The following is a 55601-nucleotide window of genomic DNA, read 5'->3' as shown; positions in this document are numbered from 1 at the left end:
CCCATGACGCTACCGCCCGGGTCCGACAACGGGCCGTCGGTGCCCGGCACCACTCCGGCGAAGAGTTTCGTCCCGTCCTCGACGGCCTCCCCGATGGCGTCGTCCTCGCGCTCGGTGAGCAAGGAGAAATCGAACGACACGCCCGTGGCGCCCGCCCGGCGCAGCAGGGCGAAGGGGACCTCGGGAGCGCAGGAGTGCACGACGACCTCGCCGTCGTGGACGGCGACGAGGTCGCGCAGCGCCCCCTCGACGACCTGCCGGTCGACGGCGCGGTAGGTCCGGTAACCGCTCGCGGAGCGGACCCGCCCGAGCAGCACGGCGGTCAGGGAGGGCTCGTCGAGCTGGAGGACGATCCGGGCTCCGGGGATCCGCCTGCGCACGTCGGCCAGGTGGTCGCGCAGGCCCTCGGCCAGCGATCCGGCCAGGTCGCGACAGGCACCGGGGTCCTGGAGGACGGCTTCGCCGCCGTGCAGTTCCAGGGCCGAGGCGAGCGTCCACGGGCCGACGGCCTGGACCTTGAGCCGGCCCTCGTAGCCCTGGGTGAACTCCTCCAGGGCGTCCAGGTCCTCGCCGAGCCAGGACCGGGCGCGCCTGCTGTCGCGGCCGGGCCGGTCGCTGATCCGCCAGCCGCTCGGCTCGACGTGCGCGTACATGTCGACGAGCAGTCCGAGGGAGCGGCCGATCATGTCGGCGCCGGGGCCGCGGGCGGGCAGCTCGGCGAGGTACGGGAAGTCCTCGAAGGAGCCGGTGACGGTCCTGGCGGCCTCGCGGGCGTCGCCGCCGGGCAGCGAGCCGACGCCGGTGGCGCCCGCGCTCATCGGCCGGGCCTGACGGTCAGGTCGTTGACCTCGGCGTCGCGGGGCAGGTCGATGGCCATGACGATGGTCGTGGCCACGGACTCGGGGTCGATCCACGCGGCGGGGTCGTAGTCCTTGCCCTCCTGGGAGTGCACCTTGGCCTGCATGGGGCTGGCGGTGCGGCCGGGGTAGACGGAGGTGACGCGGATGCCGTTCGGCTTCTCCTCGTCGCGCAGGGAGTCGGCGAGGGCCTTCAGCCCGTGCTTGGAGGCGGCGTACGCGCTCCAGTCGGCGTGGGCGCGCAGACCGGCGCCGGAGTTCACGAAGACGACGTCCGCGCGCGAGGCGCGCAGGGTGGGCAGCAGCAGCCGGGTGACCTCGGCGGGGGCGATGAGGTTCACGTTGAGCTGCTGGTGCCAGGTCTTGGGGCGCAGGTCGCCGACGGGGCCGAGGTCGACGATGCCGGCGATGTGCAGCAGCGAGTCGATCCGTTCCGGGATCGCCTGCTTGGAGAACGCCCAGGAGAGCCGGTCGGGGTCGGCGAGGTCCCCGACGAGGGCCGTGGACCCGGGGTGACGGTCGGTGAGCTGACGGGCCCGGCCGGCGTCCCGGGCGAGGAGGACGAGGTCGTCGCCGCGGGCGTGCAGGCGGGCCGCGACGGCGGCGCCGATGCCGGACCCGGCACCGGTGATCAGGTGAGTAGCCATGGCCCCCATGCTCGCACCCCGCTCGGGGCCCGCCGTTCAGGTGGACCGGCCCGGGGCCTCCGTGACGCGCGCCCGCGCGGCGGCGGCCCGCCCGGCCGTGTCAGAGGCCCGCGGAAGCACGGAGTGCGGTGGCCGTCTTCGCGGCGTCGTAGTCCGGGGCGACGCCCTCGACGAGGACGACCTCGCCCGGGATGTGGTCGGTGCGCAGCGGGAGGATCGCCTGATAGGCGTCGGAGGCGTACCAGGCGCGGGCCCGGTCCAGGCCGGGGAAGCCGATCATGACGACCGTGCCGGGGAAGGGGCCTTCCAGTACCTCGACCTCGCGTCCGTGGACGAGGAAGCGGCCGCCGTAGGGGTCCAGGGTGGCCTGGATGCCCTCGATGTAGCGCAGGACGTCTTCGTGCATCGTCGTCGGGCGGATGTGGGCGATGGCGTACGCGGTCATGGCGCTCTCCCCTGCCGGTCGGTCGGTCCGGCGCTCCGGGCCGGTGTTCCGATCCTGCCGACCGGCCGGCCGCGGGTCCATGACCTCCGGGGTCATGCCGGTGCGGCGGCGGTGGCCGGGTCGTGCGGCTGGAAGGTGCGGCGGTAGGCGATCGGGGAGGTGCCGAGGGCCGCGCGCATGTGCTGGCGCAGGGAGTTGGCGGAGCCGAAGCCCGCGCGGTGCGCGACGAGGTCCACGGGCAGGTCGCTGGACTCCAGCAGGTGGCGGGCGATGTCGAGGCGCTGGAGCGTGAGCCATTGCACGGGGGTCATGCCGACCTCGTCGCGGAACCGGCGGGTGAAGGTGCGCAGGCTCATCCGGGCGTGGGCGGCGAGCTCCGCCAGCGTGACGGGTTCGGCGAGCCGTTCCAGGGCCCACGCGCGGGTCGCGGTGGTGGTGGCGACGGTGGGCTCGGGGACGGGCCGGTCGATGTACTGGGCCTGCCCGCCGTCGCGCCACGGCGGTACGACGCACAGCCGGGCGGCGCGGTTGGCGACGGCGGTGCCGTGGTCCTGGCGGACGAGGTAGAGGCAGAGGTCGACGCCCGCGGCCACTCCGGCGGAGGTGAGGACGTCGCCGTCGTCGACGAACAGGACGTCCTCGTCGAGCCGGACCCGCGGGAAGGCCCGCTGGAACTCGGGGGCGTGCAGCCAGTGGGTGGTGGCGGGCCGGCCGTCGAGCAGCCCGGCCGCGGCGAGGACGTACGAGCCGGTGCAGATGGACACCAGCCGGGTGCCGGGGCGGATCGCGGCGAGGGCCGCGGTCAGGGCGGGCGACAGGGGGGCTCCGTGGGCGAGGTCGTCCATGGCGTGCGTGGGCGGGATGATCACGGTGTCGGCGGCGGCGAGCGCCTCCGGTCCGGCCGAGACCCCGACCGTGAAGCCCGCGTCGCTGGCGACGGGGAGGCCGTCCGCGGTGCAGACGGTGACCTCGTAGAGCGGCCCGCCGGCGTCGTCCTGTGCGTTGCCGAAGACCCGGGAGGGCATCCCGAGCTCGAACGGGGGGACTCCTTCGAGGGCCAGTACGGCGATACGGTGCATGGCCAGATCCTGTCACATGGTGGCCGTACGGTCAGCACCGTGCGGGGCGCGGGCACGCGAAGCTGAGGTCATCGGCCGGGGAAACCGGTACGGAACACCACGAACACCACGAAAACCACCGAGGAGACATTCATGCGCGCCGTCGTCGTCAGCAAGTGGGGCGGACCCGAGGTCCTCGTCGAGACGCAGGCCGAGCGTCCGGAGCCGGGCATGGGCGAGGTCCTCGTCCGGGTCCACGCCGCCGGGGTCAACCCGGTCGACTGGAAGACCCGCGAGAGCGGCGGGCTGATCCCCTGGGGGCCCGTGCCGGCGGTCGGCTGGGACGTGTCGGGCACCGTGGAGGCGGTCGGCCCGGGCGTGACCCTGTACCGGGCGGGCGACGAGGTGTACGGCATGCCCCGCTTCCCGCAGCAGGCCGGCGCGTACGCCGAGTACGTGACCGCCCCCGCGCGGCACTTCGCCCGCAAGCCGGCCGCGCTGGACCACGTCCAGGCGGCGGCGCTGCCGCTGGCCGCGCTGACCGCCTGGCAGGCCCTGGTGGACACCGCCGGGGTCACCGCCGGACAGCGCGTACTGGTCCACGCGGCGGCGGGCGGGGTCGGCCACCTGGCCGTGCAGATCGCCAAGGCCCGGGGCGCGTACGTGATCGGCACCGCGAGCGCCGCCAAGCACGACCTGCTGCGCGAGCTGGGCGCGGACGAGGTGATCGACTACCGCACCACGGACTTCGAGAACGCCGTCTCCGACGTGGACGTGGTGATCGACGCGGTCGGCGGGGACCACGGGCGGCGCTCGCTGAAGGTGCTCAAGGCCGGTGGCCACCTGGTGACCCTGCCGGGCCCGGACGGCGTCCCGGACGGCGCGGACGACGTGCACGCCGTCTGGCTCCTGGTGGAGCCGGACCTGAAGGGCCTCCAGGAGATCGCCGCCCTGGCGGACCGGGGACTGCTGAAGCCGCTGATCGAGGCGGTCCTGCCGCTGGAGCAGGCCGCGCAGGCCCACGAGCTCGGCGAGCGCGGCCGGACCACCGGCAAGATCGTCCTGACGGTGGTCTGACCCGGCGGAAACTACACGGACGCGGCCGCGGCCCGCGTGGTCGTCGCGATGGTGGCCGAGCCGACCACGCGGGTGCCGTCGTAGAGCACGATCGCCTGGCCGGGGGCCACGCCGCGGACCGGCTCCGTGAAGGAGACGCGCAGCTCGCCGTCCACCAGCTCGGCGAAGACCTCGGTCTCGCCGCCGTGGGCGCGCAGCTGCGCGGTGTACGTACCGGGGGCGGCGGCCGCAGCGCCGCACCAGCGCGGGCGGATCGCGGTGAGGGCGGTGACGTCCAGGGCCTCGACGGGGCCGACGGTGACGGTGTTGTTCACCGGGGAGATGTCGAGGACGTAGCGCGGCTTGCCGTCGGCGGCCGGGTGCCCGATGCGCAGGCCCTTGCGCTGGCCGATGGTGAAGCCGAAGGCGCCCTCGTGGGTGCCGACCTTCTCACCGGTCTCGTCGACGATGTCGCCCTCGGCCTTGCCGAGGCGGCCCGCGAGGAAGCCCTGGGTGTCGCCGTCGGCGATGAAGCAGATGTCGTGGCTGTCGGGCTTCTTCGCGACGGCCAGGCCGCGCTCCTCGGCCTCGGCCCGGATCTCCTCCTTGGTGGTGAGGGTGTCACCGAGCGGGAAGAGGGCGTGGGCGAGCTGCTTCTCGTCGAGCACGCCGAGGACGTACGACTGGTCCTTGGCCATGTCGGAGGCGCGGTGCAGTTCGCGGGAGCCGTCCTCGTTCAGCACGACGGTGGCGTAGTGGCCGGTGCAGACGGCGTCGAAGCCGAGGGCGAGGGCCTTGTCCAGCAGCGCGGCGAACTTGATCTTCTCGTTGCAGCGCAGGCAGGGGTTGGGGGTGCGCCCGGCCTCGTACTCGGAGATGAAGTCCTCGACGACGTCCTCGCGGAAGCGTTCGGCGAGGTCCCAGACGTAGAACGGGATGCCGATGACGTCGGCGGCGCGGCGGGCGTCGCGGGAGTCCTCGATGGTGCAGCAGCCGCGGGCTCCGGTGCGGAAGGACTGCGGGTTCGCGGAGAGCGCGAGGTGGACGCCGGTCACGTCGTGCCCGGCTTCGACCGCGCGGGCGGCGGCGACGGCGGAGTCCACGCCGCCGGACATGGCGGCCAGGACGCGGAGGGGGCGGGCGGTGCGCGGCAGGTTCTCAGTCATAGCACCGTCCAGGGTACGGGGAACCGCAAGGGGTCACGGCGCGTTGTCGGGGTCAGGGGGGTGGATCACATGGGTGAGGGCGGGAAGGACGGGAAGACCGCGGGGGGACCGCGGCGGACCCGCAGGGCGGTGCTGCTCGGCGGGCTCGGGGTCGTCGCCGCGGCGGCGGTCGTCGGCCGGGACGAGCTGGGCCGCGCCTGGTGGCTGATGCCGGGGGTGTCCAAGCCGCGCAAGGACGGCGAGATCGACCACGCGGGCGCGGGCTGGACGGCGGCCTCCCCGGCGAACTGGCGGCTCGCGGACCGGCCGGACGACTACCGCGTGGACCGGATCGTCGTGCACGTCACACAGGGCGGCTTCGCGTCCTCGGTGGACGCGTTCAAGAACCCGTGGCACAGGGCGTCGGCGCACTACATAGTGCGCCAGGACGGCCATGTCGAGCAGATGGTGCGGGAGCTGGACGTCGCCTTCCACGCGGGCAACCGGTCGATGAACGAGCGGAGCGTCGGCATCGAGCACGTGGGCTTCGTGGACCGCCCGCAGGACTTCACCGACGCGATGTACGCGGCGTCGGCCGTGCTGGCGGCCGGCATCTGCCGGCGCTACGGCATACCGGCGGACCGCACCCACATCGTCGGCCACTCCGAGGTGCCGGGCGCCGACCACACGGACCCGGGCTCCCACTGGGACTGGGACCGGTACGTCCGCCTGGTCGGCGAGGCCCTGCGCGCCGCTAGCTGAGGCCCGCCGTGCGGGCCCGGTCGACCGCCGGGCCGATGGCCGCGGCGACGGCGGCGACGTCCTCCCGGGTGGAGGTGTGCCCCAGGGAGAAGCGCAGGGTGCCGCGGGCCAGCTGCGGGTCGGTGCCGGTGGCCAGCAGGACGTGGCTGGGCTGGGCGACCCCGGCGGTGCAGGCCGAGCCGGTGGAGCACTCGATGCCCTGGGCGTCGAGCAGGAGCAGCAGGGAGTCCCCCTCGCAGCCGGGGAAGCTGAAGTGGGCGTTCGCCGGGAGGCGGCCGTCGGGGTCGCCGCCGAGGACGGCGTCGGGGACGGCCGCCAGGACGGCGGCGACGAGCTCGTCGCGCAGGGCCCCGACCTCGGCGGCGAACCGCTCGCGCCGTTCGGCGGCGAGGACGGCGGCGACGGCGAAGGCCGCGATGGCGGGGACGTCGAGGGTGCCGGAGCGGACGTGCCGTTCCTGGCCGCCGCCGTGCAGGACGGGGACCGGGGTCTGGTCGCGGCCGAGCAGCAGGGCGCCGATCCCGTAGGGGCCGCCGATCTTGTGCCCGCTGACGGTCAGGGCGGCCAGGCCGCTGTCGGCGAAGCGGACGTCGAGCTGGCCGAAGGCCTGGACGGCGTCGGAGTGGAGCGGGATGCCGTGCGCGGCGGCGACGTCGGCCAGTTCGCGGACCGGCATGACGGTGCCGATCTCGTTGTTGGCCCACATCACGGTGGCCAGGGCCACGTCGTCGGGGTCGCGCTCGACGGCCTCCCGGAAGGCCTCGGGGTGGACGCGCCCGTGGTGGTCCACGGGCAGGTACTCGACCCGTGCGCCCTCGTGCTCGGCGAGCCAGTGCACGGCGTCGAGGACCGCGTGGTGCTCGACGGGGCTGGCCAGGACGCGGGTCCGGGCGGGGTCGGCGTCGCGGCGGGCCCAGTAGAGGCCCTTGACGGCGAGGTTGTCCGCCTCGGTCCCGCCCGCGGTGAAGACCACCTCGCTCGGGCGGGCGCCGATCGCTTCGGCGAAGGCCTCGCGGGCCTCCTCGACGGTACGGCGGGCCCGGCGGCCGGCGGCGTGGAGGGAGGAGGCGTTCCCCGTGGCGGCGAACTGCGCGGCCATCGCCGCGGCGGCCTCCGGCAGCATCGGGGTGGTGGCGGCGTGGTCGAGGTAGGCCATGATCCCCCGATTCTACGAGGCGCCCGGTGCCCCGGACTCCAGCGGGACTCCCGCGGACCGGACCCCCGCCCCGGTCGCACGGCGGGGCGGGGGTCCGGCCGGCCGCGGCGCCGGGACGCGCCGACGGGCCCGGCCGAGGTCAGGGACCCCGGGCGGGCCCGGAACGGGGCTGGGGCGGACCGGATCAGGCCTGGCGCGGTGCGCGGGCCAGCTGGCGGGACTGGGCCACGAGGTGGTCCGCCGAGTCCCAGACCTCCGCGTCCTCCTCCAGGAAGCCGCCGGCCAGGTTGCGCGTGGTGATCGCGACCCGCAGCGGACCCGGAGCCGGGCGCCGGCGCACGTGGGTGGTGAGTTCCACGGTCGGGGTCCAGCCGATCAGGCCGAGGTCGAAGGAGGTGGGCGGGAGGGCGTCCACCGCGAGCAGCATCGACAGCGGATCGGCGTCGCGGCCGTCGGCGAGCTCGAACCAGGCCCGCATCTCGCCCTTGCCGGAGGGCGCGCCGACGGCCCATCCGGCGGTCGCCGGGTCCAGCCGCAGCCGGAGCCGGTCGACGATCGCGGAACTGCCGGGGATGGGCGCCGGGCCGGCCTCGGCGCCGAGGCAGTCCTCGTACGCGGGCATGGCGGGCGGGCGCGCCGTGGTCCGCACGTCGTCCGGGAGCGCGGAGAGGTCGCCGTAGGAGGCGAGGACGCGGATGCGCTCGACCTCGGCGCCGTTCTCGTCGTACTGGAACAGCGAGGCCTGGCCCGTGGACAGGGTGCGGCCGATCCGGACGACCTGGGTGCGGATCACGGCGGGTCCGGGCACGGAGGAGGTCAGGTAGTGGGCCGAGACCGTGAAGGGGTCCGGGTGCGGCAGGGCCGCCGACAGGGCCCGGCCGACGAGGGCCAGCAGGTAGCCGCCGTTGACGGCGGTGATGATCGTCCAGCCGGCGGAGAGTTCCGCGTCGTACACCCCGGCCTCGCCCGCGCGGGCGCTGATGGTGGTGTCGCGGTCGAACTCGCTGTCGCCGATGGATGCCTGGGCAGCTGCGTGTGACATGGAAACGACGGTACACCGGAGATCTACTAAGCGGTAGCTTATGTTTGTTACGGCTCTTCGGCCACCGAGGACCGGCGGTTCCACGCCAGCGGCGCCCGCAGGTGGTACCGGATGGCGAGCAGCCGCAGCACGAAGGTGGTGACGATCGCCAGGCCCGTGGTGAGCCCGTTCAGGGTGTCGAGCGCGATGAAGACGGCGACCATCGAGGCGCCGACCATCGCCGGGACGGCGTACATCTCGCGGTCCCGCAGCAGCGAGGGCACCTCGTTGACGAGCACGTCGCGCAGGACTCCCCCGCCGACGGCCGTGGCCAGCCCGAGCGCGGCGGACGCGGTGAGGCCCAGTCCGTACTCGTACGCCTTGGTCGTGCCCGTCACGCAGAACAGCGCGAGGCCGGCGGCGTCGAAGACGTTGATCGCCCGGTTGATCCGCTGGACCTCGGGGTGCAGGAAGAAGACGAGCGCGGCGGCGATCAGCGGCGTGACGAAGAAGCTGAGCTCGCCGAAGGCCGCGGGCGGGACGGCTCCGATGACGAGGTCGCGGAACAGGCCGCCGCCGAGGGCCGTGACCAGGGCGAGGACGGCGATGCCGAAGACGTCGAAGTTCTTGCGCACGGCGAGGAGCGCGCCGGCCGTGGCGAAGACGAAGATGCCCGCGAGGTCCAGCGCGTGCTGGACGCCGGGCGGGAAGAGATCGTGGAGCACCGGGACATTGTCGCCTGCGGCGGGCTCGCCGCACGCCCCGGCCCGGGCGGACCCGGGGCTCCCGGAGCCGGCGCCCGCAGGCGGCCCCGGACACGCGCGCGGGGCCGGAGGTCCTCCGGCCCCGCGCGTGTTTTCGGCCGCTACTCCGAAACCGTGACCACCGCGTCGGCCGCGCCCGGCAGGGGCTGGTCGCCCGGCACCTGGTCGGGGGCGTTCTCCGGGTGGTGGCAGGCCACCTGGTGTCCCGTCTTGAGCTCCAGCAGCGGCGGCTCCTGCGTGGTGCAGACCTGGGTCGCCTTCCAGCACCGCGTGTGGAAGCGGCACCCGCTGGGCGGCGAGATCGGCGAGGGCACGTCGCCCTTGAGCAGGATGCGGCCGCTCGCCGCGCCGCGCCGGCGCGGGTCCGGCACGGGCACCGCCGACATGAGCGCCGTGGTGTAGGGGTGCATCGGGGCCCCGTACAGCGCCTTGTTGTCGGCCAGCTCGACGATCTTGCCCAGGTACATCACCGCGATGCGGTCCGACACGTGCCGGATGACCGAGAGGTCGTGGGCGATGATCACGTAGGTGAGGCCGAGCTCCTGCTGGAGGTCGTCCAGCAGGTTGACCACCTGGGCCTGGATGGACACGTCCAGCGCCGAGACCGGCTCGTCCGCGACGACCAGCTTCGGATTGAGCGCCAGGGCCCGCGCGATGCCGATGCGCTGGCGCTGGCCGCCCGAGAACTCGTGCGGGTAGCGGTTGTAGTGCTCGGGGTTGAGGCCGACCAGCGACAGCAGCCGCTGCACCTCGGGCTTGATCCCGCCCTCGGGCGTGACGTTCTGGAGCTTGAACGGCGCACTGACGATGGTGCCCACCGTGTGCCGGGGGTTCAGCGAGCCGTACGGGTCCTGGAAGATCATCTGGATGTCGCGGCGCAGCGGCCGCATGCCCGCCACGCCGAGGTGCGTGATGTCCTTGCCCTCGAACTCGACGGTGCCGCCCGTGGGCTCCAGCAGCCGGGTGATCAGCCGGCCCATGGTGGACTTGCCGCAGCCGGACTCGCCGACGATGCCGAGGGTCTCACCGCGCCGGACGTCGAAGTCGATGCCGTCGACGGCCTTGACGGCGCCGGCCTGGCGCCGCAGCAGCCCCTTGGTGATGGGGAAGTGCTTGGTCAGGCCGGAGACCTTGAGCAGCACCTCGGGGGAACCGGTGGCCTGCTTGGGGATGACGGCCGTGTCCGTCTTCTTCATGTCGGGGGTCTCGGTCACAGCTTCGGCGCAATCTCTTCGGTCCAGATCCGGGTCCGCTGCTCGTGCGACATGTGGCAGGCGGACCAGTGGCGGGTGCCGTCCTCCGTGAGCTCGGGCCGGACCGTGCGCGTCACGTTGTCCTTGGGGACGTCGGCGTACGGGCAGCGCGGGTTGAAGGCGCAGCCGCTCGGGATGTTGATGAGGCTGGGCGGCGAGCCCTTGACCGGGATGAGGCGCTCGGTCTGCTCGCGGTCGATGCGCGGCATCGAGCCCAGCAGGCCCCAGGTGTAGGGGTGGCGGGGCTCGTAGAAGACCTTCTCGGCCGTGCCCCGTTCGACGCAGCGGCCGCCGTACATCACCAGGAGCTCGTCGGCCATCTCGGCGACCACGCCCAGGTCATGCGTGATCATGATGACCGCGGAGCCGAACTCCTTCTGGAGGTCCCGGATCAGGTCGAGGATCTGGGCCTGGACGGTGACGTCCAGGGCGGTCGTCGGCTCGTCCGCGATGAGCAGCTCGGGATTGTTGACCAGCGCCATCGCGATCATCGCGCGCTGGCGCATGCCGCCGGAGAACTCGTGCGGGTAGCTGTCGACGCGCTTGTGCGGCTCGGGGATGCCGACGCGGTCCAGGAGGTCGACGGCGCGCTTGCGGGCGGCCTTCTTGTCGACCTTGTTGTGGACGCGGTACGCCTCGGCGATCTGCTTGCCGATGGTGAAGTACGGGTGCATCGCGGACAGCGGGTCCTGGAAGATCATCGCGATCTCCCGGCCGCGCAGCCTGCGCACCTCGTCCTCCTCGGCGGTGAGCAGCTCCTTGCCGTTCAGCCAGATCTCGCCGGAGATCCGGGCCCGCTGACGGCCGTACTGGCCGACGCGGTGCAGGCCCATGATGCCGAGCGAGGTGACGGACTTGCCGGAGCCGGACTCGCCCACGATGCCGAGGGTCTTGCCCTTCTCCAGCGTGAAGGAGAGCCCGTCGACCGACTTGACCAGGCCGTCCTCGGTCGGGAAGTGCACCTTGAGGTCGCGGACCTCCAGGAACGCGGTGGGGGGCGCCGTCCCGCCGACGGGCTGGTTCAGGACTCCGGTCTTGGTCAGATCGGTCATGACAGCCTCACTCGGGGGTCGATCACCGCGTACATGAGGTCAACGATGAGGTTCGCCGCGACGACGAAGAAGGCGGAGATCAGGGTGATGCCCAGGATGACCGGCAGGTCGTGTTCGCTGATCGCGCGGACCGCGCTGTAGCCGAGGCCGTGCAGCGAGAACGTGTACTCGGTGAGCACCGCGCCGCCCATCAGGGCTCCGAGGTCCAGGCCGAGAACGGTCAGGATGGGCGTCATCGTCGACCGCATCGCGTGCTTGCCGATGACGACGGGTTCCGTCAGGCCCTTGGCGCGGGCGGTGCGGATGTAGTCCTCGTTGAGGACCTCCAGCATCGTCGCGCGGGTGAGCCGGGCGTACATCGCCGCGTACAGGAAGGCGAGCGAGACCCACGGGAGGATCATGCCGTTGAACCACTTGGCCGGATCGTCGGCGAACGTGGCCTCGGGCCGCCCGAACCAGCCGAGCTGGTCGGAGAAGAGGGCGATGGCGAGCATGCCCGTGAAGTAGATGGGGAGGGAGACGCCGGCCAGCGCGATGCCCATGGCCGAACGGTCCAGGACCGTACCGCGCTTGAGGGCGGAGATGACGCCGGTGGCGACACCGCCGATGACCCAGAGCACGACGGCGCCGGCGGCGAGCGAGAGGGTGACCGGCAGCCAGTCGGTCAGCAGCGGCCAGACCTCCTGCTCGGTCTTGAAGGAGTATCCGAAGCAGGGCGCGGCGCAATGCGTGACGTCGGAGCCGTTGGCGTACGTGCGACCCGCCACCAGCCCGACGACGAACTTGCCGAACTGGACGAGGATCGGGTCGTCGAGACCCATCTTCTGCCGGATGCCCTCGATGGCGGCGGGGTCGGACTGCTTGCCGACGAAGTACAGCGCCGGATCCGTCCCGATCATCTTCGGGAAGAGGAAGAAGATTCCGAAGGTCACCAGCGTGATGACCAACAGCATGACGATGACGGCGAAGAACCGCCGGATGAGATATGCAAGCACTGCGCTCGGCCTGGCCGCTGCCCGGGGGCGCCCTCTTCTGGAGAGCGCCCCCGCGCCGCGACCGCGGCCATCACCTGCCCTTCGTGCCTAGCGGGTGTGGCACTGGAACACTGGAACGGGACTGACGGACGGTTACTTCACGACGCCGAGCGACGCGTAGTCGTAGCGGCCGTTGTAGGCGTCGGAGGTGTAGGCGTTCGTCAGCCGGGTGCTGCGCCAGGTGATCGTCTTGTCGTAGACGAAGGGCAGGTAGACCGCGGCCTCGGAGACCTTCTGGTTCATCTGCTTGTAGATGTCGCCGGCCTTGTCCGGGTTGGTCTCGGCGATGGCGTCGTCGAACAGCTTGTTGACCGCCGGGTCGTTCAGCTCGGAGAAGTTGTTGTTGCCGCTCTGCAGGATGAAGCGACCGTCGACCAGCGGCTGGGAGAATCCCTGACCGGTCGGGAAGTCGGCGCCCCAGCCCATGATGATGATGCCGTAGCCCTTCTCCTTGACGACCTTCGGCGAACCGATGATGCCGGAGGTCTGGGCGCCGTCGAACTGGTCGACGTCGGCCTCGATGCCGACCTGCTTCAGGGCGTTCTGCAGGGAGACCGCCGTGGCGACCTCGACCGGCTTGTTGTTGCGGACCGCGATGGTGGTCTTGAAGCCTTCCGGCTTGCCGCAGGCGGCGAGGGCGGCCTTGGCCTTCTCGACGTTCGGCTTGCCGTCGTTCTTCAGGACCTCGTACGGGTCGTACTTGGCGTCGGAGCCCTTGACGCCCAGCGGCAGCATGTTGGGGGCGATGTCGCCACCGGCCTGCGGGCCGCCGCGGGCGGTCTGCAGGGACTTCTTGTCGGCCGCGTAGATGACGGCCTTGCGGCACTCGACGTTGTCGAACGGGGCGACGGTCTGCGGGAACACGGCGTACCGGATGAAGCCGGTCTGGCCGTTGTCCAGGTTGCCCTTGTGGTCCTTCAGCGCGGTGGCGCGGGCCGCCTGGCCTATGCCGGTCGCGTTGAGGTCGAGGTCGAACTCGCCGTTCATCAGGCGCTTGTCCATGTCGTCCGCGTTCGCCATGAACGTGACCGAGATGGAGTCCGGGAGCGCCTTGCGGATGGTGTCCGACTCGGGCTTCCAGTTCGTGTTGCGCGAGAGCTTCATGCTCTTGTTGGGCTCGTACGAGTCGATCTTGTACGGGCCGTTCGAGAAGGGCTTCAGGCCGTACTTGGCCGCGGTGTCCTTCTCCTGCTTGACCGGGCTCGCCGCCGGCATGGCCAGCATCTGCTCGAAGTCGCCGTTGGGCTGCGGGAGCTTGAAGATGATGGTCTTCGCGTCCGGGGTCTCGATCGCCTTGAGGCCGAGCTTGTCCGGAGCGGTGTCCTTGTACGGGCCCGGGTACTCGGTCTTCGGGTCGAGGACCTGCATCAGGTAGACCGGGCCGCCGGAGATGACGTCCTGGGCCCAGGTGCGCTCGATGCCGTACTTCACGTCCTGGGCGGTGACGGGCGTGCCGTCCTCCCAGGTCACGTTGTCCTTGAGGGTGTACTTGTACGTCTTGCCGCCGTCGCTGATCTCGGCCTTCGCGGTGGCGAGGTCGGGCTCCAGCGCGGTGCTCTGCTCGCCCGGCGCCGCCTTGTAGCTGACCAGCTGGCGGGCGTAGTAGCGGGAGAAGTCCCACATGAAGCCGTAGTAACCGCGCTGCGGGTCCCACGAGTCGGCTTCCTGGGTGCCGACGAACTTGAGCTCGCCGCCCTTCTTGTCCGACGCGTTGGCGATCTTGCCTATGCCCGCGTTGAAGCCGGCGCCGCCGGCGGACTTGTCGTCCGTCGTCTTGTCGTTGCCGCCACAGGCGGTCGCGGTCAGCATGACCGCGAGCACGACGGCCGTGCCGGTGGCAAGCCTGCGCTTCGACGTGCGATGGGTAGTCACGATGCTCGCAACCCTCCGTTGTAGTTCCGGTGTACGTACGGCTCGAAGCCGGTTCCTGGTTTGCCCTGCGGTGGCTAGCGGGAGCCCTTCGGGTCGAGGGCGTCACGGACGCCGTCGCCGAAGAGGTTGAAGGCCAGCACGGTGATGAAGATCGCCACACCGGGGAAGATCATGAAGAGCGGATCGTCCTCGTAGGTCCGCACGGCCGTGGAGAGGGTCTCTCCCCAGGACGGCGTGGGCGGCTTGACGCCGACTCCGAGGAAGCTGAGGGCCGCCTCGGTCAGCACGTTGGTGGGGATCATCAGCGTCGAGTAGACGGTGATGGGCGCCACCAGGTTCGGAAGCAGTTCGCGGAAGAGGATGTACATGCGGCCCGCGCCGAGGCTGCGCGCGGCTTCGACGTACTCCCGTTCGCGCAGCGACAGGGTCTGCCCGCGGACGATGCGGCCGATGTACGGCCAGCCGAAGAAGCCGATGACCAGCACCAGCACGGCGATGCGCAGGCCCGAGCCCTCGAAGCCCCAGAGCTTGCTGGGGATGACGGAGATCAGCGCGATGATGAACAGCAGTTGCGGGAAGGCCAGCAGCAGGTCCATGACGCGGCTGACGGCCGCGTCGACCCAGCCGCCGAAGTAGCCCGCGATGATGCCGAAGAAGGTGCCGAGCCCGACCGCCACGAAGGCGGACAGGAAGGCCACGAGCAGCGAGATCCGCGCGCCGTAGACGATCCGGCTGAAGACGTCGCGGCCGTTGACCGGCTCGACGCCCAGCAGGAAGTCCCCGCTCATGCCGCCCCAGTCGCCGGCCGGCAGGCCGAGCAGCGGGTCCAGCATGTCCTCGTGCAGCTCCTCCGGCGGGTGCCCGAGGAGCTTGACGATCAGCGGCGCGAACAGTGCGACGAGGATCAGCAGGAGCACGACGACACCGCCGGCCAGGGCGACCTTGTCACGCTTGAGGCGGATCCACGCGATCTTCCACGGAGAGCGCCCCTCGATCGCCTTCTGCGGGACGTCGGGGGCGGCCACGGCCGCGGGCCCGGCCGCGCTGGTGTCGTGCAGTGGTGCCGTCATCGTGGTGGGGACCCCTCTCGGCCGACGGTGGCCGGCCCATGCCCGCCGCTGTGGCGGCTTGGTTCTATCGGCGTCGCTGATGGTGCGATCGGCACGAAATGCGCCTGAAGTGCACGTGAAGAGCTGGTGCTTGCTGGATTGACCGGCCTTCGGTGGGGGGAGTCTTCAACGGCGTCTGAGCCGCCCGCCAGACCTGCCGGGGATGTGATGCGCAACCGTGATCTGCGCCTACACCTTCCGTTATCCGAACCGCGCGGGCTGTTCAGCGGTGAAAGACCGCCCGTTAGGCGCGGAACGGACATCCGGGCCAACTGCCACTTAGGGCAGCCTTCTTGGGCGGATTCGACGGGAAATGCGAAAGACCGCACCGGCGGACTCCGGTGCGGCCTTCGAGACGGATGTCTCAGTATGCGGATCTCTCGGGACGGGCCCGGGGTGCGGTCGGCGCACCCGGTTTCAGTACGCCGGACCCTGGCCCTCGCGGTCGTAGAACGGCCGGGTCTGCGCCCGCAGCCACATCGCCACCGGGTCGTGCTCGTCGGCCAGCGCGACGGTGCACACCGGGACGCCCTCGGGGACCACGCCCACCGACTGGCGCATCATCTCCCGTACGGATTCCAGCGCGGGCGCGGAGGCGTCGTACAGGTCGAGCCCGACCGCGAGGTACGGCGAGCCCAGCGCGGGCTGCACCCAGGCGCGGCGCAGCGACCGCACGGCGGGCGTGCGGTGGGCGTGCCGGGTCAGCAGCCCGTAGAACTGCGGGAGCTCGATGGCGGGCTCCGACAGCCGCAGCGGGCCGGCCGGCATCCGGTCCAGGCCCGTGGCGATCCGGCGCAGGTCCGCCCAGGGCACGCCGAGCCCGCCGCCCGAGGCGTGCGGGTTGAGCCACAGCCCCCAGCGGTCCGGGTACAGGGCGCGGGCGATGTCCCGGCCCGTGACGACCTCGTAGCCCCGGTTCCAGCCGCTGGCGGCCAGCTCCTGCGGGGAGGTCACGCACGGCGCGTAGCCGAGGCCCTCCACCTCCATGCCGCCGTACTGGGCGTCCGGGGATCCCGGCTGCCCCTGCCACAGCAGCATCCACAGCCGGCCCTCGGAGAGGGCGTGCAGCAGTGACTCGTAGCTCTCATAGCGCCCGGGAGTCACCTGGCGCAGCATGTGCTCGACCTGCCCGGCCGCGGCCGTGCCTGACGCACTCACCCGGTACCCCTTCTTCGTCCGCCCGTCGTCCACGCGTACCCGGGCCGCGCGTGCGGCCGCAGGTGTGACCACCTTAAGCGGCCCTACGGAAGGTAGAAGGGGCGTACGCGCTCACGAATCCAGTCCGTGACCGGGTCCTCGGCGGCGTCCAGGAGGATCAACTGCACCGGCCACGGCGGCGGGACGCGGGTCAGGGCCCGGCCGAGGGCCTCCATCGGGGCGTTCTGCGTCCCGGGGTCCCATCCCACCAGCCGGACACCGATGAACAGCTGTGGCTCCCCGCCCTCGACGCTGGCGAGGCAGCGGTACGCGGCGGTGACCGCCCCGGTCGCCCGGAACTCCTCCGTGGCGGCGGCCAGGAAGTCCACCGGGTCGTCCTGCCAGTCGGGCTCGTACAGCCGGACGCGGCCGCCGGACGCGGGTCCGTCGAGGGGGCTGCGTCCGATGCGGCACAGTTCCGCGACGGCGGGCGGGGGAAGGGGGACGCCGACGGCGCCCTCGGGGTTCACGGCGATGCCGAGCTGCGGGGGCAGGCCGCGGGCGAACTCGACGGCGGGGGCCACGGCGAAGTCCATGGCGGGACCGGCGCAGTAGCGGAACTGCGCCTCGGAGCTGTAGACGGGGACGTAGGCCGCCCCGGCGATGTCCATGGTCGGCAGGGACAGGCTCGCCGCGTCGGGGGCCCCGCCGGCGGGCAGCGGCACCCATACCCGGCTGCGCCCGAGCACCTCGAGGATCCGCGCCCCCGCGTCGGGCTGCCCCAGTGCCGCTCCGAGCACCTGCTCCAGTTCGTTCTCCGGCCAGCCGCTGCCCTGCATGTTCCCCTGCCTCCGTGTGGTGCCACCGCGTCCGGTGCCGAAGGCTATCCGCTGCCGGGGCCCGGGCCGCGCGGGGTCCCGCTGTCCCGGTCCCGGGCGGCGGGCGCCCGCGGCCGGATCAGCCGTGGAACGCGATCCGCGTCACCGCTGCGGCCGAGCGGCGGTCCAGCAGCGTCGCCGAGGCGCAGCCCGCCGGCGGCCGGCCGGCCTCGGCGTCGCGCAGCAGGCGCGCCACCGCGCCCCGGTGCCGGGAGAAGGCGTACGCCGACACGCGCCGCCCGCGGGCCGCCTGCCCGGAGAGGGCCTCCTCGGGGCTGCTGTCCAGGAACAGCAGGTGCAGCTCGCGGCCCCGGCGGCGGGCGGCCGCCGCGAGCAGGCCGCGCACCCAGCTCTGGGTGCCGCAGTCGTGGACGACCACCGAGGCGCCGGAGCGCAGGACGCGCCACAGTCCCCAGTAGTGGGCGGCGCGGACCAGCGGCCGGTAGGCGCCGTACGGGAGGAACCCGGGCATCCGGCGCTCCCAGCGCTCGCGGGTGTCCTGGGAGTCGACGGACCCGCCCTCGGCGGCCGCCCGCTTGATCAGGGTGCTCTTGCCGCCGCCGGGCAGTCCGGACACGACGACGATGTCCCCGGCGGCGAAGGCGAGCCGCTGGGGCCCGCGCACCGCCGGACCGCGCAGGTCCCGTACGGCGCCGGGGCCGGCCGCGTCGGCCGCCCGGCGGACGCGCGGGCCACGCTGCTCCGGCACCGCGTCCACGGTTCCCGTCGTCGTCGCCACTACTCCGAATCTCCGCACAGTGATCGCCTCCCCCGAATCGGGTCGCCAGGACCCTTGCCCACTGAGTGTAAAGAGACGGTAATCCGGGACCGGCGGTTCCGGTCCGGACCTCCGCGAACGCCGCGGTCTTTCGGGCCCGCCCGCCCGATCACGCGCACGGCGTGCAATGATGTGCGCCATCTGGACCAACTGCATACCGGCCGCTTGAATCCGCGCGGGAGAGTCCCGGCACGCCGCAAGGCCGTGCGCGGGCGCCGAAGGAGCAAGAACCTCCCTTGAATCTCTCAGGCCCCGTACCGCGTGGATGAGGCAGATCTGAAAAGCGAGCCGTGCCGCCGCCCGTGAGGCCGGGGTGCGCGCTCCACCCAAGGTGCAAGTCGCGAATCCCGCCGGATCGGAAGATCGGGGGAACTCTCGGCGAACCTCTCAGGTTCCGATGACAGATGGGGAGGAACGTCCTCGTCATGTCATGTCGATGCCCTGGGACCCGGGAGTCACACCCATGAGCTCTGCCCCCCGTCTGACCGCCCTCGATGCGCTGCACCGTTCCCTCGGTGCGACCATGACCGATTTCGCGGGCTGGGACATGCCGCTGCGGTACGCGAGCGAGCGCGACGAGCACAACGCCGTACGCACGAAGGCCGGTCTCTTCGACCTGTCCCACATGGGCGAGATCACCCTGACCGGCCCGGAGGCCGTCAAGGTCCTCGACTACGCGCTGGTCGGCAACATCTCCACCGTCGGCGTCGGCCGCGCCCGCTACACGCACATCTGCCGGGCGGACGGCGGGATCCTCGACGACCTGATCGTCTATCGGCTCGGCGAGACCGAGTTCATGGTCGTCGCCAACGCCTCCAACGCCCAGGTCGTCCTGGACGCGATCACCGAGCGCGCCGCCGGCTTCGACGCCGAGGTCCGCGACGACCGCGACGCGTACGCGCTGCTCGCCGTCCAGGGTCCGCAGTCCCCCGGCATCCTGAAGTCCCTGACCGACGCCGACCTGGACGGGCTGAAGTACTACGCCGGCCTGCCGGGCACCGTCGCGGGCGTGCCCGCGCTGATCGCCCGTACCGGCTACACCGGCGAGGACGGCTTCGAGCTGTTCGTCTCCCCCGAGCACGCCGTGGAGCTGTGGCAGGCCCTCACCAAGGCCGGCGAGGGCGTCGGCCTGGTCCCGGCCGGCCTGTCGTGCCGCGACACGCTGCGCCTGGAGGCGGGCATGCCGCTGTACGGGCACGAGCTGACGACCTCCCTCACCCCGTTCGACGCGGGTCTGGGCCGGGTCGTGAAGTTCGAGAAGGAGGGGGACTTCGTCGGCCGCGCCGCGCTGGAGGCCGCCGCCGAGCGCGCCGCCTCGAACCCGCCGCGCAAGCTGGTCGGCCTGATCGCCGAGGGCCGCCGCGTCCCGCGCGCCGGTTTCCCGGTCGTCGCCGGCGGCGAGGTCATCGGCGAGGTGACCTCGGGCGCCCCGTCCCCGACGCTGGGCAAGCCGATCGCGATGGCGTACGTGGACGCGGCGCACGCCGCGCCCGGCACCTCCGGCGTCGGCGTCGACATTCGCGGTACGCATGAGCCGTACGAGGTCGTGGCCCTGCCGTTCTACAAGCGGCAGAAGTAATCCTTCCTCAGACCTCGGCCGTACGGGCAGCCGTACGGTCCTGTCTCAGTACCCGAGACCGCTGTTCGTTCCCACTCCCCCGCATCCAGGAGAATCAGGCCATGAGCAACCCCCAGCAGCTGCGTTACAGCAAGGAGCACGAGTGGCTGTCGGTCGCCGAGGACGGCGTCTCGACGGTCGGCATCACGGAGTTCGCGGCCAACGCGCTCGGTGACGTCGTCTACGCCCAGCTTCCCGAGGTGGGCGACACGGTGACCGCGGGCGAGACCTGTGGCGAGCTGGAGTCGACCAAGTCGGTCAGCGACCTGTACTCCCCCGTCTCCGGCGAGATCGTCGAGTTCAACCAGGACGTCGTGGACGACCCGGCGCTCGTGAACACGGCCCCGTTCGAGGGCGGCTGGCTGTTCAAGGTGCGCGTCGCGGAGGAGCCGGGCGACCTGCTCTCCGCCGAGGAGTACGCCGCGCTCACCCACTCCGACAACTGACACCCCAGGGGATCTTGATGTCTGTGCTGAACACCCCGCTCCACGAGCTCGACCCGGACGTCGCCGCAGCCGTCGACGCCGAGCTCGTACGCCAGCAGTCGACCCTGGAAATGATCGCGTCGGAGAACTTCGCTCCGGTCGCCGTCATGGAGGCCCAGGGCTCGGTCCTGACCAACAAGTACGCCGAGGGCTACCCGGGCCGCCGCTACTACGGCGGCTGTGAGCACGTCGACGTGATCGAGCAGATCGCGATCGACCGCATCAAGGCGCTGTTCGGCGCCGAGGCCGCGAACGTCCAGCCGCACTCCGGTGCGCAGGCGAACGCCGCCGCGATGTTCGCGCTGATCAAGCCGGGCGACACGATCATGGGCCTGAACCTGGCCCACGGCGGTCACCTGACCCACGGCATGAAGATCAACTTCTCCGGCAAGCTCTACAACGTGGTTCCGTACCACGTCGACGAGACCGGCCAGGTCGACATGGCCGAGGTCGAGCGCCTCGCCAAGGAGTCCAAGCCGCAGCTGATCGTCGCGGGCTGGTCCGCCTACCCGCGCCAGCTGGACTTCGCCGCCTTCCGCCGCATCGCGGACGAGGTCGGCGCGTACCTGATGGTCGACATGGCGCACTTCGCGGGCCTGGTGGCCGCGGGTCTGCACCCGAACCCGGTGCCGCACGCCCACGTCGTGACCACCACCACGCACAAGACCCTGGGCGGTCCGCGCGGCGGTGTCATCCTGTCGACGCAGGAGCTGGCCAAGAAGATCAACTCCGCGGTCTTCCCGGGCCAGCAGGGCGGCCCGCTGGAGCACGTGATCGCGGCCAAGGCCGTCTCCTTCAAGATCGCGGCCTCGGAGGGCTTCAAGGAGCGCCAGGTCCGCACCCTGGAGGGCGCGAAGATCATCGCCGAGCGCCTGGTGCAGCCCGACGTCACCGAGGTCGGCGTGTCCGTCCTCTCCGGCGGTACGGACGTCCACCTGGTCCTGGTCGACCTGCGCAACTCCGAGCTGGACGGCCAGCAGGCCGAGGACCGGCTCCACGAGATCGGCATCACGGTCAACCGGAACGCCATCCCGAACGACCCGCGGCCGCCCATGGTCACCTCGGGCCTGCGGATCGGCACCCCGGCCCTGGCCACGCGCGGCTTCGACGCCGAGGCCTTCACCGAGGTCGCCGAGATCATCGCGTCCGCGCTGAAGCCGGCGTACGACAGCGAGGACCTGAAGGCGCGCGTCTCCGCGCTCGCCGCGAAGTTCCCGCTGTACCCGTCGCTCTAGGAGCGCCCGGGAGTGATCCGGAAGGGCCCGGTCCTGCCCGTGCCGGCCTGCGCCGGCCCGCGCACGGGACCGGGCCCTTCTCATGACCGGAGCCCCGCCGGCCTTCGCCTTCCGCCGGGGCGAGCGGAACCTCGCCCGGCGGTTCGCCCCGGCCCGGTGAACCGTGTTCTTCCTCGGCGCCCCGCCCCCGCCGCCCGCCCCCGCCGCCCGGGACCGCGCCCGGGCCGTGCGGGCGGGCGTCGCGGCCCACCGCGCGGGCCTGCCGGGGCCGGCCCCGGCCCGGGGCGGGGGCGTGAGCCGGCCCACGCCCGACGGCCGCCCGACAGCCGCCCGACGGCCCGCGCGCCCGGAAGCCCGCGCCTGACGGCCACACCTCGTGCCGGTCCGGCAGACGAATCGTTCATGTGCACGCGTTACGCTCGTCTGCCGGACAAAATCCGCCCAATCGCACTTCTCCTGCCCCCTCCCACCCCACGAGCAGACAAGGGAGTCCGCCAGTGGCCATCTCCGTATTCGACCTCTTCTCCATCGGCATCGGCCCGTCCTCCTCCCACACGGTCGGACCCATGCGGGCGGCCCGCATGTTCGTGACCCGGCTCAAGAAGGACGGCGTCCTCGCCCAGACCGCGTCCGTGCGCGCCGAACTGTTCGGCTCGCTCGGCGCGACCGGCCACGGTCACGGCACCCCCAAGGCGGTGCTCCTGGGCCTGGAGGGGCACTCCCCCCGCACCGTGAACGTGGAGACGGCCGACGCGGAGGTCGAGCGGATCCGGCAGTCGGGGCGGCTGCGCCTCCTCGGCGCGGAGATAGGCGATGCCCACGAGATCGCCTTCGACGAGCCGAACCAGCTGATCCTGCACCGCCGGCGCTCGCTGCCGTACCACGCGAACGGCATGACCCTCTTCGCGTACGACACCGCCGGCACCCCGCTGCTGGAGAAGACGTACTACTCGGTCGGCGGCGGCTTCGTCGTGGACGAGGACGCGGTCGGCGAGGACCGGATCAAGCTCGACGACACGGTGCTGAAGTACCCGTTCCGCTCGGGCGACGAGATGCTCCGCCTGGCGAACGAGACCGGCCTGTCGATCTCGTCCCTGATGCTGGAGAACGAGAAGGCCTGGCGCACCGAGGACGAGATCCGCGAGGGCCTCCTGGAGATCTGGCGCGTGATGCAGTCCTGCGTCGCACGCGGCATGTCCCGCGAGGGCATCCTCCCGGGCGGCCTGCGCGTCAAGCGCCGCGCCGCCTCCACCGCGCGCCAGCTGCGCACCGAGGGCGACCCGATGCTGCACCGCAGCGAGTGGGCGACGATCTACGCGATGGCCGTCAACGAGGAGAACGCGGCGGGCGGCCGGGTCGTGACGGCCCCGACCAACGGCGCGGCCGGCGTCCTGCCCGCGGTCCTGCACTACTACATGAACTTCGTGCCGGGCGCGGACGAGGACGGCGTGGTCCGCTTCCTCCTCGCGGCGGGCGCGATCGGCATGCTGTTCAAGGAGAACGCCTCGATCTCCGGCGCCGAGGTCGGCTGCCAGGGCGAGGTCGGCTCGGCCTGCTCGATGGCGGCGGGCGCCCTGGCCGAGGTCCTGGGCGGCACCCCGGAGCAGGTGGAGAACGCGGCCGAGATCGGCATGGAGCACAACCTGGGCCTGACCTGCGACCCGGTCGGCGGCCTGGTCCAGATCCCGTGCATCGAGCGCAACGGCATGGCGGCGGTCAAGGCGGTCACGGCGGCCAGGATGGGGCTGCGCGGCGACGGCACGCACAAGGTCTCGCTCGACAAGGTCATCAAGACCATGAAGGAGACGGGCGCGGACATGAAGGTCAAGTACAAGGAAACGGCCCGCGGCGGCCTGGCGGTCAACGTCATCGAGTGCTGACCCGCGATCACTTCGCCCACCACAGGTAACAGCAAGAAGCCCCGCTGAAATTCTCAGCGGGGCTTCTCGTTCTTCTACTCGGACAGGATCCACCGGGGCGGAATTCCAGGGAATCCTTGACCCACGATCATTTCCCGCGCGTACGGACCGTACTCGCTGGCCCCCGGAGCGGCAGGAGTTTCCCGGCCGCCGATCAGGACGTGCACGACAGGATCGTCCTCGGGAAATCCACTCAGAAGCGGTTCTTCGATCACGATCAGGTCACCGAAAGACGTCCACCGCGTGAGGCTCCCTCCCGTGCCGACAGCCGTCCTGCCCCCGGCGGCCTGAGCGATGACCTCGGATACAGGGCGGGCGGCTACTCGCACCGCCACCCAGCCCTTCACCTCCGACCAGACGGCCAGCAAGGACAGGAATTCGGGAAGCCCGGCAAACATGTCGGTGTATTCGCCGTTCCAGGACACCCCGATCCGGCCGTCACGGCGGAGAACAATCGCACACGGAGCCTGCTCATTCTCTGCAATGCGAATGAATTCATCCCCGTCAGGGCTCGTAACCCACCCCCGCCCGGACACAGTGATCCGCGTCCATCCGAAGTAGTTTCCTCCGTATCCCGGGATCAGCACCCCGCCCCAGTGCGCACAGCACACGAGTCCACGAGGCCCCGTCCCCCGGTCCGACACCGGGGGGCGGGGCCTCCTCGTGTGCGGCGGGCTCCGGGGGCCCGCGCGGCCGTACGGCGGGCTCCGGCGGCCCGGGCGGTGCCCGCCGGGAAGTCGGGTCCAGCGGCCCTGACGGACGGGACCTTCGGCACGGGGCGGCGCGCGGGCCGTGGGCTAGTTTGCGAAGGGGTGCGAAATCCCCGTGCCGACAGAGAGGGGCGCCCCATGGCCACCACCGAACAGCGCGTCCTTCCGCTCCGACTGGAGGCCTCGCCGGTGTCCCTCCCGGTGCACGGGGCCTTCACGTACCGCTCCGACCGGCCGTACGAGGTGGCCGTGGACCTCCAGGGCGGCGGCGCCCACCTGGCGCGCTGGGTGTTCGCCCGCGACCTGCTGCTCGACGGGGAGTCCTGCGCCACCGGCGAGGGGGACATACAGGTGTGGCCGCGCTGGAAGGGCACCGAACCGCGGGTCTTCCTGGCCTTCAGCAACGGCGAGAAGAGCTGCGTGTTCTCCGCCCGCGCCAAGGACGTGCGCGGGCTGTGCCGCCGTCTGACCCAGCTGGTCCCGCGCGGCCTGGAGCACCGGCACTACGACCTCGACGCGGAGCTCGACGCGCTGCTGCCCGGCTGACGGCCCCGGAGCCGGGAGGAGCCCGCGGCCCCGGCCCGGGAACCGTCGCCGTCCCGCGGGTGTCCTTAGCGGTGACAGCACAGCCCCGTCTCCGGAGAATCGGGGGACGTCATGAACGACGTCTCGAACCACCCGCGTCCACGTCCGTCTCACCGCCTGCCGTCCCTTCGACGGCGCCGCCGGCAGCTCGTGGCCCTGGCCACCGGCGCGCTGCTCACCGCCGGCCTAGCCCTCGCCGCACCGGCCTCGGCCGCCCAGGCCGCCGCCCGCACCCAGACCCCACTCGTCGTCAACGCCCGCTGGGGCGGTCACTGCACGTACGACCGGCTCGTCATCGACCTCCAGGGGTACGTCCCCGGGGTCACCGTCACGCCCGTGCCGAAGCTGTACTACGACGGCTCGGGCAAGCCCGTCCCGCTGGCCGGGAAGTACTTCCTGGAAGTCCGCCTGAACCCCGCCGCCGGTCACGACGACGCGGGGCAGAACGTCTACCAGGGTCCGCGCCTGCAGAAGATCTACCTCAGCAAGCTCAAGGGCATCGCCCTGACCGGCGACTACGAGGGGTACGTGACCTTCGGCGCCGCCTTCGACACCGCACCCGCCTACTCCACCAGCGTCCTGCACTCGCCCGAGCGGCTGGTCCTGGACATCGCGCACCCGAACGTGTGCTGACCGGGGCGGGGGGGGGGGGGGGGGGGGGGGGGGGCGCCCGGGCGGGGGGGGGGGGGGGGGGGTGGTCCGGGGGGGGGGGGGGGGGTGGGTGGGGCGTGGGTCACCCCCTGGGCGGGGGGGGGGGGGGGGGGGGGGGGGGGGGGCCCCCCCCCCCCCCCCCCCCCCCGCCGCGTTCCTCAGCGGTGCTCGGGGTTGGGGAAGTCGAACCGGCAGCCCGCGTCCCACAGGGAGCGCTGGTTCCCGTGCGCCGGCATTCCGCCCGCCCGCTTGAGCAGGGCGGCCAGGTGCATCAGGTTCCAGGACATGAAGGCGGTGTTCCGGTTGGTGAAGTCGTTCTCGGGGCCGCCGGATCCCGGGTCCAGGTAGGAGGGGCCGGGTCCGGCCTCGCCGATCCAGCCCGCGTCGGCCTGCGGCGGGATCGCGTAGCCCAGGTGCTGGAGGCTGTAGAGGACGTTCATGGCGCAGTGCTTGACGCCGTCCTCGTTGCCGGTGATCAGCGCGCCGCCGACGCGCCCGTAGTACGCGTACTGCCCCTGCTCGTTCAGCAGGGACGAGCAGGCGTAGAGCCGCTCGATGACGCGCTTCATCACGGAGCTGTTGTCGCCGAGCCAGATCGGCCCGCACAGCACGAGGATGTCGGCGTCCATGATCCGGCTGTAGAGGACCGGCCACTGGTCGCTCTCCCAGCCGTGTTCGGTCATGTCCGGCCAGACGCCGGTCGCGATGTCGTGGTCGACGGCGCGGATGACCGAGGTCCGGGCACCGGCCGCCTCCATGACCGCGCGGCTCCTGCCGATCAGGCCGTCGGTGTTGCTGGTCTCGGGTGAGCGTTTGAGCGTGCAGTTCACGTAGACGGCGGTCAGGCCCGAGTAGTCGGGCGGGGTCGCGTTCTCCTCGTCGGCAGCCACGCACCCACCTTGTCCGGGCACCGTCCGGAGCGCCACCGCACCGCACCCGCGAGGGGCGGGTTGTGACCGGTCCGCGCGGCCGACTAGGGTCAGCGGGCCTTGGTGTTCGGGAAACCGGTGCGAAACCGGTGCGGCCCTCGCCACTGTGATCGGGAAGTCCGGCTCCACTCCTGCGGGAAGCCACTGGGCCCGCGCGGGAGACCGCTCGGCCCCGGGAAGGCGGAGCCCGGGCATCAGTACCCGTGAGCCAGGAGACCGGCCGAGGCGCGTCGTCCATCCACGAGGTGCTGGAGAGGTCTCCTTACTCATGCATATAGCCGAGGGGTTTCTGCCCCCCTTGCACGCGGTCGCCTGGGGCGCCGCGTCCGCTCCCTTTGTCGTACACGGTGTCCGCGCCCTGACCCGCGAGGTCAAGGCCAACCCGGAGAGCACGCTGCTGCTCGGTGCGGCCGGAGCGTTCACGTTCGTCCTGTCCGCCCTGAAGATCCCCTCGGTGACGGGCAGCTGCTCCCACCCCACCGGTACGGGGCTCGGAGCGATCCTCTTCCGGCCGCCGATCATGGCGGTGCTGGGGACGATCACCCTGCTGTTCCAGGCGCTGCTGCTGGCGCACGGCGGGCTCACCACCCTCGGCGCCAACGTCTTCTCGATGGCCATCGCCGGCCCGTGGGCCGGGTACGCCGTCTACCGCCTGCTGCGCGGAACCGGCGCCCCCCTGATGGTGGCCGTGTTCTTCGGCGCCTTCTTCGCCGACCTGGTCACCTACTGCGTGACCTCGGTCCAGCTGGCGCTGGCCTTCCCCGACCAGGCCACCGGGTTCACCGGCTCGCTCGTGAAGTTCGGTGAGATCTTCGCGCTGACCCAGATCCCGCTCGCGGTGAGCGAGGGCCTGCTGACCGTGCTCGTCGTCCGGCTGCTGATGCAGTCCAGCAAGTCGGACCTGGTCCGGCTCGGCGTCGCGAAGCTCACGTCCGGCAAGGCCAAGCAGGAGGCGACGGTCTGATGAGCCGGAACGCGAAGATCAACACCCTGCTGCTGCTCCTGGTCGCGGCGCTGGCCGTGCTCCCGCTGGCGCTGGGGCTGGGCGAGGGCAAGGAGGAGCCGTTCGCGGGCGCCGACGCGCAGGCGGAGACGGCCATCACCGAGCTGAAGCCGGACTACGAGCCCTGGTTCTCGCCCCTGTACGAGCCCCCGTCCGGGGAGATCGAGTCGGCGCTGTTCGCCCTGCAGGCGGCGCTCGGCGCGGGCGTGCTCGCGTACTACTTCGGCGTCCGCAAGGGGCGCCGCCAGGGCGCTGCCGCAGCGGGCGCCGCCGGCGCCGCGGCGCCCGACGCCACCGTGCAGTCGTAGGCGGTGCTGCCGATCGACGCGGCGGCGCACAGCAGCCGCTGGCGCCGCCGCCATCCGCTGGAGAAGGCGGTACTGGGAGTCGGCCTGACGGTCACGGCGGTGTGCCTGCCGCCGTGGCCCGGCGGACCGCTGGTGGCCGCGGCGACCCTCGCCCTGCTGCTGGGTCCCGCCGGGGTGGCGGGGCGGCAGCTGTGGCGGGCGTTCCGCATCCCGCTGGGCTTCTGCTTCACGGGGGCGCTGCCGCTGCTGTTCTCCGTGGGCGGCCCGGCGGGCTTCGTCGCGATGGCTCCCGACGGCCCCCGGCACGCGGGCGAACTGCTGCTGCGGACCTCGGCGGCCTCCCTCGGGGTGCTGCTGTTCGCCTTCACCACCCCGGTCTCGGACGTGCTGCCGCGCCTGGTCCGGGCCGGGGTGCCGGCCCCGGTCGTGGACGTGGCGCTGGTGATGTACCGGATCGGCTTCCTGCTCCTCGACTCCCTGGCCCGCGTCCGGCAGGCCCAGGCGGCCCGCCTCGGCACCGCCGGGCGGGCGGCCGCCTGGCGGTCGGTGGCCGGGCTCGCCGCGACCTCGTTCGTCCGGGCCTTCGACCGCGCGGCCCGGCTCCAGTCGGGCCTGGCCGGGCGCGGCTACGACGGCGCGCTGCGCGTGCTGGTGCCTCAGACGGCGCTGTCCCGGCGGTTCCTGGCCGGGACGGCCGCCCTGCTCGCCTCGCTGGTCGCCGTGACCCTCGTACTGAAGGAGCTGTACCTGTGAAGCCGCTGGTGGAACTGGCCGGCGCGGGCTACGCGTACGAGGACGGCCCCGAGGTGCTGTCCGGCGTGGACTTCGCGATCCCCGAGGGCCGCGCCCTGGTGCTGCTGGGCCGCAACGGCAGCGGCAAGACCACGCTGATGCGCCTGTTGAGCGGGGGCCTGCGGCCGGCGTCGGGCGCGCTGCTGCTGGACGGGGTGGAGGTGGCGCACGGCCGCGCCGGGCTGACCCGGCTGCGGACCTCGGTCCAGCTGGTGGTGCAGGATCCGGACGACCAGCTGTTCGCGGCCTCCGTCGAGCAGGACGTGTCGTTCGGTCCGATGAACCTCGGTCTGCCGGAGCCCGAGGTCCGCGCCCGGGTCGACGCGGCGCTCGCGGCCCTGGACATCACGGCGCTGCGGGACCGTCCGACGCACCTGCTCTCGTACGGGCAGCGCAAGCGGGCGGCGATCGCGGGGGCGGTGGCGATGGCTCCGCGCGTCCTGATCCTGGACGAGCCGACGGCCGGGCTGGACCCGGACGGGCAGGAGCGGCTGCTGGACGTCCTGGCGGGGCTGCGGGACGCGGGCACCACGGTGGTGATGGCCACGCACGACGTGGAGCTGGCGGTCCGGTGGGCCGACGACGCGGCGGTCCTGACCCCGGCGGGCATCCGCACGGGCCCGGCCCCGGTGCTCCTGTCGGATCCGGAGCTGCTGGCGTCGGCGGGCCTGCGCCAGGCCTGGTCGCCGGCGGTGACGGCGTTCCTGCGCGCGCACGGCCTGCTCGGCGCCCGCTCCCCCGGCCCGCGGGTCCCGGAGGCGCTGGCCGGCTGGCCGGTGACGGGCCGGGCGTAGCCGGGCGTCGGCGGACGGTCCCCGGAGGGCGGGCGTGCGGGGGCCGGCGCGCTCCCTAGGATGGCGCCATGTCGCTGCCGCACGCCATCCTCACCGCCCTGCTCGAGAAGCCCTCGTCCGGGCTGGAGCTGACGCGGCGGTTCGACAAGTCGATCGGGTACTTCTGGTCGGCGACGCACCAGCAGATCTACCGCGAGCTGGGCCGCCTGGAGGAGTCCGGGCTGATCCGGGAGCTGCCCAGCGAGGTGCCCGTACGGGGGCAGAAGAAGGAGTACGAGGTCCTGCCCGCCGGCGGCGCGGAGCTGGCGCGGTGGGTCCGCGAGAGCCAGGACCCGAAGCCGATGCGCGACCCCCTGCTGCTGCGGATCCGTGCGGCGGGGGTCGTCGGGCCGCACGGGCTCGGCCCCGAGCTGCGGCGCCATCTGGAGCTGCACCGGCGGCAGTTGGAGCAGTACGGGGCCATCGAGGAGAAGGACTTCCCGCCGGGGCGCGACGCGGTGGACGACCGGCTGCGCCGGCTCGTCCTGCACGGCGGGATCGCCCTGGAGACGTTCTGGCTGACCTGGCTGGAGGAGGCCCTGGCCGAGGTCGGGGAGATGGAGGGCTCCCCCGTCGCGGAACCCGACGGCGCCCGGGGAACCGACGGGGCCGGGAACTGACGGGGCCGGGAACTGACGACGCCCCGGCCCCGGCAGGCGGGGCGGGGGCGCGCGGCGGGCTACTTGTTCAGGGAGGCCCAGAACTCGTCGAAGCTCAGCAGGCCGTCGCGGTTCGCGTCCTTGGAGGCGAGCACGGCGTCGGCGACCGCGCCGGTGACGTAGGCGTCGCCCATCGCCTTCATGGCCGCGCTGTACTCGTCGGCCGTGACGAATCCGTCACCGTTCACGTCGAACTTGTCGAACGTCGCCCGTGCGCTCTCGATGTCGGCCACTGGGTCCACCCCTTCTTCGTGCTTGTTGACCGGCTCAGGGTAGCCGCCTCCCGGAGGCGTCCTCGCCCGGGGGCCCGTTCGAGCGGCAGATAGATATCCAAATTACTCTTCCGTCATACGGAAGTGAGAATTCCAGCCAAGAAATCCGGCCCGCTCTTGTCACGCTCCGGCACCACGGCATAACGTACGGGTATTGCCGCCACACCGGGAGCGCAGGGCTCCCAGGGACAAGCGGCAACAAGGGCGATCACACAGGTGACGATCACAGCTGACGCATCATTCGAAGTTCTGCCCTTCACCCGCACCTGCCGCCATATCTGGGAAGACGGCGACCATGTGCTCATCGGAGTGAGTCCGGGAAACAGCTACTTCAGCTCCGAGCGCATCACGAGTCTTGCCCAGTGGGCCACGACCCGCTTCGCGCAGGTCGACTTCGTCTACGCAGACCTGCACGTGGACCGGATGTTCGCAGCCTTCGGCTACACCCGGGAACACGCGGAGAAGCGCGCCGCGAAGGAAATCAAGGCGGTCCGGAGGCGGATCCTCAAAGGCGTGGAGGAATCAGGTCCTCCGCAAGCCGAAATCCGCGTGAGGGCACTTTCAGAGTTCCAGTCCAACCCCGTGTACCAACTTCTGCACCGACGCGTCCTGCATTTCCTGGAGACCGACGACGAATTCCGCAAGGGCTGCGAGAAGATGGCCCTTCACTTCGTCGGTTCCAAGTTGCCGGAAGGTGAATCGATGACAGACGCGCAGTTGCAGGTCTGTTTCGATTACATGGCGGCCGAGCTGCCGTTCTTCGTGGACACCCCGAGCATTCTCGACGTGCCGTCCTCCGTGGCCGCCTACCACGTCAGGATGCCGCTGACCGACGTCCTCTTCGCCCGCGGCGGGGGCCTGCGCGCGACCCGCAACCAGGCGTACGCCGTCGTGCGCCCCGAGGCCGCGGCGGCCACGGGCCCCGCCCCGCACCCCACCCCTCCCCCGCCCACGGCACCGCGGCACACCGCACCCACCGAGAGGAACGTCGATGAGCGTCGAGCAGCTTGAGGGCCGGGAGGGCCGGGAGCACGAACCGCTCCTCGACTTCCCCCTCTCACGGCGCGGTGACGTGCTCCCGGAGGAGTGCGCCTGGCTGCGCGAGAAGGCTCCGGTCGCCAGGGTCCGCACGCTCACCGGGGACCATGCGTGGCTGGTGAGCAGCTACGCGCTGGCCAAGCAGGTGCTGGAGGACGAGCGCTTCAGCCTCAAGGACACGGCCAACGCCGGCGTCCCGCGCCAGTACGCGCTGACGATCCCGCCCGAGGTCGTCAACAACATGGGCAACATCAACAGCGCGGGCCTGCGCAACGCCGTGATGAAGGCCCTCAACCCGCGCCAGAAGGGGCTCCAGGACTGGCTGCGCGCCACGGCCGGAGAGCTCCTCGACCAGCTGGCCGCCGAGGGCGGCCCGGCCGACCTCCGGGCGGGGTTCGCCGACCCCTTCTCGGCGGCGCTGCACGCCAGGGTCCTCGGGGTCCCGTTCGAGGACTGGCGCCGGCTGATGTCGGGGCTGGACGTCGCGTTCATGACCGCTCGCGAACCGTTCGCCGACTCGGCCCTCAACTGGTACAAGGACGTCGGCTACTTCGCCGGACAGCTGAAGGTCCAGCTGGCGCTGCCGCCCGAGGAGCGTACGGGGCTCCTCGGCAGGTTCGCCGACCTGAGGGAGGCGGACCCGGAGTCGGCGCACCTGACCGACGAGATGTTCGCGACCGTCGCCGTCTCGCTCTTCGGGGCGGGCGCGGTGTCCACCTCCGCCTTCCTGGTGCTCGCGGTCCTCGCGCTGCTCCAGCGGCCCGAGCTGATCGGCTACCTGCGCGCGCACCCCGAGCGGCTGGGCGGGGCCGTGGACGAACTGCTGCGGTGGAACCTGTCGGTCGGCGACGGCCTGCCGCGCATCGCGACGGCCGACGTACGGGTCGGGGACGTCCTGGTGAAGGAGGGCGAGCTGGTGCTCGTCCTGCTGGAGGGCGCCAACTTCGACCCGGAGGCCTTCGAGGACCCGGACGTGCTGGACCTGGAGCGCAAGGGCCCGAACCCGAACCTCGCGTTCGGCGCCGGCCGGCACTTCTGCCCGGCCTCCGCGCTGGGCCGGGCGCACGCCGAGATCGCCCTGGAGGTGCTGGTCGAGCGGCTGCCCGGGCTGCGCCTCGCAGTCCCGGCGGAGAACCTGGTCTGGCGCACGGGCTTCATCAAGCGGCTGCCCGAGCGGCTGCCGGTCGCCTGGTAGGCGCGACGGCGCCCGTCGGCGGACGGGTGGGCGGCGGTGTCCCGGGAGCTGTGCGAGCTCCCGGGGCACCGCCGTGTCCGGCTAGCGGAAGATGCCGGTGTGGCCGAGCGAGTAGCGGCCGGGCTGCGGGTAGACGGCGAGGCCGTGCGGGCCGCCGCCCACCGGGATGCGGGCGAGCTGCTTGCCGGTGACGGTGTCGATCGCGTAGACCTCGGAGTTGTAGCGGCCCGACAGCCACAGCACCTTGCCGTCGGCTGAGACGCCGCCCATGTCGGGACTGCCGCCGTCGGGGAGCTCCCACTTCTTGGTCAGCTTGTTCTGCGGGAAGTCGAAGACCGAGACGGTCCCCTCGCCGCGGTTGGGGATGTACATCTCCTTGGAGTCGCGGCTGATGTACAGGCCGTGGCAGCCCTTCCCGGTCGGGAGCAGCTTCGGCGTCTCGAACTTGTCGCCGCTGAGCACCCACACGCCGTGCGCCATCATGTCCGCGACGTAGAAGGTCTTCCCGTCCGGGGAGACCTTGACGTCCTGCGGCATGGCGCCCTCGAACGGCAGTTTCTGCTGGGCGATGACCTCCATCTTCTCCGTGTCGACCTTGAGGAGTTCACCGGAGAACTCGCAACTCACGATGAAGTAGCGGCCGTCCGCGGAGAAGTCCGCGTGATTGACGCCGAAACAGGACACCGGGACGGTTTTCACGCGGTCCATCGTGTGCGGATCGCGGAACACCAGCTCCTTGTCCAGCGAGGCCATGACGATCGCGTACTTGCCGTTCGGCGTGAAGTAGAGGTTGTACGGGTCGTGCACCTCGACCGGCTTTCCGGCCTCGCCCGTGGCGGGGTTGATCGGGGTGAGCGTGTGACCGCGGTTGTTGTTGACCCAGAGGGTCTTCATGTCCCAGGACGGCACCACGTGCTGCGGCTGGACCCCGACCGGGATGGTGTCGATGACCTGGTAGGTCGCGGGGTCGATGACGGACACCGTGTTGGAGTTGGTGTTCGGCACGTAGACCCGGGACGGGAAGTCCTTGACCACCGGGGAGAGCTTGTTCGGCCGGTCCGCCGCGTAGACGTCGTTGGGGTCGAGGAGCGGGGGCATGCCGGGCAGGCCCGGCGGGGCGGCCGGCACTGCCTTGACGGGCTTGGCCGGGCCCTTGGAACCGAGGGTCCCGGCGGGCTCCTTCTCGGCGGATCCGCAGCCGGCGAGGGCGGCGAGGACCAGACCGGCCAGCAGCACGGTGGCCTTCCGGGGAAGGCGGATGGTGGTCATGGGGTCAGCAGCTCCGTGGTGGTCACCGCGCGCAGGGTGCGGCGCGCGAGTTCTTCGAGGAGGGGCGGCATCGCGGCGACCGTGTCCGCGTAGCCGAAGTGCAGGCTCACCACCGATCCGGCGTGGATCGTCCCGGTGACGTTGCGGATGACGGCCGCGGCGCCGGGCGAGGTGAAGTCGAGGGAGTCCACGTCGTACGAGAGGACGTGGGGGTAGCCGGCCCGCTGGGCGAGCTTCTGGACGAGCGGGGTGGCGTACTGGGTCTGGGAGGGACGGAACCAGGTGCCGATCGAGCCGGTGAGCCGCTTGAGGCGCTGGGCGCAGCCGGTGATCTCGGCGTACGCCTCGGCCTCGGCCATGTCGTTGATCGCCAGGTGGCGCTGGGTGTGGTTGCCGAGCTCGTGACCTCCGTCCAGGATCCGGCGGGCCATGTCCGGGTGGGCGTCGAGCCAGCTGCCGATCGCCAGTACGGTGACCCGCGCGCCGGCGCGTTCCGCCTCGGCCAGCACCGCCCGGCCGGTGGCCGGGTCCCCGTTGCCGTGGAAGGTGAGGGCGACCCGGGGACGGTCCCGGGGGCCGTGGCCGATCTCGACGGGCGAGCCCGCGAACCTGCGCGGGGCGGCGGCGGCGCCGGCCGGCCGGGCGGGCTTGGCGGGTCCCGGGGGCGGGGTCGGGGTGGCGGGCGCGGCGGCGGGGCGGTCCGATCCGCACGCGGTGGCGAGTCCGGCCACCGCGGCTCCGACCGCCCCGAGGCCGGCCGCGCGCAGGGCCGCGCGGCGGCCTGGAAGTGAGAGCACTTGCCCATTTAAGGGGTGGATGACCCGGAAGGTAATGATTGACCCAATTCGGGACGTTCACCCGACCGGGCCCCAGGGGGACCCCGTCCGCTATTCGATCAACGATTCACGCACAGCGGTCGATATTTATTCACACATTACGAGGTGAGTGGCCCACCTCACCTAGGATTTAGCTAGAAACTCTTACTATTTGCACACTTATGTCCGAGTAGGGACTTTTGGCGTTTGCGCGCTCGTCTGCCATAGTCGGAATCACGGCTTCCCGTTGACCCGAGCGAAGTCCTGACGCCGAGGATCACACCCCCTTCGATCCTCGGCGCACCCATGAAGCCCCCCACGCCCACCATGGCGGACCGGGGGCTTCGGGCGTTTCCGGGGCCTCGGCTCGCGGGGAAGCGGGGCGCGGGGAAGCAGCTCGCGGTCCTAGCGGTCGGCCACCCGCATCTCGAACCAGGTGATCTTCCCGCGGGGCATCAGGTCGGCGCCCCAGCGGTCGGAGAGCTTGTCGACGAGGAAGAGTCCGCGGCCGGTGGTGTCCAGCTCGTGCACCGGCATCAGACACGGCAGCCCGCGCGAGGGGTCGCGCACCTCCACCCGGATCCAGCCGCGCCGCCGCACCATGCGCAGGCCGAAGGAGCGCGCCCCGGTGTGCCGGACCGCGTTGCCGACGAGCTCCGAGACCAGCAGGACGGCGTGCTCGGCGATCTGCGGCGAGAGGCCCCACATCCGGACGACCACGCACTGGGTCAGCCGGCGGGCCTCGCCCGCGGACTCCGGCATCGACGGCAGCGTCACTTCCGCCTCCGCCGGGTTCCCGCGCAACTCCATCACCTTGAGGCTCAGTTCATCCTCAAGCGCCGCCGTGAGCCGCACGACCGAAGCGCTGCCGCGCTGCCGCGGCTGTTCCACACCCTCCAGGCCCGCCATGCACCCATGATGGACGGCCGGCCTTCCCCCACGGGCCGTTCCACAGGAATACACCCCCCGGAATAGTGGATTCCGAAGGGGCGTCCTGTCATATGCATTTGGCAAGCGGAGCCTTTCGGCACCCACTCTGACCTGTGATGACGCAGCACACAGGAGTGATCACAGGGAGTGGATCACCCATTTCCCTTAAGGCTGCCTTAAGGCCTGGCTAATCCACCCACAAGGAGGACCGGGCCGTCCGCCTCAGACGAACTTCGCCTTTCCGGGGCCCTCCTCGACGAAGCTGCGCATGCCGCGCTCGCGGTCCTCGGTGGCGAACAGGCCCGCGAACCAGGTGCGTTCGATGGTGAGGCCGGTGTCGATGTCGGCCTCCAGACCCGCGTCCACGCACTCCTTGGCGGCGCGCAGCGCGAGGGCCGGACCCTGCGCCAGCTTGGCCGCCCATGCGTGCGCCTGCGCGTAGACCTCGGCGGCGGGGACGACCCGGTCGACCAGGCCCAGGGACAGCGCTTCCTCGGCCTTGACCATCCGGCCGGTGAAGATCAGGTCTTTGGCCTTCGACGGGCCGACGAGCCGGGACAGACGCTGGGTGCCGCCGGCGCCGGGGATCAGGCCGAGCAGGATCTCGGGCTGGCCGAGCTTGGCGTTGTCGGCGGCGATCCGGTAGTCGGCGCAGAGCGCGAGCTCGCAACCGCCGCCCAGCGCGTAGCCGGTGACGGCCGCGACGACCGGCTTGGGGATGCGGGCCACCGCGGTGAAGGCGTCCTGCAGCCCGCGGGACCGGGCGACCATCGCCGCGTGGTCCATCGTCTGCATCTCCTTGATGTCCGCGCCGGCCGCGAACACCTTCTCGCCGCCGTAGAGGATGACCGCACGGACGTCGGCGCGGTCGGTGGCCTCCGCCGCGAGCTCGCGCAGCCGGTCCTGGGTGGCGATGTCCAGGGCGTTCATGGGCGGCCGGTCCAGGCGGAGGGTGCCGACGCCTTCGGAGACTTCGAGAGAGAGGGTCATACGGGTCAGGTTAGCGGCGGTTAACGGGAAGCGGCCCGGTGCCGTGGGTCACAGCACCGGGCCGTCCGGGGTCACCCGGGGCGCGCACCGCGCGCCGTGCGGGGTCCTACTTGATCCACTCCGCCCAGTCCATGTTCCAGCCGTTGAGGCCGTTGTCCGGGGCGATCTGCTTGTCCTTGGAGTTCTTCACGACGACCACGTCGCCGATCAGGGACTCGTTGAAGAACCAGGCGGCGGGCTGGTTGCCGTCCCCGGCGCCGCGGACGTCCTTGAGGCCGACGCAGCCGTGGCTGACGTTCTCCGAGCCGAAGGTGCCCGCCGACGCCCAGTAGTTGCCGTGCACGAAGGTGCCCGAGTTCGACAGCCGCATCGCGTGGGGGACGTCGGAGATGTCGTACTCGCCGCCGAAGCCGACGGTGGCGCCGTTCATCCGGGTCACCTTGTACTTCTCGCTGATCACCATCTGCCCGTTGTACGTGGTGGTCGACGGGGCGCCCGCGGTGATCGGGACGTTCTTGAGGACCTGGCCGTCGCGGACGACCTCCATGGTGTGCGCGCTCGCGTCGACCGTGGAGACCTGCGAACGGCCGACCTTGAAGGTGACCGTACGGGTCTGCTTGCCGTAGACGCCCGGGCGGCCTTCGACTCCGTCGAGGGCGAGCTTCACCGTGACCGTGGTGCCGGCGGCCCAGTACTTCTCGGGGCGGAAGTCGAGGCGGTCGTTGCCGAACCAGTGGCCCTCGATCGGCACGGAGGGCTCGGCCGTGACGGTGACCGCCTTCTCGACGGCCTCGGGGTTGGTGATGCCGCGGGAGAAGTTGATCGACACCGGCATGCCCACGCCGACGGTCGAGCCGTCCTCGGGCGTGTACTGGCCGATGAAGGTGTTCGCGGGGGTCAGGGTGGTGAAGGTGGTGTCCTTGGCGGACTCGCGGCCCGCCTCGTCCTTCGCGACGACGTGCACCTTGTACTCGGTCGCGGAGGCCAGGTGGCGGTTCGGCTCCCAGCTCGCGCCGTCCGCGCCCATCTTGCCGTCCACCGCGTTGCCCTTGGTGTCGGCGACCGTCACCGTGGCGAGCTTTCCGCCCGCGCTGGTTATCTTCAGGACGCCGCTGGTGGCGACCTCCTTGGCCCCGTCGTCCGGCTTGACGGTCACCACGGCCTTGGACGCCTCGTTGCCCGTCTTCGCTCCGCCACCGCCGTTGTCGTCACCGCTCCCGCCGGCGCCCCCGGCGCCGCCGCTGCACGCGGTGGTGAACAGCAGGGCCGCCCCCAGCAGAAGGGCCGGCAGGCCGGTGCGGGCGCGGCCGCGTATCGGCTGCAGGTTCACTCGTGTTCTCCCCATGTCCCCCGCGCGCGGGCAGTCGCGCGCTTGTCGACAGGTAATCACATGGGGTAATCACGAAAAGGCACGGTCGTGTCACCGTTCCGTCCCAAGTGCCGGAAGCGACCCGGCTTGGTACGGGGCGGCGGCGCGGCCGCGGCGGTCAGTCCTCGGTGCCGGGCTTGGTGCCCCAGACGTAGACCGCGTCGCCCTCGGCGAGCAGGTTCCACAGGCGCTCCGCGTCGGGGACGGAGAGGTTGACGCAGCCGGCCGAACCGCCGTGGGCGTACAGGTCGCCGGGGCGGCCGTGCAGGGCCTGGCCGCCGTCGAAGAACTGGGCGTAGGGCATGGGGGCGTCGTCGTAGAGCGTGGACTTGTGGTCGATGCTGCGCCAGTACACCTCGTGCCATCCGGGCCGGGTCTCCTGGTCGTCGCGGCCGGTGCGGATGGGCACGGGGGCGAAGACGATCCGGTCGCCCCGCTGGACCCAGAGCAGTTGGCGCTCCATGTCGACGCAGGTCACCCGGTACGTACGGACCGGGCAGTCGCCGGCGGCGTTGGGGTCGGTCCGGGCCGCGACGGCGGTCATCGTGCGGTACGTGGCCAGGCCCGGGTAACCGTCGGCGGGCCGGACGCCGTTGGCCTGCTGGAACGCCCGGACGGCCGCGCAGTCGGCCGCGGACTGCACCCCGTCGGCGGGGCGGCCCAGGTGGGCCTCCAGCTCGCGCTGGTAGGGCCCGGTCCCGGCGGTGCAGGGCGCCTGCGGGGCCGCGCCGGCCGGAGCGGTACGGGCCGGCGCCGCGGCGGCCGGGGGTGCCAGCGCCGCGCAGGCCGCGAGGGCGAGCAGCGCGGCCGGAACGGCGGCCGCCCGGGTCCGGCGGCGCCGGATCCCCCCGGGCGGCGCCGCGGTCCGGTGGGCGGCGCGGCCGGCCGGCCGTGGGGCCACGGCCGCCGTGTCTATCGCGCCTGACGGTTCGCCTGCGGTCATACGGGCCTCCTCGGGCCCGCCGGCCGGGCCGCCGGGGCCCAGCCAACCCGACGGGGAGGGGATGCGCCCCGCGGGTGCGCCGGCGGGGTGAGGGGGTCACTCCACCGGCGCACCCGGGCGGGGCCGCCGATCGGCAGCGCGGGCCCTGGATCAGCCGCGCGGGCCGCGGATCAGTGGCGCGGGCCGTGGTCCTGCTTGCGGCCCTCGCCCCTGCCGTCCTTGCCGTCCTTGCCCTTGCCGTGCTCGTCGCGCTTGTTCTGGACGGTGACCACGAGCCGCCCGCCCGGGGTCCGCCCGTCCAGCACCAGCGGTCCGGTCACCCGGTCGCGCGGCAGGACGTAGCCCTCGGGCACGTCGGTCTCCAGCAGGTAGTAGGAGCCCTCCTCCAGCCCGGTGAAGTCGCAGGCGCCGGTCCGGTCGGTGGCGCAGCCGGGCTTGGCCAGACGGTCCGCGTTGATGCCCCGGGTCTGGAGGCCCCGGATGCCGTTGGTCTCCTTCCAGACCTCGAAGACCGCGCCGCGCAGCGGCCGCTTGGTCTTCGCGTCCTTCTTCAGGACCTGGATCGAGCCCTCGCCCACGGGCGGCACCGGGGTCCTGCGGTTCGGGACCGTGAGGGTGATGCCCTCGGCCACGTCGTCCTGGTCCAGGGTGAAGGCGGTGACCGGGTTCACCGGGCGGTCGTAGCCGTCGGGGGCGGCCGTCTCCCGCCAGTAGTACGTCTCGCCGATCGGGAGCTCGACCGTGCAGGTGCCGCGGGCGTCGGTCGTGCAGGTGCCGGCGTCCAGCCGGGCGTCCGCATCGGGGCCGGCCGTCTGCAGGCCGTCGCGGCCGTTCTCCTCGCGCCACAGCTCGAAGCGGGCGCCGGCCAGCGGGAGGCCGGTCTCCTGGTCGGTCTTGCGGAGCACGACGCCCGCGCCGGGCACGGGGACGCGCTGGTTGTCGGCCGTGACCCGGACCCCGGCCGCGGCGTTCTGCTCGGTCAGCGTGAGCGCGTGGACCGGGTCGGCGGGCAGCGCGTAGCCGTCGGGGGCGGCCGTCTCGCGCCAGTAGTACGTGCCGAGTTCGGCCCGCTGCTCGCAGATGCCGTTCTGCGGGGTGGTGCACTCGGTGACCTCGGTGTCCGGCGTCGTGCCGGTGGTCTGCAGCCCCGCGGTGCCGTTGGACTCCTTCCACAGCTCGAAGACGGCGCCCGCCAGCGGCGCGCCCGTCTCGTCGCGCTTGAGCACGGAGACCAGGCCCGTGGTGACGGGCGGCTGCCCGCACGTGGGGAGGTCGCCGGTGAAGGGGTACGCGTGGAACTCCTGGCCCCCGCCGCCGCCGCTTTCGCTGGTGTGCGTGACCGAGCCGGTGGTGAAGAAGCGGCCGTTGATCCCGGGCAGCCGGACGCTGGTCTGCGAGGTCTGCTCGCCCATCAGGAAACTGCCCTGGAACTGGCCGGTGCCGTTCAGGTTGACCGTCGTGGCGTCCGGGAAGTTCCACAGCAGCCGCTCGCGGTAGGCGTTGAGCGGGTCGTCGTCGGTAATGCCGCCGCTGTAGGTATTGATCGTCCGGTCGGTGCCGAGGACGTTGACCAGGATCGTCGCGCCGGCCGGGATCTGCTCGAAGGTGATCCCCTGCTGGCTGCCCCGGTTGCCGACCAGGTCGGCGTCGACGTTGAAGACCTGGAGCGCGGAGGTGCCGTCGCCGCGGAAGACCGTCGCGAAACCGCTGTTGGTGGCGGTGCCGGTCGCCGTACGGGGCTGGCCGTCGACGCGTGCGTAGCACTCGCTGGCGGCGCTGAGCTGGTCGCGCAGGGCGGTGTACGGGGCGACCGCGGCGGGGTCCTGGCGCAGGGTGCCGGACACGGTTCCCGTGACGGTCCCGGCGTGGCGGACCACTCCCCCGTCGGCGAGCAGCCGCTCGCCGTCGGCGACGGTGATGTTCCCGCCGGTGGTGAGGAAGTCCGCGCCGTCCGGCGGCGGCACCAGCGATCCGGCGCCCACGATGCCGACGTTGTAGCGGGCGTCCGCGCCGGTCGTCTTGTCCTGGTCGAAGGCGCCGAGGACGACGAGGCGGCCCTCGGCCTCCGAGGCCCGCTCGCGGACGCGGAAGTCGCCGCCGACGAAGATGTTGATGGCGTTGTCCCGGCCGACGGGGATGCCGTTGCTGCCGATCGGCGGGAAGGGGCTCGGGCAGGGGTTCGGGGGCGCCGGCACGCACGGTCCGAGCCCGCCCGGCAGCAGCGCCCGCGGGGCGGCCGCCGCCCGGTCTGCGCCGGGGCCCGCCGCGAGGGCGGTGGGCGCACCGGCCGCGAGTACGGCTCCGATCGCCACCCCGAGGGTCCAGTTCCTAGCTGACATGACGCTCCGTCCGTTACCTGCCACCTGGGCTGATGTGCCCTGACAGGCTGGAGGGAGCGGTCCGCGGGGAGCGGGGAGACACTCGTCCGCTACGGCATTCTGATCACACGAATCACCCGTACGGGGGCACCGGACGGATAACCGTACGGAGCTCGAACCGGACCCGGATCGGAGCCCGATGCCGGAGCCCGATGCCGGAGCCCGGGCTCCGCGCGCGGGCCGCGGGCGTCAGACGAGGGCGGAGCCGGCCACCCAGTCCGCCCAGGACATGTTCCAGCCGCCCAGCCCGTTGTTCGCGGCCACGACCTTGTCCTGCGAGTTCACGACCTCGACCACGTCCCCGACCAGCGTCCGGTCGAAGAACCAGCCCGCCGGGGTGTCCGAGCCGCCGCCCTTGTCGTCGCGCAGGCCCACGCAGCCGTGGCTCATGTTGCTGCTGCCGAACGTGTCCGGGCTGAGCCAGTAGTTCCCGTGCAGGAAGGTGCCGGAGGTGGTGAGCCGCATGGCGTGCGGGACGTCGGGGATGTCGTACTCGCCGCCGAAGCCGACGGTCTGGCCGTTCATCCGGGTGACGTCGAACATCTCCATCACCACCATCTTCCCGTTGTAGGTGGTGGTCTTGGGCGCCCCGGCGCTGATCGGCACCTTGGACAGCAGCTGCCCCTCGCGCCGGACCTCCATCGTGTGGGCGGCCGCGTCCACGGTGGAGACCTGGGAGCGGCCGACGGTGAAGGTGATCGTCTTGTCCTGGATGCCGTACGAGCCGGGCGCGCCCTCGACGTCGCGGAGGTTCACCTTCACGGTGACCTCGGTGCCGGGCTTCCAGTACGCCTTGGGCCGGAAGTCGAGGCGCTCGTTGCCGAACCAGTGGCCGACGACCTCCACGGCCGGGCTGGAGGTGACGGTGATGGCCCGCTCGACCTCCGTGCGCCGCTCGACCGGCCGGTTGAAGTTGAAGGAGACGATCATCCCGGTGCCGACGGTGGAACGGTGCTCGGGCTTGAAGTAGCCGATGAACCGCTCCTCGGGAACGTAGGTCGTGAAGGTGGTGTGCCGGGCCTGGCGGCGGTTGTGCCCGTCGAGGGCGACGGCGTCCACGGTGTACTTGGCCGCGAGCGCGAGCCGGCCGGCCGCCGGGTCGGGGCTCCAGCTGAGCCCGTCGGCCGCGATGGCACCGGGGACCCGCTCCTGCTGGGCGTCCTCGACCTTGGTGACCACGACCCGCTCCAGCCGGCCTTCGGGCACGGTGACCGTCAGCCGTCCGTCCGCCCGGACCTCCTTGGCGTTGTCCTCCGGGGTGACCCGGATGGCCTCCTCCGGCGGTCGCGGTTTCCCGGGCAGTCCGATCTCGACCGGCGACCTGCCGTCCTGGGTGCATCCGGCCAGGCCGCCCAGGAGCGCCGCCCATGCCGCCACGGCGGCCAAGCCCGCCCCTGCCCGCCTCGTCAGAAGTGTCACGTCCCCTCCAACGACAGGGCCCCTCCGGGGGAAACGTGAGCGCGGGCCACGTTCCGGGCAGAACTGTTCGGGCAGAACAGTGGGAAGGACCAGACGGGGGCGGGCCCGGGCCGGGACGCCGGGGCCCGAACCCTCCCCTGCCGGTACCCAGGAGCCGTGGAGGCGGGCAGTGTCGAGCGCAGCCGAGCAAGAGGCGGTGGAAGCCGTCAGGAATGCCGGGGATGTCACGGGCACGGTACGGAGCGGCCTGACCGCGCCCGCACCGCCTGCCGACGACCGCCCCGGCACGGGGCAGCCGGCCGGGCAACCGGACGGCGGTCCCGCGGGACCGCCGAACGGGCAGGCCGGCGGGCCGTCGAACGGGCAGGTGAACGGGCAGGCCCGGGTCCAGCCGCCCCGGGCGTCCGCGCGCCCCGGGCCACCGGTGTGGCCCGGGTCCTCCCATCCGCTGGGGGCCCGTTTCCACCACGGCCCGGACGGGACGGCGGGCACCAACTTCGCCGTGTGGGCGCAGGGCGCGGAGGCGGTGGAGGTCTGCCTGTTCGACGAGGGCGGCGCCGAGACGCGCTGTCCGCTGGCCGAGCTCACGCACGAGATCTGGCACGGTTTCGTGCCGGGCGTGCGCCCCGGGCAGCGGTACGGGTTCCGGGTGCACGGCCGGTGGGACCCCTGGACGGGGGCCCGGCACAATCCGGCGAAGCTGCTCCTGGACCCGTACGCGCGGGCGGTGGACGGCGACTTCACCCTCCCGCCGGAGGTGTACGGGCACGTCCGGGACTGGCCGCAGCAGTACATCGCGGACACGGTCCGGGACGACCGGGACTCGGCGCCGTTCGTGCCCAAGGGCGTGGTCGTCCACGACGACGACGACTGGGCGGACGACGTCCGGCCGAAGACCCCGTGGGCCGATTCGGTGATCTACGAACTGCACGTGCGCGGCTTCACCATGCGCCATCCGGGCATTCCCGAGGAGCTGCGCGGCACCTACGCGGGGCTGGCCCACCCGGCGGCGATCGAGCACCTCACGGGGCTGGGCGTGACGGCGGTCGAGCTGCTGCCGGTGCACCAGTTCGCGCACGAGGACCACCTGCTGCGCCGGGGCCTGCGCAACTACTGGGGCTACAACTCGGTCGGCTACTTCGCCCCGCACGCCGGGTATTCGTCGAGCGGGACGGCCGGGCAGCAGGTCGGGGAGTTCAAGCGGATGGTCCGGGCCCTGCACGCGGCCGGGATCGAGGTGATCCTCGACGTGGTCTACAACCACACGGCGGAGGCGGGCGAGCTCGGTCCGACGCTGTCGCTGCGCGGGATCGACAACCGCGGCTACTACCGGCTGCAGGCCGACCAGCGGCGGTACTCCGACTACACCGGCTGCGGCAACACCCTGCACGCCGGGCGCCCGCACGTGCTGCGCCTGATCACGGATTCGCTGCGCTACTGGGTCACGGAGATGGGGGTGGACGGCTTCCGCTTCGACCTGGCGGCGGCGCTGGCCCGCTCCATGCACGACGTGGACATGCTGTCGCCGTTCCTCGCGGTGATCGCCCAGGACCCGGTGCTGCGGCGGGTGAAGCTGATCGCCGAGCCGTGGGACGTGGGGTCGGGCGGCTACCAGGTGGGGGCTTTCCCGCCGCTGTGGACGGAGTGGAACGACCGTTACCGGGATGCCGTACGGGACTTCTGGCGGGGTGCGCTGCCCGACGTGCGGGACCTCGGGTACCGGCTGTCGGGGTCGAGCGACCTGTACGCGTGGGGCGGGCGGCGGCCGTACGCCTCGGTGAACTTCGTGACCGCGCACGACGGCTTCACCCTGCGCGACCTGGTGACGTACGAGCGCAAGCACAACGAGGCGAACGGGGAGGAGGGCCGGGACGGCACCAACGACAACCGGTCGTGGAACTGCGGGACCGAGGGCGAGAGCGACGACGCGCGGATCGGCGCGCTGCGCCGGCGGCAGCTGCGCAACCTGCTGACGAGCCTGCTGCTGTCGACCGGGGTGCCGATGCTGGTCGCGGGAGACGAGTTCGGGCGGACCCAGGGCGGCAACAACAACGCGTACTGCCAGGACAACGAGACGGGCTGGGTGGACTGGTCGCTGCTGGCCGAGCCGTCGTGGCAGCAGCTGCTGGCCCTGACGCGGCGGCTGATCGCGCTGCGGCACACCCATCCGGTGCTGCGCCGCCGGGCGTTCTTCTCCGGGCGGCCGCAGGGCGCGGACGGGCTGCGGGACCTGGCCTGGTTCACGCCGGCGGGGGCGGAGATGACGGAGCGGGACTGGTACGCCCCGGCCGCCGCGCTGGGCATGTACCTCTCGGGGCGGGACATCCCGGGCCGCGACGAGCGGGGCCGGCAGGTGACGGACGACAGCTTCCTGATGCTGCTGCACGCCGGGGACCGGCCGGCGGCGTGGGTGCTGCCGGGGGCGCCGTGGGCGGAGCGGTACGCACTCGTCCTGGACACCTCGTGCGAGGACCAGGACACCGCCCCCGGCACGTCCCACCGGGGCGGGGAGACCCTGACGGTCCCGGCCCGGTCGGTGCTGCTGTTCCGCGTGACGGACTGAGGGGCGCCGCGGCGGGGGCATCCGGACATCCGGACATCCGGACCGGGAGCCCCCGTCCGTCCTGCGATGATGTGGCCGTCGTACACGCGTGCACTGCACACGCGTGCCATCGAGAAGGTCAGGGGTGCGCATGGCGAGTGTCGGGACCGCGCTGCGGGAGCTGCGCGGGGCACAGAAGTCGGCTAAGGGCGTGTCGCTGTACTCCAGGTTCGTCAACCGGCCCCTGGGCCGCTACCTGGCGGCCGGTTCGTACGCCCTCGGGCTCACCCCGAACCAGGTCACGCTGGTCAGCGCGGCCCTCAGCTTCGCCGGGGCGGCCGCGGTCGCGCTGGCGGCGCCCTCGTGGGGGCTGGGGATCGGCGTGTGGGCCCTGCTCGCCGTCGGGTTCGCCTTCGACTCGGCCGACGGGCAGCTGGCGCGGCTGCGCGGGGGCGGCAGCGCCTCGGGCGAGTGGCTCGACCACGTGGTGGACTGCGCCAAGCTCACCGCGCTGCACACCTGCGTGCTGATCGCCTTCTACCGCTTCCCCGCGGAGTACGGCACGGGCTCCGACGCCTGGCTGCTGGTGCCGCTGGGCTTCCAGTTCGCCGCCGTCGTCACCTTCTTCGGCGGGCTGCTGACCGAGAAGCTGAAGCCGAAGGCCGCGCCGGGCAGCCCCGCCGCCGCACCGTCGACGGTGCGCGCGGTGGCCCTGCTCCCCGTGGACTACGGGGTGTTCTGCCTGGTCTTCCTGCTGCTCGGCGGCGGGGGCCTGTTCCGCTGGGCGTACGCGGGGCTGGGTGCGGTGGCCGCCCTGTTCCTCCTCGCGTTCCTCGCGAAGTGGTACCGGGAGCTCAGCGCCGTTCCGCGGTGACGTTCGCCGGGCCCGCGAGGGGCTCGGCGAGCGCGTCCAGTGCCCGGCGCAGCTGGGTGCTGGACGTGTGGACGGTGTACGGGAAGTAGACGACGTCGACGCCGTGGACGGCGAAGTCCTCCTCCAGGCGGTGGCCCTTGGGCGTGCCCCTCCAGTCGTCGCCCTTGAAGATGACGTCGAAGCGGACCTGCTTCCAGGTCTCCACCTTGTCGGGGACGGTCTCGACGAAGGCCGCGTCGACGTACTTCACGCTGCGTACGATCTCCAGCCGCTCGACGAGCGGGATCATCGGGCGGCGGCCCTTGGCGAGTTCCGCCATCTCGTCGGAGACGACTCCGGCCACGAGGTAGTCGCACTGGCTCCGGGCGTGCCGAAGAATGTTGAGATGCCCGATATGGAAGAGATCGTACGCACCCGGCGCGTAGCCGACTCGATACGGTCTGCGCGCCGGCGCACCCACGTCGGACATGTCCTGCTCCGTCATCTGTTACCCCCCAGAGGCCACACCCCCCGGTGTGGCGGATTAGCAGACAATAGCGTGCACGTTCCCCACCATGCCGGTGAACGAATAGGGTGACGTGCGCATCATCCAGGGGAAGAGGGGACGCTCAGTGTCCAGATCCGGTCACCGGCGCCTGCTGCTGGTTTCCACGAATTACGCTCCGGAGCACGCGGGTATCGGGCCCTACGCGACCCAGATCGCCGAGCACTGGGCGGATCTCGGCCACGAGACGCACGTCCTGGCGGGCATGCCCCACTACCCGGCGTGGTCACTGGAGCCGGAGTACAAGGGGGCGCTACGGCGCACGGAACAGCGCGCGGGGGTGCACGTGCACCGGCGTGCGCACACCGTGCCGGCGCGCCAGACCGCCGTGAAGCGGGCCCTGTTCGAAGGATCGATCCTGCTGCACGGCGCCGTGGCACCGCCCCGGATGCCGAAGCCGGACGCGGTCCTCGCCCAGATGCCCAGCCTGGCCGGCGGGGTCCTGGCCGCCCGGCTCGCGGCGAAGTGGAAGGTCCCGTACGTCCCGGTGGTGCAGGACCTGATGGGCGCCGCCGCCGCGCAGAGCGGGATCAGCGGCGGCGACAAGGCGGCCGCGATCGCCGGCCGCGCCGAGGCGTACGCCCTGAAGCGGGCCACCCTGGTCGGCGTCATCCACGAGACCTTCGTGGACCGGGTCGTCGGCATGGGCGTGGACCCGGCGAAGATACGCCTGGTCCCCAACTGGTCCCACGTGGCGGTGCCCACCAAGCCGCGCGGCGAGACCCGTCACCACCTGGGCTGGGCCCCGGGCCAGACGGTCGTGCTGCACTCCGGGAACATGGGGCTCAAGCAGGGGCTCGAAGTCCTCGTGGGCGCCGCACGGCTCGACCCGGGCGTCCGCTTTGTCCTGATGGGTGACGGCAGTCAGCGCTCGGCCCTCGCGGACCTCGCGGCCGATGTGCCGAACCTTGACATCATCCCCCCTGCCGCTGACGGCGAGTTCCCGGATATCCTCGCCGCGGCGGACGTGCTCGCGGTCACGCAGCACGCCGCCGTCATGGACATGAGCGTGCCGTCGAAACTCACGTCCTACTTCCAGGCCGGCCGGCCGGTCGTCGCCTCCGTGGCGGCGCTGGGCGGGACCGCCCAGGAGGTGGAACGCTCGGGCGCAGGGGTGCTCGTACCGCCGGAGGACCCCGACGCCCTGCTGAAGGCCGTACGGGCCCTCGCCGAGGACCCGGAGGGCGCGGACGCGCTGGGCGCGGCCGGACCGCGCCACGTGGCGGCCCACCTGAGCCGCGAAGCGGGCCTGGCCCGGATCGACGCACTGATAGACGAAGCACTTGGGGGTCCCCGGCCGTGATCGAGACGAACCGCCCAGCAGCGGCCCCGGCGGAGGACGAGCCCGATCTCCTCAGGGACCAGTTCCGGCAGCTCCTGCGCTACCGCCGGCTCATCGGCGCGGGCATCGGGGTCGGCCTGCTGGGCGGCGTCTACCTGGGGATCTCCACGGCGGACACCTACGTGGCCACGGCCGACGTCGTGCTGCGCGCGCCGACGGACGACCCGTTCAACCCGAGCCTCGCCCCCGACAAGGCGATCAACATCGGCTCCGAGCGGCAGGTCGCGCTCAGCTCCTCCATAGCCAACGAGGCCGCGAAGAAGCTCGGCGTCTCCGCCAAGGACTTCAGCGCCCTGCGCGGCGGCCTCCAGGTGACCAACCCGCCGCAGACCATGGTGCTGCGCTTCACCTACACCGCGTCCTCCCCCAAGGAGGCCGCGAAGCGGGCCAACGCCATGACGGACGCCTACCTCCTCAAGCGCCAGGAGTCCCTGGACGCGACCCGCGACAAGATGGTCAAGGGGTACCAGGAGCAGCGCGACCCGGTCGCCAAGCAGCTCGACGAGCTGTCCAAGGACATCGCCCGGATGCCGGCCGGCGCCCCGCGCGACACCGCCACCTCCACGAAGACGGACCTGCAGAGCGAGGTCGGCGGCTACAACGGCAAGATCACCAAGCTGCAGGCCCTGGACATGACCCCGGGCCGGGTCACCAGTGCGGCGACCGCGCCCACGTCGACCGACGGCCCCGGCATCGTCATGTCCCTCGCGCTCGGCGCGGCCGTCGGCCTCGCGCTCGGTCTGCTGGCCGCCTGGGTCCGGCTCGTCTTCGACCCGGCGCCCCGCTCCGAGGGCGACGTGGCCCGCGCCCTGCGCGCGCCCGTGCTCGGCTACCTGCCCCGGGACAAGACCGGCGGCGGCCCGCTGCTCGCCGCCGGCGAGGCCGATCCGCGGCTCGCCGAGGAGTACCGCTCGGTGGCCTTCCGGCTCGCCTACGACGCCCGGTTCGCCGACCGGCGACGGCTGCTGGTCGTCGCCCCGCGCGGCAGCAGCGAGACCGCTGCCGCGGTGGCCGTGAACCTGGCCGCCTCCTTCGCGGAGACCGGCAAGGACGTCCTGCTCATCGAGGCGGACCTGCGCACCCCGGTGCTGGCCAGCCAGCTGCCGACGGACGCCGGCGGCCGGCCGCGCTGGAGCCAGACCCCGGGCAACACGCCCGCCGGCGGGCGCCACGGCGACTCCGAGTGGCCCGACGGTCGCCAGCTCGTCGTCGACGCCGGGGAGTCCGGCTCCTTCGACCTGATCCCGGGCGAGCGGGCGCGCAACGTGCCCCGTGCGCTGACCTCCGCGCGCGCCACCCGGCTGATCTCCGAGGCCGACTCCCCCAACTCCACCGTGGTCGTGCTCGCGCCGCCCGTGCTCTCGTACGCCGACGCCCTCGCGCTCGTCGACCGCGTCGACGGGGTGCTCGTCGTCTGCGATCCGCGCGCCGTGCACCGCACCGACCTGTCCCGCATCCGCGAGCTGATCAGCGGCGCCGGCGGCACCGTCCTCGGCGCGGTGCTCCACGCGCCGCTGCCCGGCGAGAAGCGCGGCCGCAAGGGCAAGGACGGCTCCTCCGCCGCCCCGGAGACGCCGGCCGCGGCCGCGAAGCCGCGGCCGCCGCAGCCCCAGCCGATCCCGTACGAGGTCGCCGAGGCCGAACAGCACATCCCGGGCGACGGCACCGACACGGTCGCCCTGCGCACCGTCCGCACGGGCCGGCGGTGAGCCGGCGCGGTCTCGCGGCGGTCGCGTCGGTCCTGGACCAGGCAGCATCCAGCGCCACCAACATCCTGGTGCTGGTGCTGGCCGCCCGGCTGTCCTCGGCGTCCGGGTTCGCCGACTTCTCGATGGTGTACGTGGCGTTCAGCGTGCTCCTCGGGCTGAACATGGCCTACGTCGGCCAGAGCGTCGTCCTGGAGAAGGGCGAGCGCCTCGGCGCCGTGTGCCGGTCGGCCGTCGGCTTCACCGGCGTCGCCTCGGCCGCCGCGGGCGCCCTGCTCGTCCTCGTGGGCCTGGCGCTGCCCGGCCCGGCCGGGCGGGCCTTCCTCGCGCTGGGCCTGGTCCTTCCGCTGGTGCTGCTCCAGGACGGCCTGCGGTACTGCTTCTCCGCGCTGCGCGTGCCCGAACGGGCGCTGGCCGCCGACGCGCTGCGCCTGGTGTGCGTCCTCGCGGCGCTGGCCGTGCAGCCCCAGGGGGCCTCGGCGGGGCGGCTGGTGCTGGTGTGGGGGCTGTCCGCGCTGCCGGCGCTGGCGCTCGGGCTGTGGCTGCTGCGCCCGTACGTACGGGGCGTGCGCGCCGACCTGCGGCCGTACGTGCGCCGCGGTCACCTCGGTCAGCGGTTCGTGGTCGAGTTCGCGGTGGGCAACGGCTCCAGCCAGCTCGCCGTGCTCGGCCTCGGCGTCTTCGCGACCCCGCTCGCCGTCGGCGCGCTGCGCGGGGCGACCACCCTCTTCGGGCCGCTGAACGTGCTGTTCAACTCGGCGAACGCCTTCGGGCCGCCGGTCGTCGGCCGGGCCTCGGGCAAGCGGGGCGTCGTCCGCCTGACCGCGCTCATGGGCGGCGCGCTGGCGCTCCTGGGCGCCGGGTGGGGGGCCGTCCTGTACGCGCTCCCCGACCGCGTGGGGCGCCGGCTGCTCGGCGACACCTGGGAGGCGGCGGCCGCGCTGCTGCCGGCCACGGGTGCCCAGTACGCCGTCATGGGGCTCGGCACGTGCGCGCTGCTGACGCTGCGGGTGCTCAACCCGAAGGCGACGCTGTCCCTGCAGGTGGTCTTCTCGCTGCTCTCGGTGGGCCTGCTCGTGGGCGGGTACGTCCTGTGGGGCGTGGCGGGGGCCGCGTGGGGACTGGCGCTGGGCTCCGCCGCGAAGGCCGGCGCGGGCTGGCTGCGGGTGGCCCGGCTGAAGGTCCCGGCGCCGGCCGCCGAGCCCGACCGGTCGGCCGCCCCCGCCTGAGCGGCGGACCCGGGGCGGTCCCGGCGCACGGGTCCCCCTCCTCGTCCGGCCAGCGCTCGCACCGCGGCCGTCCAGGGCGAATCATGGGAGGGGAACACCCCGACTGGGAGGTGGCGTCATGGCCACGTTCATGGATGTGCACACGGGAATGAAGGGCATCACGGCCGAGGAACTGATGGCCGCGCACCGGGCCGACCTCGCGATCGAAGGCGAGGAAGGAGTCCACTTCGAGAAGGCCTGGGCCGACCCCGCGTCGGGCACGGTCTACTGCCTCTCCACCGGCCCCGACGCCGACGCCGTCCTCAGGATCCACGAGCGGACCGGACACCCCGCCGACGAGATCCACCCCGTCCCGCTCACCGCCTGACACCGCACCCGCGGACCGCCGGAGGCGCCCGTGCCCCTCAGCGCAGGGTGGTGCCCTTGTCCGCGCGGTACGTGGCGACGAGCGCGAGGCACAGGGCCGCGATCGCGACCCGGCCCGAGGCCTGGAGCAGCGGCCCGCGCAGCAGGATGAAGGAGTAGCCCGCGACCAGCGGCACCACCACGGAGATCAGGGCGCCGGGCGGGGCCCGGCGGGTGGCGCGCTTGGCGTAGCGGCGGTCGACGCGGGCGGCGGCGTACCCCATGCCGAGCAGTCCGCCGACCATGCCGAGCGGGCCGAAGTCGAGCCACAGCTCGGCCCAGATCGGCGAGGAGAGGTTGGTGTTGACGGTGCCCATCCACTGGCCGACCAGCACGCCCGTGTCGCGCGCCTTGCCGGGCCAGACCGAGCGGGGCACCGCGAACAGGATGGAGCCGGCGAGCTGGCGGCCGTAGGCGTGGCCGGGCCCCGACTCGGCGTAGGTGATGGTGTTGGCGAACATGCCGATCTGGTCGTAGTCCTTGAGCGCCATCGGCTCCAGGAAGGACGTCGTCTCGACCGGCTTGTAGTTCTTCTCGTCGTAGCGGAAGCGGTCCGCGAACGGGAAGACGAGGAGGGCGATCACCACGGCCATCGACAGCGCCACCCGGTACATCGCGGCGCTCACCGGGAAGACGGTGAAGAGCAGCGCGAACATGACCGTGAGGAACCAGTAGCGGGGGTTCGAGATCGGGTTGTTGACCACCAGGTTCAGCGCGGCGAGCGCCGACCAGGTGACGATGATCGAGACCTTGCGGCGGGCGAACTTCGAGGTGATCAGCCAGCGCGTGTAGAGGAGCAGGGAGAGCAGCGCCGGGACGGTGCCGAAGCCGCGCAGCAGGGCCTGGCCGGCCTGGCCGTCGCCGTTGGAAACGCCGGCCTCCTCGATGCCCGCGATGATCTCCTGGCGGCTGGAGAAGAACACCGCCGGGCCGCCCAGCTTCATGACGAAGGCCGCGCTGCACGCGAACGACAGGGCCGCGAGGAGCTGGAGGCGCCGCCGGTGGGCCATGACCGGCCGCTCCTCCTTGCGGGGGCCGCCCGAGCGGACGGTGGGCCGGTGGCGGGCCAGCAGGACGCCGACGTCGAAGGCGAGGCAGCCGAGGAGGACCAGGCCGACGGCGAGGGTCAGGTCGGAGCGCGGGCCGACGACGGGCGTCGGGACCCGGCCGAGGACGGCCTGGGCGAGGGGGGCCACGCCCATGGCCATGTAGACGAACAGCCAGAAGGAGCCCTGGAGCAGCTTGCGGCGGCTGGTGAGGACCATCGCGGAGAGCCGGGCGCCCGCGTACATGGTGAGGAGCAGCTGCAGCCAGAAGGCCGCGTCGCGCTGGCCGTCGCCGGTCTGGACGGCGACGAAGAGCGGCAGGAAGACGGTGAACCCGAGGGCCAGGGGGACGGAGAGCGCCCGGGAGAGCAGGGTGCGCGGGGTGGTGACCCGGCCCCACTTGGCCTCGTCCTCCACGGGCGGCGCCGGGCGCGCCGCGGAGGGTTTGCGTATGTCCGTTGCCACTGCGCCCCCACCCGATGTGCCTGGTCCGGCCGCAGTCTAGTCTGAGCGCTCGGCGCCCGGGGAGGCGCCGCCGGGGGTGGACGAAGGGGACCTCAGTTGCGCGATCTTCCTGGCTTCACGCTGGCCGGATACGACAAGGGCCGCGGGCTGCTGACGCAGGCGCTCTGGTTCGCCGTGATGAACACGCTGTTCATGAGCTGGTTCTGTCCGGCGCGGGTGCGCGTGGCACTGCTGCGGGCCTTCGGGGCGAAGATCGGCGAGGGGGTGCTGATCCGGCACCGGGTGCGGATCCTGTGGCCGTGGAAGCTGACCGTCGGGGACCACACCTGGATCGGCGAGGGCGCCTGGGTGCTGAACCTGGAGCCGGTGACCATCGGTTCGCACGTCTGCGTCTCCCAGGAGGCGATGCTGTGCACCGGCTCGCACGACCACCGGGCCGCCGACTTCCGCTACCGCAACGCCCCGATCAGCGTCGGGGACGGCGCGTGGGTGGCGGTGCGGGCGACCGTGCTGGCCGGGGTGACCCTGGGCCGCTGCGCGGTCGCGGGCGCCGGGTCCGTCGTGCACAAGGACCTCCCGGAGCTGACCCTGCAGACCCAGGACGGGCGTCGCCGCCCGGTGGAGGAGCCCAAGTGAGAGTCCTGCACGCCGTCACCCTGCACTCGCCCTCGCACGCCTTCGGCGGGCCGGTGCGGGTCGCGCTGAACCTGGCCAAGGGGCTGCGGTCCCGGGGCCACGAGGCGCGGCTGGTCGCGCTGGGCGAGGGCTTCGGGGATCCCTGGCCGACGGAGGTCGAGGGGGTCCCGGCCAGACTGTTCCCGGCGCGGCGGCTGCTGCCGCTGGGCTTCAGCGGGATGACCTCGCCGGCCCTGCTGGCCTCGGCGGGCCGGCTGGTGCGCGACGCGGACGTGGTCCACGTCCACCTGGCGCGGGACCTGGTGACCCTGCCCGTGGCGCTGGCGGCGCTGCGGGCCGGCAAGCCGCTGGTGCTGCAGACCCACGGCATGGTGGACCCGAGCGGGAAGCTGCTGGCCAAGGTGCTGGACGCGCTGGCCGTACGCCGGGTGCTGCGCGGCGCGGCCGCGGTGCTCTACCTGACCCCGCACGAGCGGGAGGGCCTCGACGCGGTGGTCGGCGGCCCGCTGGCGAACGCGGTGCGCCTCGTCAACGGCACTCCGGCGCAGGAGGAGCGGCCCGCCCCCGAGGGCCCGCCGCGCATCCTGTACTCGGCGCGCCTGCAGGCCCGCAAGCGGCCGGTGGACTTCGTGGACGCGGCGGTGGCGGTCCTGGCCGCGCACCCGGACGCGGAGTTCGTCGTCGCCGGCCCGGACGAGGGCGAGCGGGCGGCCGTGCTGCGCCGGATCGCGGAGCTGGGGCTCGCGGACGCGGTGCGGGTGCCGGGCGCGCTGAGCGGGCAGGAGGTGCTGCGCGAGCTGCGCCGGGCGCACGTCTACGTCCTGCCCTCCGTGGACGAACCGTTCCCCATGTCGGTGCTGGAGGCCCTCGCCGTGGGCGTGCCCCCGGTGGTGACCCACTCCAACGGTCTGGCCCGCGACATCGCGGCGGCCGGTGCGGGGCGGGCCGTGGACCCCGGTCCGGAGGGGGTGGCGGCGGCGGTGCTGGCGCTGCTGGACCCCGCCGCGAACCGGTCGGCGTCGGTGGCGGCCCGCGAACTGGCCGCCGCATCGTTCTCGATGGACTCCGTCCTGGACACCCTGCTGCCGGTGTACGAAGCAGCCGTACGCGGCTGACCGCGCGCGGGCCGGCCGCCTCCGGGCGGACCGCCCGCGCGGTGCGGAGGACCGCCCGCGCGGTGCGGCGGGACTCGGATGGCGTCGCGGCGGGGCTCAGATGACGTCGCGGCGCTCCTGCACCACCGGCACCGCGCCCATGGTGCGACGGCGCTTGAGGACACTGGAGTACACGGCGAGGCCGATGGCACCCACCGCCATCATGATCAGGCCGACCAGATCGAGGTCGACGCTCCGCATCTCCCAGTCCGTCGCGAAGGTGAGGATCGCCCCCACCACGATCAGACCGATGCAGCCGCCCAGGCCGGTCATAGGACTCGCCTCCGAATTCGGTGTCGTTGCGCTCTGGACCCGCGGGTACCCGCGATCCGCAGGCGAAAACGCCCCGGGTGAACGGCGGTTGGGCGCCGACAACCACGAACGCCCCTCCCCCGCACCCGTGATGGGTGGGGAGAGGGGCGTCGGTGTCGGGCCGCGGGCGGCCCGGGAGCCGTCCTAGGCGCGCAGCCAGGCGTAGCAGCCGGTCGAGTTGAACTCGGCGGTGCCGGCCGGGATCGTCGCCGTGATCTTGTCGCCGGCCTTCGGCGGGGTCTCGGGGCCGGAGGCCAGGATCGCCCCGTCCTTGCCCTTCGCCTCCCACGTGCAGTTCACGGCCTGCGTCAGCGCCCGGTAGGTACCGGCCGCCGGCGAGGACCGCGGGCCCTCGGGGAAGCCCTTCTCCGCCGCCGCGAGGATCGGCTTCTGGTCCGGGCACAGCAGGTTGATCGCGTCCTTGGCACCCGCGATCTCGCCGGTGATGACGGCGCCGGTCGCCGCGTCCTTGTCCCGCTTCGCGGTGCGCTGCACGCGCTGGCAGGACTCCTGGCCGGTCTGCAGGACGGCCGCCGGGTCCATCTTCTCCGGCACCCGGCCGCTCAGGTACTTCTTCTCCTGCGCGGTGAAGCTGCCCGTCTTCGGGGTCAGCTTGCCGTCCGGGACGACCGGGCCCGACGGCTTCGCCTCGGGCGTGGGGTCCGTCGTGGCCGGGGTGTCGGCCGGGTCCGGGACCGGCGACGAGGCCGGCGGCTTCGCCTTCGCGTCCGCGGCGGATTCGGCCTTGTCGCCGCCCGAACTGCAGGCGGTCAGCGTGAGGGCGGCGGCCAGCAGAACAGCAGCCGCTGCGGAGCGTCGGTACATCGGATGGCTCCCGTACTTGCTGGGTGGGACAGGCGTGGGGGGGGGGGGGGGGGGGGGGGGCGGGGCCGGGCCGCCCGCGGCGGGGGGGGGGGGGGGGGGGGGGTGGGGTGTGGGGGGGGGGGGGGGGGGGGGGGGGGGGGGGGGGGCGGGGT

The 55601-nt window shown here is 72.5% G+C and carries 54 protein-coding genes and 2 riboswitches (1 of these 56 only partly in view); of the genes, 23 read left to right on the top strand and 31 right to left on the bottom strand.

The window, feature by feature from the left end; translation table 11 throughout:
* From ACZ6S8_RS01985 to ACZ6S8_RS01970, 4 genes are all read right to left on the bottom strand, one after another.
* Positions 1 to 818, bottom strand: partial view of a methionine synthase gene (locus ACZ6S8_RS01985; protein WP_469451546.1) — the 5' portion only. The gene continues 166 nt to the left of window position 1, outside the view; only the first 818 of its 984 coding nucleotides appear in the window; it begins with the start codon at positions 816 to 818; the stop codon falls past the left edge of the window.
* Positions 815 to 1504, bottom strand: coding sequence for an SDR family oxidoreductase (locus ACZ6S8_RS01980; protein WP_469451545.1), 690 nt, complete (start codon positions 1502 to 1504; stop codon positions 815 to 817). The genes ACZ6S8_RS01985 and ACZ6S8_RS01980 overlap by 4 nt, the downstream gene beginning before the upstream one ends.
* 100 nt (positions 1505 to 1604) lie before the next feature.
* Positions 1605 to 1949, bottom strand: coding sequence for a DUF1330 domain-containing protein (locus ACZ6S8_RS01975; RefSeq protein ID WP_469451543.1), 345 nt, complete (start codon positions 1947 to 1949; stop codon positions 1605 to 1607).
* A gap of 92 nt (positions 1950 to 2041) precedes the next feature.
* A complete protein-coding gene (locus tag ACZ6S8_RS01970; protein WP_469451541.1) occupies positions 2042 to 3028 on the bottom strand; it encodes a GlxA family transcriptional regulator in 987 nt (328 codons plus the stop codon).
* 132 nt (positions 3029 to 3160) lie between these two features.
* Between ACZ6S8_RS01970 and ACZ6S8_RS01965 the strand changes: the two genes are divergently transcribed.
* Positions 3161 to 4084: an NADP-dependent oxidoreductase gene (locus ACZ6S8_RS01965; protein WP_469451539.1), complete on the top strand. Its 924-nt coding sequence runs from the start codon at positions 3161 to 3163 to the stop codon at positions 4082 to 4084.
* Between the two features lie 11 nt (positions 4085 to 4095).
* On the opposite strand, the gene mnmA is transcribed toward ACZ6S8_RS01965, so the two are convergent.
* Positions 4096 to 5229 carry a tRNA 2-thiouridine(34) synthase MnmA gene (gene mnmA, locus ACZ6S8_RS01960; RefSeq protein WP_469451537.1) on the bottom strand — a complete coding sequence of 378 codons (1134 nt, stop codon included), beginning with the start codon at positions 5227 to 5229 and terminating at the stop codon, positions 4096 to 4098.
* Positions 5230 to 5298: 69 nt separating this feature from the next.
* Between mnmA and ACZ6S8_RS01955 the strand changes: the two genes are divergently transcribed.
* Positions 5299 to 5970 carry an N-acetylmuramoyl-L-alanine amidase gene (locus tag ACZ6S8_RS01955; RefSeq protein WP_469451535.1) on the top strand — a complete coding sequence of 224 codons (672 nt, stop codon included), beginning with the start codon at positions 5299 to 5301 and terminating at the stop codon, positions 5968 to 5970.
* On the opposite strand, the gene ACZ6S8_RS01950 is transcribed toward ACZ6S8_RS01955, so the two are convergent.
* From ACZ6S8_RS01950 to ACZ6S8_RS01900, 11 genes are all read right to left on the bottom strand, one after another.
* A complete protein-coding gene (locus ACZ6S8_RS01950; RefSeq protein ID WP_469451533.1) occupies positions 5963 to 7126 on the bottom strand; it encodes a cysteine desulfurase family protein in 1164 nt (387 codons plus the stop codon). The genes ACZ6S8_RS01955 and ACZ6S8_RS01950 overlap by 8 nt on opposite strands.
* A gap of 184 nt (positions 7127 to 7310) precedes the next feature.
* Entirely contained in the window at positions 7311 to 8168 is an 858-nt protein-coding gene (locus ACZ6S8_RS01945; protein WP_469451531.1) for a thioesterase family protein, read from the bottom strand.
* Positions 8169 to 8215: 47 nt separating this feature from the next.
* The gene (locus tag ACZ6S8_RS01940) at positions 8216 to 8872 is read right to left on the bottom strand and encodes a trimeric intracellular cation channel family protein (protein ID WP_469451530.1); all 657 of its coding nucleotides are present in this window, start codon (positions 8870 to 8872) and stop codon (positions 8216 to 8218) included.
* 140 nt (positions 8873 to 9012) lie between these two features.
* Positions 9013 to 10107 (bottom strand): ABC transporter ATP-binding protein, encoded by a 1095-nt coding sequence (locus ACZ6S8_RS01935; protein WP_469451890.1) that lies wholly within the window; start codon positions 10105 to 10107, stop codon positions 9013 to 9015.
* 14 nt (positions 10108 to 10121) lie between these two features.
* Positions 10122 to 11216 carry an ABC transporter ATP-binding protein gene (locus tag ACZ6S8_RS01930; RefSeq protein WP_469451528.1) on the bottom strand — a complete coding sequence of 365 codons (1095 nt, stop codon included), beginning with the start codon at positions 11214 to 11216 and terminating at the stop codon, positions 10122 to 10124.
* Positions 11213 to 12211, bottom strand: a complete 999-nt coding sequence (locus ACZ6S8_RS01925) for an ABC transporter permease (protein WP_267717716.1) — start codon at positions 12209 to 12211, stop codon at positions 11213 to 11215. The genes ACZ6S8_RS01930 and ACZ6S8_RS01925 overlap by 4 nt, the downstream gene beginning before the upstream one ends.
* Before the next feature lie 132 nt (positions 12212 to 12343).
* The gene (locus ACZ6S8_RS01920; protein WP_469451527.1) at positions 12344 to 14122 is read right to left on the bottom strand and encodes an ABC transporter substrate-binding protein; all 1779 of its coding nucleotides are present in this window, start codon (positions 14120 to 14122) and stop codon (positions 12344 to 12346) included.
* Positions 14123 to 14196: 74 nt separating this feature from the next.
* Positions 14197 to 15192, bottom strand: a complete 996-nt coding sequence (locus tag ACZ6S8_RS01915) for an ABC transporter permease (protein ID WP_469451525.1) — start codon at positions 15190 to 15192, stop codon at positions 14197 to 14199.
* A gap of 456 nt (positions 15193 to 15648) precedes the next feature.
* A complete protein-coding gene (locus tag ACZ6S8_RS01910) occupies positions 15649 to 16389 on the bottom strand; it encodes an enhanced serine sensitivity protein SseB C-terminal domain-containing protein (RefSeq protein ID WP_469451524.1) in 741 nt (246 codons plus the stop codon).
* 83 nt (positions 16390 to 16472) lie between these two features.
* The gene (locus tag ACZ6S8_RS01905) at positions 16473 to 17207 is read right to left on the bottom strand and encodes an enhanced serine sensitivity protein SseB (protein ID WP_469451522.1); all 735 of its coding nucleotides are present in this window, start codon (positions 17205 to 17207) and stop codon (positions 16473 to 16475) included.
* A gap of 118 nt (positions 17208 to 17325) precedes the next feature.
* A complete protein-coding gene (locus tag ACZ6S8_RS01900) occupies positions 17326 to 18009 on the bottom strand; it encodes an AAA family ATPase (protein WP_469451888.1) in 684 nt (227 codons plus the stop codon).
* 181 nt (positions 18010 to 18190) lie between these two features.
* A riboswitch (glycine riboswitch) is annotated at positions 18191 to 18294 on the top strand.
* 193 nt (positions 18295 to 18487) lie between these two features.
* Here ACZ6S8_RS01900 and gcvT point away from each other — a divergent pair.
* The 4 genes from gcvT (at position 18488) to ACZ6S8_RS01880 (ending at position 23242) form a co-directional block, all read left to right on the top strand.
* The gene (gene gcvT / locus ACZ6S8_RS01895) at positions 18488 to 19603 is read left to right on the top strand and encodes a glycine cleavage system aminomethyltransferase GcvT (protein WP_469451520.1); all 1116 of its coding nucleotides are present in this window, start codon (positions 18488 to 18490) and stop codon (positions 19601 to 19603) included.
* A gap of 101 nt (positions 19604 to 19704) precedes the next feature.
* Positions 19705 to 20088 (top strand): glycine cleavage system protein GcvH, encoded by a 384-nt coding sequence (gene gcvH / locus ACZ6S8_RS01890; RefSeq protein ID WP_386527472.1) that lies wholly within the window; start codon positions 19705 to 19707, stop codon positions 20086 to 20088.
* Positions 20089 to 20105: 17 nt separating this feature from the next.
* A complete protein-coding gene (gene glyA, locus ACZ6S8_RS01885; protein ID WP_469451518.1) occupies positions 20106 to 21362 on the top strand; it encodes a serine hydroxymethyltransferase in 1257 nt (418 codons plus the stop codon).
* A gap of 497 nt (positions 21363 to 21859) precedes the next feature.
* Positions 21860 to 23242: an L-serine ammonia-lyase gene (locus ACZ6S8_RS01880; RefSeq protein ID WP_469451516.1), complete on the top strand. Its 1383-nt coding sequence runs from the start codon at positions 21860 to 21862 to the stop codon at positions 23240 to 23242.
* Between the two features lie 74 nt (positions 23243 to 23316).
* On the opposite strand, the gene ACZ6S8_RS01875 is transcribed toward ACZ6S8_RS01880, so the two are convergent.
* On the bottom strand, positions 23317 to 23706 hold the full coding sequence (locus ACZ6S8_RS01875; RefSeq protein WP_469451514.1) for a hypothetical protein: 390 nt from the start codon (positions 23704 to 23706) through the stop codon (positions 23317 to 23319).
* A 423-nt stretch (positions 23707 to 24129) separates the two neighbouring features.
* Here ACZ6S8_RS01875 and ACZ6S8_RS01870 point away from each other — a divergent pair, with 423 nt between their 5' ends.
* On the top strand, positions 24130 to 24537 hold the full coding sequence (locus ACZ6S8_RS01870) for an SsgA family sporulation/cell division regulator (RefSeq protein WP_469451512.1): 408 nt from the start codon (positions 24130 to 24132) through the stop codon (positions 24535 to 24537).
* Positions 24538 to 24648: 111 nt separating this feature from the next.
* Positions 24649 to 25209 carry an AMIN-like domain-containing (lipo)protein gene (locus ACZ6S8_RS01865; protein ID WP_469451510.1) on the top strand — a complete coding sequence of 187 codons (561 nt, stop codon included), beginning with the start codon at positions 24649 to 24651 and terminating at the stop codon, positions 25207 to 25209.
* A gap of 176 nt (positions 25210 to 25385) precedes the next feature.
* Here ACZ6S8_RS01865 and ACZ6S8_RS01860 read toward each other — a convergent pair whose 3' ends face one another.
* Positions 25386 to 26117 (bottom strand): flavodoxin family protein, encoded by a 732-nt coding sequence (locus ACZ6S8_RS01860; protein WP_469451508.1) that lies wholly within the window; start codon positions 26115 to 26117, stop codon positions 25386 to 25388.
* Between the two features lie 83 nt (positions 26118 to 26200).
* Positions 26201 to 26395, top strand: a riboswitch (cobalamin riboswitch).
* Positions 26396 to 26424: 29 nt separating this feature from the next.
* Here ACZ6S8_RS01860 and ACZ6S8_RS01855 point away from each other — a divergent pair.
* The 5 genes from ACZ6S8_RS01855 (at position 26425) to ACZ6S8_RS01835 (ending at position 29712) form a co-directional block, all read left to right on the top strand.
* On the top strand, positions 26425 to 27120 hold the full coding sequence (locus ACZ6S8_RS01855; RefSeq protein WP_469451507.1) for an energy-coupling factor ABC transporter permease: 696 nt from the start codon (positions 26425 to 26427) through the stop codon (positions 27118 to 27120).
* On the top strand, positions 27120 to 27467 hold the full coding sequence (locus ACZ6S8_RS01850; RefSeq protein ID WP_469451505.1) for an energy-coupling factor ABC transporter substrate-binding protein: 348 nt from the start codon (positions 27120 to 27122) through the stop codon (positions 27465 to 27467). Before ACZ6S8_RS01855 ends, ACZ6S8_RS01850 begins: the two co-directional genes overlap by 1 nt.
* Before the next feature lie 3 nt (positions 27468 to 27470).
* Complete coding sequence (gene cbiQ, locus ACZ6S8_RS01845; RefSeq protein ID WP_469451503.1) at positions 27471 to 28220, top strand: cobalt ECF transporter T component CbiQ; 750 nt, start codon at positions 27471 to 27473, stop codon at positions 28218 to 28220.
* Entirely contained in the window at positions 28217 to 29053 is an 837-nt protein-coding gene (locus tag ACZ6S8_RS01840; RefSeq protein ID WP_469451501.1) for an ATP-binding cassette domain-containing protein, read from the top strand. Before cbiQ ends, ACZ6S8_RS01840 begins: the two co-directional genes overlap by 4 nt.
* Positions 29054 to 29121: 68 nt before the next feature.
* Complete coding sequence (locus ACZ6S8_RS01835) at positions 29122 to 29712, top strand: PadR family transcriptional regulator (protein ID WP_469451499.1); 591 nt, start codon at positions 29122 to 29124, stop codon at positions 29710 to 29712.
* Between the two features lie 59 nt (positions 29713 to 29771).
* Here the strand turns inward: ACZ6S8_RS01835 and ACZ6S8_RS01830 are convergent, their stop codons facing one another.
* The gene (locus ACZ6S8_RS01830; RefSeq protein WP_469451497.1) at positions 29772 to 29984 is read right to left on the bottom strand and encodes an EF-hand domain-containing protein; all 213 of its coding nucleotides are present in this window, start codon (positions 29982 to 29984) and stop codon (positions 29772 to 29774) included.
* Positions 29985 to 30239: 255 nt separating this feature from the next.
* On the opposite strand from ACZ6S8_RS01830, the gene ACZ6S8_RS01825 reads away from it, so the two are divergent.
* The gene (locus ACZ6S8_RS01825) at positions 30240 to 31034 is read left to right on the top strand and encodes a tRNA-dependent cyclodipeptide synthase (protein WP_469451496.1); all 795 of its coding nucleotides are present in this window, start codon (positions 30240 to 30242) and stop codon (positions 31032 to 31034) included.
* The gene (locus ACZ6S8_RS01820; RefSeq protein ID WP_469451494.1) at positions 31015 to 32256 is read left to right on the top strand and encodes a cytochrome P450; all 1242 of its coding nucleotides are present in this window, start codon (positions 31015 to 31017) and stop codon (positions 32254 to 32256) included. The genes ACZ6S8_RS01825 and ACZ6S8_RS01820 overlap by 20 nt, the downstream gene beginning before the upstream one ends.
* Positions 32257 to 32337: 81 nt before the next feature.
* Here ACZ6S8_RS01820 and ACZ6S8_RS01815 read toward each other — a convergent pair whose 3' ends face one another.
* The 8 genes from ACZ6S8_RS01815 to ACZ6S8_RS01780 all read right to left on the bottom strand — a co-directional run bounded on the left by ACZ6S8_RS01815 (position 32338) and on the right by ACZ6S8_RS01780 (position 42336).
* A complete protein-coding gene (locus ACZ6S8_RS01815; protein WP_469451492.1) occupies positions 32338 to 33525 on the bottom strand; it encodes a YncE family protein in 1188 nt (395 codons plus the stop codon).
* Positions 33522 to 34322: a polysaccharide deacetylase family protein gene (locus ACZ6S8_RS01810; protein ID WP_469451490.1), complete on the bottom strand. Its 801-nt coding sequence runs from the start codon at positions 34320 to 34322 to the stop codon at positions 33522 to 33524. Before ACZ6S8_RS01810 ends, ACZ6S8_RS01815 begins: the two co-directional genes overlap by 4 nt.
* Positions 34323 to 34745: 423 nt before the next feature.
* Positions 34746 to 35249: an ATP-binding protein gene (locus ACZ6S8_RS01805; protein ID WP_469451489.1), complete on the bottom strand. Its 504-nt coding sequence runs from the start codon at positions 35247 to 35249 to the stop codon at positions 34746 to 34748.
* A 243-nt stretch (positions 35250 to 35492) separates the two neighbouring features.
* Positions 35493 to 36260 carry an enoyl-CoA hydratase/isomerase family protein gene (locus tag ACZ6S8_RS01800; RefSeq protein WP_386527518.1) on the bottom strand — a complete coding sequence of 256 codons (768 nt, stop codon included), beginning with the start codon at positions 36258 to 36260 and terminating at the stop codon, positions 35493 to 35495.
* A 106-nt stretch (positions 36261 to 36366) separates the two neighbouring features.
* The gene (locus tag ACZ6S8_RS01795; RefSeq protein WP_469451486.1) at positions 36367 to 37605 is read right to left on the bottom strand and encodes a L,D-transpeptidase; all 1239 of its coding nucleotides are present in this window, start codon (positions 37603 to 37605) and stop codon (positions 36367 to 36369) included.
* A 142-nt stretch (positions 37606 to 37747) separates the two neighbouring features.
* The gene (locus ACZ6S8_RS01790) at positions 37748 to 38572 is read right to left on the bottom strand and encodes a L,D-transpeptidase family protein (protein WP_469451484.1); all 825 of its coding nucleotides are present in this window, start codon (positions 38570 to 38572) and stop codon (positions 37748 to 37750) included.
* 170 nt (positions 38573 to 38742) lie between these two features.
* The gene (locus ACZ6S8_RS01785) at positions 38743 to 40911 is read right to left on the bottom strand and encodes a choice-of-anchor A family protein (RefSeq protein WP_469451482.1); all 2169 of its coding nucleotides are present in this window, start codon (positions 40909 to 40911) and stop codon (positions 38743 to 38745) included.
* 228 nt (positions 40912 to 41139) lie between these two features.
* Positions 41140 to 42336 (bottom strand): L,D-transpeptidase, encoded by a 1197-nt coding sequence (locus ACZ6S8_RS01780; RefSeq protein ID WP_469451480.1) that lies wholly within the window; start codon positions 42334 to 42336, stop codon positions 41140 to 41142.
* 400 nt (positions 42337 to 42736) lie between these two features.
* On the opposite strand from ACZ6S8_RS01780, the gene glgX reads away from it, so the two are divergent.
* Both glgX and ACZ6S8_RS01770 read left to right on the top strand, forming a co-directional pair.
* Positions 42737 to 44932: a glycogen debranching protein GlgX gene (glgX, locus tag ACZ6S8_RS01775; protein WP_469451887.1), complete on the top strand. Its 2196-nt coding sequence runs from the start codon at positions 42737 to 42739 to the stop codon at positions 44930 to 44932.
* 130 nt (positions 44933 to 45062) lie between these two features.
* Positions 45063 to 45785 (top strand): CDP-alcohol phosphatidyltransferase family protein, encoded by a 723-nt coding sequence (locus ACZ6S8_RS01770; RefSeq protein WP_469451479.1) that lies wholly within the window; start codon positions 45063 to 45065, stop codon positions 45783 to 45785.
* Here ACZ6S8_RS01770 and ACZ6S8_RS01765 read toward each other — a convergent pair.
* Positions 45766 to 46269 (bottom strand): FAD synthase family protein, encoded by a 504-nt coding sequence (locus ACZ6S8_RS01765; protein WP_469451478.1) that lies wholly within the window; start codon positions 46267 to 46269, stop codon positions 45766 to 45768. The genes ACZ6S8_RS01770 and ACZ6S8_RS01765 overlap by 20 nt on opposite strands.
* 157 nt (positions 46270 to 46426) lie before the next feature.
* Between ACZ6S8_RS01765 and ACZ6S8_RS01760 the strand changes: the two genes are divergently transcribed.
* The 4 genes from ACZ6S8_RS01760 to ACZ6S8_RS01745 all read left to right on the top strand — a co-directional run bounded on the left by ACZ6S8_RS01760 (position 46427) and on the right by ACZ6S8_RS01745 (position 50973).
* Positions 46427 to 47632: a glycosyltransferase family 4 protein gene (locus ACZ6S8_RS01760; RefSeq protein WP_469451886.1), complete on the top strand. Its 1206-nt coding sequence runs from the start codon at positions 46427 to 46429 to the stop codon at positions 47630 to 47632.
* A complete protein-coding gene (locus ACZ6S8_RS01755) occupies positions 47629 to 49380 on the top strand; it encodes a lipopolysaccharide biosynthesis protein (RefSeq protein WP_469451476.1) in 1752 nt (583 codons plus the stop codon). Before ACZ6S8_RS01760 ends, ACZ6S8_RS01755 begins: the two co-directional genes overlap by 4 nt.
* Positions 49377 to 50606 (top strand): MATE family efflux transporter, encoded by a 1230-nt coding sequence (locus ACZ6S8_RS01750; RefSeq protein WP_469451474.1) that lies wholly within the window; start codon positions 49377 to 49379, stop codon positions 50604 to 50606. The genes ACZ6S8_RS01755 and ACZ6S8_RS01750 overlap by 4 nt, the downstream gene beginning before the upstream one ends.
* Before the next feature lie 118 nt (positions 50607 to 50724).
* Positions 50725 to 50973 carry an SCO4226 family nickel-binding protein gene (locus tag ACZ6S8_RS01745; protein WP_469451472.1) on the top strand — a complete coding sequence of 83 codons (249 nt, stop codon included), beginning with the start codon at positions 50725 to 50727 and terminating at the stop codon, positions 50971 to 50973.
* A gap of 37 nt (positions 50974 to 51010) precedes the next feature.
* Here ACZ6S8_RS01745 and ACZ6S8_RS01740 read toward each other — a convergent pair whose 3' ends face one another.
* The gene (locus ACZ6S8_RS01740; RefSeq protein ID WP_469451471.1) at positions 51011 to 52522 is read right to left on the bottom strand and encodes a hypothetical protein; all 1512 of its coding nucleotides are present in this window, start codon (positions 52520 to 52522) and stop codon (positions 51011 to 51013) included.
* Between the two features lie 96 nt (positions 52523 to 52618).
* Between ACZ6S8_RS01740 and ACZ6S8_RS01735 the strand changes: the two genes are divergently transcribed.
* Complete coding sequence (locus ACZ6S8_RS01735) at positions 52619 to 53158, top strand: WcaF family extracellular polysaccharide biosynthesis acetyltransferase (protein WP_469451459.1); 540 nt, start codon at positions 52619 to 52621, stop codon at positions 53156 to 53158.
* Entirely contained in the window at positions 53155 to 54273 is a 1119-nt protein-coding gene (locus tag ACZ6S8_RS01730) for a glycosyltransferase (RefSeq protein ID WP_469451457.1), read from the top strand. Before ACZ6S8_RS01735 ends, ACZ6S8_RS01730 begins: the two co-directional genes overlap by 4 nt.
* Positions 54274 to 54369: 96 nt before the next feature.
* Here the strand turns inward: ACZ6S8_RS01730 and ACZ6S8_RS01725 are convergent, their stop codons facing one another.
* Together ACZ6S8_RS01725 and ACZ6S8_RS01720 are read right to left on the bottom strand one after the other, a co-directional pair.
* Entirely contained in the window at positions 54370 to 54585 is a 216-nt protein-coding gene (locus ACZ6S8_RS01725; RefSeq protein WP_383901241.1) for a DUF6458 family protein, read from the bottom strand.
* A 183-nt stretch (positions 54586 to 54768) separates the two neighbouring features.
* Entirely contained in the window at positions 54769 to 55449 is a 681-nt protein-coding gene (locus tag ACZ6S8_RS01720; protein ID WP_469451456.1) for a hypothetical protein, read from the bottom strand.
* Between the last annotated feature and the right edge of the window lie 152 nt (positions 55450 to 55601).

The organism is Streptomyces sp. NPDC048461, assembly GCF_055587105.1.
The sequence above is the reverse complement of the archived record's forward strand: the minus strand, read 5'-3'. Positions and strand labels throughout refer to the sequence as shown.

Bases quoted from the DNA above. Each gene is read 5' to 3' on its own strand.
- ACZ6S8_RS01980 (WP_469451545.1), bottom strand. From the start codon at position 1,504: ATGGCTACTCACCTGATCACCGGTGCCGGGTCCGGCATCGGCGCCGCC.
- ACZ6S8_RS01975 (WP_469451543.1), bottom strand. From the start codon at position 1,949: ATGACCGCGTACGCCATCGCCCACATCCGCCCGACGACGATGCACGAA.
- ACZ6S8_RS01970 (WP_469451541.1), bottom strand. From the start codon at position 3,028: ATGCACCGTATCGCCGTACTGGCCCTCGAAGGAGTCCCCCCGTTCGAG.
- ACZ6S8_RS01965 (WP_469451539.1), top strand. From the start codon at position 3,161: ATGCGCGCCGTCGTCGTCAGCAAGTGGGGCGGACCCGAGGTCCTCGTC.
- mnmA (WP_469451537.1), bottom strand. From the start codon at position 5,229: ATGACTGAGAACCTGCCGCGCACCGCCCGCCCCCTCCGCGTCCTGGCC.
- ACZ6S8_RS01955 (WP_469451535.1), top strand. From the start codon at position 5,299: ATGGGTGAGGGCGGGAAGGACGGGAAGACCGCGGGGGGACCGCGGCGG.
- ACZ6S8_RS01950 (WP_469451533.1), bottom strand. From the start codon at position 7,126: ATGGCCTACCTCGACCACGCCGCCACCACCCCGATGCTGCCGGAGGCC.
- ACZ6S8_RS01945 (WP_469451531.1), bottom strand. From the start codon at position 8,168: ATGTCACACGCAGCTGCCCAGGCATCCATCGGCGACAGCGAGTTCGAC.
- ACZ6S8_RS01935 (WP_469451890.1), bottom strand. From the start codon at position 10,107: ATGAAGAAGACGGACACGGCCGTCATCCCCAAGCAGGCCACCGGTTCC.
- ACZ6S8_RS01930 (WP_469451528.1), bottom strand. From the start codon at position 11,216: ATGACCGATCTGACCAAGACCGGAGTCCTGAACCAGCCCGTCGGCGGG.
- ACZ6S8_RS01915 (WP_469451525.1), bottom strand. From the start codon at position 15,192: ATGACGGCACCACTGCACGACACCAGCGCGGCCGGGCCCGCGGCCGTG.
- ACZ6S8_RS01905 (WP_469451522.1), bottom strand. From the start codon at position 17,207: ATGCAGGGCAGCGGCTGGCCGGAGAACGAACTGGAGCAGGTGCTCGGA.
- gcvT (WP_469451520.1), top strand. From the start codon at position 18,488: ATGAGCTCTGCCCCCCGTCTGACCGCCCTCGATGCGCTGCACCGTTCC.
- gcvH (WP_386527472.1), top strand. From the start codon at position 19,705: ATGAGCAACCCCCAGCAGCTGCGTTACAGCAAGGAGCACGAGTGGCTG.
- glyA (WP_469451518.1), top strand. From the start codon at position 20,106: ATGTCTGTGCTGAACACCCCGCTCCACGAGCTCGACCCGGACGTCGCC.
- ACZ6S8_RS01870 (WP_469451512.1), top strand. From the start codon at position 24,130: ATGGCCACCACCGAACAGCGCGTCCTTCCGCTCCGACTGGAGGCCTCG.
- ACZ6S8_RS01865 (WP_469451510.1), top strand. From the start codon at position 24,649: ATGAACGACGTCTCGAACCACCCGCGTCCACGTCCGTCTCACCGCCTG.
- ACZ6S8_RS01855 (WP_469451507.1), top strand. From the start codon at position 26,425: ATGCATATAGCCGAGGGGTTTCTGCCCCCCTTGCACGCGGTCGCCTGG.
- ACZ6S8_RS01850 (WP_469451505.1), top strand. From the start codon at position 27,120: ATGAGCCGGAACGCGAAGATCAACACCCTGCTGCTGCTCCTGGTCGCG.
- ACZ6S8_RS01835 (WP_469451499.1), top strand. From the start codon at position 29,122: ATGTCGCTGCCGCACGCCATCCTCACCGCCCTGCTCGAGAAGCCCTCG.
- ACZ6S8_RS01820 (WP_469451494.1), top strand. From the start codon at position 31,015: ATGAGCGTCGAGCAGCTTGAGGGCCGGGAGGGCCGGGAGCACGAACCG.
- ACZ6S8_RS01815 (WP_469451492.1), bottom strand. From the start codon at position 33,525: ATGACCACCATCCGCCTTCCCCGGAAGGCCACCGTGCTGCTGGCCGGT.
- ACZ6S8_RS01805 (WP_469451489.1), bottom strand. From the start codon at position 35,249: ATGGCGGGCCTGGAGGGTGTGGAACAGCCGCGGCAGCGCGGCAGCGCT.
- ACZ6S8_RS01800 (WP_386527518.1), bottom strand. From the start codon at position 36,260: ATGACCCTCTCTCTCGAAGTCTCCGAAGGCGTCGGCACCCTCCGCCTG.
- ACZ6S8_RS01795 (WP_469451486.1), bottom strand. From the start codon at position 37,605: ATGGGGAGAACACGAGTGAACCTGCAGCCGATACGCGGCCGCGCCCGC.
- ACZ6S8_RS01790 (WP_469451484.1), bottom strand. From the start codon at position 38,572: ATGACCGCAGGCGAACCGTCAGGCGCGATAGACACGGCGGCCGTGGCC.
- ACZ6S8_RS01785 (WP_469451482.1), bottom strand. From the start codon at position 40,911: ATGTCAGCTAGGAACTGGACCCTCGGGGTGGCGATCGGAGCCGTACTC.
- ACZ6S8_RS01770 (WP_469451479.1), top strand. From the start codon at position 45,063: ATGGCGAGTGTCGGGACCGCGCTGCGGGAGCTGCGCGGGGCACAGAAG.
- ACZ6S8_RS01765 (WP_469451478.1), bottom strand. From the start codon at position 46,269: ATGACGGAGCAGGACATGTCCGACGTGGGTGCGCCGGCGCGCAGACCG.
- ACZ6S8_RS01745 (WP_469451472.1), top strand. From the start codon at position 50,725: ATGGCCACGTTCATGGATGTGCACACGGGAATGAAGGGCATCACGGCC.
- ACZ6S8_RS01725 (WP_383901241.1), bottom strand. From the start codon at position 54,585: ATGACCGGCCTGGGCGGCTGCATCGGTCTGATCGTGGTGGGGGCGATC.
- ACZ6S8_RS01720 (WP_469451456.1), bottom strand. From the start codon at position 55,449: ATGTACCGACGCTCCGCAGCGGCTGCTGTTCTGCTGGCCGCCGCCCTC.